Genomic DNA, 55811 nt, shown 5'->3' with positions numbered 1-55811 from the left:
GTGCCACGAGGTCACCGAAATCCAGCACTCCCCTTTGACGTTTGGCATCCTGGTACCGGAGAACCATATCTGCGACGCTGGCTCGGGTGCGCAGCATGGAAGCGAGTTCCCCTGCCGCCTGCGTGGTGTTCTTCTTTGCACCGGCCATGTAAGGGAGTTGCTCGAAGGACTGAACGCGTTCCAGCACCCAGTCGCGGACAGTGGCGGGGTCCTGCAGGTGTTCCGCGCACTCGCCGGCCAGCTGGATGACGGCATTGACGAGCGTCGACTTTGCGGCGGTGAAATGCTCATATTCGCCGTCGTAGGCCTCAACGACCTCGCTTGCCAACTGCCACGATTGGGCCCCACCCAGCAGGACGACGTCCCGCTCGATGCCCAACCTCAATCCATAGTCCGAAACAATTCCGCTCGCGTAGGAATGGTACGTGGACACCTTGGGTTCGAGGTCGTCGGCACCCAGAAGCCCCTCGGGGAAGCCAACGCTGCCGTCGTCCTCGGTCGCTATGCGCTGGAGAGTGGCCAGTTTCGCCCGGATTCTGCTGGCCAGCTCGCCAGCAGCTTTACGGGTAAATGTCACACCCAGGACCTCCTCCGGCCGGACCCAGCCATTGGCCACGAGCCACACAACGCGGTCTGCCATGGTGGCGGTTTTTCCCGAGCCCGCGCCGGCAATCACAAGCCGTGGCGTAAGTGAGGAAGCAATAATGCTGGCCTGCTCTGCGGTGGGGTGGTTCTTTTCGCCAAGAATGTCTGCCAACTCCGACGGGGAGAACCTGGGAACAGGCAGCCCGGACTCCACATGCAGGATTCCGGCATCCCTTGTCCCGGATCCTTCAAGAAGTTCGGTAGTCATTCAGTGACCTGCTTTCCTCTGGCGCACAGTGGGCAAACATCGGGCAGACGGCAACCATGTCCGCCGTGTCCCGCTTTGCTCGGATCATGCCGGGCCTCGAACGTTGCGCCGGCCATGAGTTCCGCGGCCTCATTGACCAAAGCCTCTGCCCAGTTGTCGTCGGGCTCGAGCGGATCCTGCTGTTGAACCCCGGGGCTCTTGGCCTTGGTTCCCAGCTGCGCGAGAACGGCGCCACCTGGAACAGGTTTGCCAAACTCCCCAAGCGTGCCCGCTTCCTCAAATGCACCTTTGAGCACCGCTGCCTGGTACGCACCCAGCTGAGGGTGCCTGGCTACTTCGGCCTTGCCCGGCTGGCGTTTCCCGGTCTTGAGATCGACGATCACCAAACGGCCTTCGGCGTCGATTTCCAAGCGGTCAACCTGTCCGCGAAGCACAGCGTGCCGGGTGGCGGCGGAATCATCCGCATCCTCGTCCCGACGTACAGAACGTAGGTGGACGTCAGGAAGTTGGACTTCGAAGTCGTGCTCCACGGCGAGCAGGCTCCTGCCTTCGCTGCGCATGATGAGTACGTACTGGGCCAATTTGCGCACCATCAGTTCCGCACGCTGGTAATCGAGCTTTCCTTCCCAATTGTCTTTCATGCCAAGGGTGGGCCAGCGCCGAACAAGTTCCGCAACGTACTGCGCGCCTGTTGCGTCCGGCAGTTCCTGTGCAATGCTGTGGACCAGCGTGCCAAGGCTCCGTGCGAAGTCAGTAGCAGCTTCTCCCCCGGCCGCTTGCACAAACCAATCCAGTGGGGACTTATGAACAGACTCCACCTTGGATGGCGATACCGACACAGTGCCTCCTGGAGGCACAACCGCTTCCCCGGAGCTCAAGGGCGCCAAGCCCCACCATGTATCCGGATGTGCTCCGGCCACGGGTGGATCAACAGAGGCAAGACGGGCCAGCACACGTGCTGCTTCGCGTGCGGTGGGCGATTCGTTCTTGGCATCCTGATCGTCAGCCTGAACATGCTGTCTCAACTCAGCAACCAGCGCGCGAAGCGTCATCGGGCGATCCACTGGGGTGTAATCGCGCCGGTATTCGCCAGAAGCCAACGGTGCGACGTAATCCAGGAAGGCCGATGGTTGTTCGTCCTCGGAGGAGACAGACGTGCAGATGAGCACCTCCTTGGCGCGTGAGACCGCAGTAGAGAAGCTCCTGAGTTCGTCGTAGCGAATGTCCCTCAGCCTGCTGAGGGGGCCCCGGCCCAGCGCGTAGTCAACTCCATGCTCCACGGCGTCCGCAAACAGGGTACTGCCCAGGAGTTCCCCGCGTAGACGGGTGTTCGGCCAGACACCTTCCTGTAGGCCGGCCACGATCACCACAGGCCATTCGCGGCCCGCGGCGCTGGCCGGCGTCATGATTTCCACGCATTCCTCAAGCTGGGCCCTTGCCGCCAGGGTGTCCATCGGAAGTTCCTGGTTCAACAAGTAATCGAGGAACTGTTCCGGGCCGGAGCCGGGCAGTTGATCCACAAATCGCTCCGCTGTGTGGAACAGCGCCATCATGGCGTCAAGGTCGCGGTCGGCGCGGGCCCCCGCACTCCCACCTTCCATCGCAGCGTCAGTCCAGCGCGAAGCCAACCCCGTGGCGTGCCATAGCGCCCAGAGGACGGATTCCGCGTTGGCCCCAGGCTCGGCTGCGGCCGCGGTGCCGGCAGCAATCATCCGTGCGAGTCGTCGGGCAGGGTTCCCTTCAATCCCCAACGAAGCCAGCGCTCCCGGTTCAAGCAACGCTTCCACCAGCAAAGCGTCACTGGAACGTCCGCCGCCGCCAAGTAGCTCCTCGCGCCGGAGAGATTGACGGAGGCTGCGGAGCTCAATGGCGGAGGCTCCACCAATGCGCGAAGTCAGGAGGGAAACAGCGGTTTCAGGAGTGAGCTTGGCCGGATCAAGGATGACAGCGAAGACTTCAAGGAGGGGTCGGACGGCCACCTCATCCCGGACTGCAGAATCCGCCACAGGAACGCGCACTGGAATTCCCTGTCCACTGAGGTAGCGCTGGAGTTGCGAGATCAGTCCACCATTGCGGACGATGACCGCAATATCACCGAAGTCCCGGCCGTCGCGCAGCTGCACTTCCAGAATCCGCTGTGCAACATACCGGAGCTCATGGACGGGAGAAGGCAGCACATGCCCTTCCACCCGCCCTCCGTTGCTGATTTCCTGAACGCCTTCGAGGGACTCCGGCTGTTCGAGGCGCCTGGCCCGTTGGCCTCCGGATCGTTGGGAGATACGTGCGGCAACCCTTGTCCAGGCCTGCGCCACCTCTGGGCAATGACGGTGCGTGGTCCACAATGGCCGCTCAAGTACCCCGTGGCTTCCTTCGAGAAGCAGGGGCAGCTCCGCGACAAGGTCCGGCCGCGCTCCGCGGAAGCCCTGCACCACGGTGTCAGGCGAATAGGTAACTACGGCATCCTTGCCCTCGGCAATATCCGCGAGGAGTTCAAACACGGCAGGATTGGATTCCTGGGCATCGTCCACGAGAATCAGCTGCAGGCGGTCGCGCTCAGCGGCGAGGAAAGCGGGCGAGTCCTGAAAAATCTGGCGTGCCGTGGTGATGATCCCCGCTGGATCGAAGGCCTCGGGCATTCGGAGGTCCAAAACATCCCGATACTCACTGTAGAGCTCGGCGGCTGCCATCCAATCCGGACGCCCGCATTCATAGGCGAGCCCCACGAGGTCCTCTGCAGTGCGGCCGGACTCAATAATGCGGTCAAATAATTGGCGGATCTCGTGGCGGAAGCCACGGGTAGGCAGTGCTGCGGAGAGGTCCTCGGGCCAGGGCAACTGATGCCCAGGGCGGGAATGGCCCTCCAGTAACTCCTTGATGATCAGATCCTGTTCCGGTCCGGACAGGAGCTTGGGCTGCCGGGGCAACGGCAGGACGCCCTCCGCTTTGGCCCGCCGGATGACGTCGAAGGCGTACGACGCCCAGGTGCGTGCCGGCGTCGTACTGAGGCTTCTGTCCAGGCGGCCGGTGAAGGTGTCCCGCAAGGCGGCCGCGGCGTGCCGCCCAGGAGCGAGTATAAGTATCCGTTCGGGATCCACGCCGTCTTCATTAACGCGGCGGACCGCGGATTCGACCAGCACGGTGGACTTTCCCGTGCCCGGGCCCCCAGGAACCAGAACAGGTCCGCCTCCTTGCCTGACTGACACAACCGCATCCTGGTCCGGAGACAGGTCAGGCGCCGCGTAGTGAATCTCGCGCGGCGGAAGCAGACGGAGTGCTGCCGGGGCTTGGCGGGTTTTGGTAGCTGTTGCGGTCACACAGTCATTTCATCATCGGGCACCGACAAAATATGGAGCTGACGCTCCAACTGGTCCGAGATCACATCAATTCGATCGAACTCAGCATCAGTTGGCGCCCATCGTGCAGCTCCGAGATCCACGCGCCAGCGGCCCTCACCCGTCCGCAGGAATTCCTCAAAGGCGCCGTGCAGGGGCGTGGACTCCTGCACATAATGGCGCAGGGCCTCTGCCTCATGGCCGGGCGGTGCATCCCCGCTTGCCCGCAGGACACGCCACCAAGCTACGGAACTGCCGTAGTGGCTCATCACCGACCCCACCTGCCGGGGTCCGCCGGCTCCAAGGAGTTCAGCGACGTCGCCATATGACACGGCCGCGCCGGGCGGAACAAGGTCCACGACAGCCAGCACCGCCGTCACATACTCCATCCGCATGTGCTCCAGCGTAGCCGCAGGAGTGTCGTGCCCAGTACTGTCAGTGCCAGCCGGTAGCGTGAAAACATGAGCTCCTGGAACACCCTCCCCCGCGCTGCCTTCGACCTCGAAACCACTGGGAAGATTTCCCGTTCCGCCCGCATCGTCACCGCTTCAATCACTGTGGTGGATGCACACGGAGAACTCATCAGAGAGCATGAATGGCTGGCGGACCCCGGGGTGGAGATTCCCCTGGAGGCCAGCGAGGTCCACGGAGTGACTACGGAGAAAGCCCGCGCGGAAGGCCGACCAGCGGCCGAAGTCACCCGGGAGGTGGCAGCGGTTCTTCAGCAATTGTTCGACGACGACACCCCCGTCATTGCATTCAACGCCAGCTACGACTTCACGGTGCTCGCTGCCGAGTCAGCACGGCATGGTGTCCCCCAATTGACCCGTTTCCCTGTACTGGATCCATATGTGATGAACAAGCAGGTGGACCGGTACCGCAAGGGCAAGCGCACCTTGACAGCTTTGTGTGAGGAATATGGCGTGATCCTGGACAACGCCCACACCTCAGCGGCGGATGCGTTGGCGACGCTGCGCGTTTTGGATGCCATGGCTGGCAAATTCCCCAAGTTGCAAATGCCTGCCTCCAAGCTGCACCATTTGCAGGTGGACTGGGCTGCATCCCAAGCTGCTGACTTCCAGCAGTATCTGCGGCGAAGCAAGCCCACCGCTGTGATCGAAGGCGAGTGGCCCGTACTGCCACCCGAGGACGCCAGCCGAGGCGGCTTCTGAGACAGGTTCCGGCACGGGCGACCCGCAGTTGGGACGCAAGTCACAAGAATTCCGAAGCTCCTCAAGCACGAGCGCTGTGCGCAGGGATTCCATCACTTTGCCCATCGCCGGAATAGATCGGGGAGCTCAGGGTTCTCTGTAGGAACTTTCTTCGGAAAAAACGAGCCAGAGCAATCACTTGTTCGATTCACCTCTCGTTCGTGGGCTGGTGACATAATTAAGTTTGGCGGGTTGAAGTCTGCTAGGGCAGCCATCCCCATACTTGTTGCCACGTTCCCCGCCCACCGCGAACGTCTCTGTGACCCGACGAAAGTGATTTCTTCATGAAATTCAAAGCCCTCAAGTGGCTGTCTGCTGCTCCCGTAGCCGCGGCCCTGGTGATCTCCTTGGCAGCATGCGGCGGAGGATCCTCCCAGCCCAGCGGCTCGCCCACCGATGCCCTCGCCGGCAGCGACCAGCAGACCCTGGACAAGTACACCACCGCGGACGTCACGCCGCTGGACAAGATCGACAAGTCCAAGTTGGGCCTCGTCACCGATGGCACGCTGCGCGTCGGCACCCTGTCCGATGCGCCGCCGAACATCTTCATCGATCCTTCGGGCAAGTTCACGGGTTATGACAACGAACTCCTTCGCGCCATCGGCGACAAGCTTGGCCTGAAGGTGGAGTTTGCGTCGACCGACTTCTCCGCCCTGCTCTCGCAGGTAGCAAACAAGCAGTTCGACGTCGGATCCTCCTCGATCTCCACCACGGATGCCCGTCGAAAGACCGTCGGCTTCACCAACGGCTACGACTTTGGCTACATGGCCGTCGTGACCAAGAGCGACGCCAAGGTCACCGGCTTCGCCGACCTCAAGGAAGGCGTCCGGATCGGCGTCGTCCAAGGCACCGTTCAGGATGACTATGTCACGAACACTCTCAAGCTCGAGCCCGTGCGTTTCCCTGACTACAACACCGTTTATGGCAACGTGAAGAACGGTCAGATCGACGCTTGGGTGGCCCCCTCCCAGCAGGCTTCCGGCCAGGTCAAGGACGGCGACGGCACCAAGATCGCCGAAAAGGTTGTCAACACGCAGAACTTCACGGCCTACGCCGTGAACAAGGACAACCAGCCGCTCCTCGATGCGCTGAACGCCGGCCTGGACGCCGTCATTGCTGACGGTACGTGGACCAAGCTCACCTCCCAGTGGTACACCGACCGTCCCACCGCGGCCGAGCAGACTCCGCAGGGCTGGAAGCCGGGCAGCAAGGCCGTCCAGATTCCGGCCAAGTAACCCGGGCGTTCCATGGATATCCTCAAGCAACTCTCTGACACCTTCCTTGACTGGGAGGCGATGGGCGAAGTCGTACCCAAGATGTTCGCCGTCGGCCTGCCGAACACCCTGGTGCTCGCTATCATTTCGGGCATTATCGGGACCCTGCTGGGCATGGCCCTGGCCCTGATGGGGATTTCCCGGAACGCCCCGGCCCGGTGGATTGCACGCATCTATACGGACGTCCTCCGCGGACTTCCGCCCGTGTTGACCATTCTGGTCATCGGATTCGGCTTTGGCCCCATCATCCGTGAACTGACCGGTTCCACGAGCCCCTACCCTATGGCCATCGCAGCGCTGTCTTTGATGTCGGGGGCCTACATCGGCGAGATCTTCCGATCCGGTATCCAGAGCGTGGACAAGGGACAGCTCGAAGCGTCCCGCGCCTTGGGGTTCGGCTACGGCGCTTCCATGCGCTTGGTAGTGGTTCCCCAAGGCATCCGCCGGGTGCTTCCTGCGTTGGTTAACCAATTCATTGCCCTGATCAAGGAATCCTCCCTCGTCTTCCTCCTGGGCCTGCTGGCTACGGAGCGCGAGATCTTCCAGATCGGCAAGGACGCGGCTGCGACCAGCGGCAACCTCTCGCCCTATGTGGCTGCGGCCATCTTCTACCTGGTACTCACTATTCCGCTCACGCACTTCGTGAACTGGATTGATGCCCGCTTCCGTTCAGGCAGGCCTGAAAAGAAAGAACCGGACGATGCCGCGGCGGTCGTCGGGAAGGGAGCCCACGCATGAGCGAATTTACATCCGGAACGTTGACGGCAAAGAACATCCATTTGTCGTTCGGCACCAACCATGTCCTGCGGGGCATTGACCTGCACGTTGAGAAGGGCACCACGGCTTCGGTCATCGGTCCCTCGGGTTCAGGCAAGTCAACGCTGCTCCGTGTGATGAACCGGCTCATCGAACCTGACCAGGGCGACATCCTGTTGGATGGACGTTCCGTCCTCAAGGACAATCCCGACGAGCTCCGGCGTCGTATCGGCATGGTGTTCCAGCAGTTCAATCTCTTCCCCCACAAGACGGTGGCCGAGAACATCTCCCTGGCGCTGCGTAAGATTCGCGGAATGTCCAAGGAACAGGCGCGTGAGGAAGCCTTGGCCCAACTGGACCTGGTGGGCCTCAAGCACAGGGCCGATGCCCGCCCTGCCAATCTTTCGGGTGGACAGCAACAGCGCGTAGCCATTGCCCGTGCGCTTGCCATGAAGCCCGAGGTCATGTTTTTCGATGAGGCCACTTCCGCGCTGGACCCGGAACTCGTCAAGGGCGTACTTGCCCTGATGACCGATCTTGCACAGGGAGGCATGACCATGGTGGTGGTTACCCATGAGATGGGCTTCTCCCGCAATGTCTCAGACGTGGTGACGTTCATGGACGCTGGCGTAGTTGTGGAATCCGGTCCGCCGGAGCAGCTGTTCAACGACCCCCGGACAGAGCGGCTCCAAGGCTTCCTCTCGGACGTCCTCTAGTCCCCGCAAGGCAGCCAAACAGCAGACCCCGCCTCCAGACCTTCGCCCTAGTGGTGAAAGTCAGGGATGCGGGGTTTCCTGCATTAAGCGCAATGGCGGCGGGGCACCAGCCAGTCTCCGCCCCCTTATCTTATTTCCAGCATTACTTCCCGAGTTTCACAGACAACACCGTCAGGGCCGCAGCGTCCACCTTATTGCGGAAATCCGGCTCGGACTGCGCTTTCTGGAGGACGGCGCCATACATCGCGGGGATGCTTCCCGGGTCCGCGCATACCAGCATCGTGCCGCCCGCTGCGAAGAAGTTGATAGCGCGGTCCGCGGTGGTCCACGGCTTCAACTGTGCTGCACTACAGACGTCATCCGAGAGGATAATGCCTTTGAAGCCAGCGTCGCCGCGAAGCATCTGCCCCATGACCACGGGTGAGAACGGCGCGATGTTGGCGGGGTCGATTTGGTCGTAGTAGGCATTGGACACCATGACCCATTGCACGCCGTTCGTAATGGCTGTCCGAAATGGCTCCAGGGCAGGGTCATTCCGCGTAGTTTCAGTGTCCCTGACGTTCTGGCTGACATCGGTGTTGGGAACTACCCGGCCGAGACCTGGGAAGTGCTTCACGACCGGTGCAACCCCGGCATCCTTCATGCCTTGGGCAAAAGCGTTTCCGAGGTTGGACACTTGCCCCGGTACATATCCATACTCGCGTTGGAATTGTCCGATGGGCGCATTGGATGGCGCGAACCCAGGGCTCGTCACAGTATCAAGGACCGGAGCCAGATTGACGTTGACGCCAGCGCTACGGAGTTCCTTCCCCCAAACAGTGGCGTCTGCCCGCAGCTTCACGGGACCAGCCCCGGCCTGCGCCAACGCGGCAGGGATGGCGGAGAAACCCGGACCAGCCAGGACCTGGACGTATCCACCTTCCTGGTCAGTGGCCACGAAAAGAGGCAGCCCACCGGTAGTTTCAGCGGAAACCGTCCCGGTGAGGGACGCCACGACGGCAGCTGTGGCAGCAGTCCCGGCCTTGCTGCGACCACTCAAGTAGACGTTCCCTGCGTGGTATTTGGTGAGTGCTTCCATGGTGCCCGGCTCCGCACCCGTCGCCTTCGCGGCAACCATGAAGAGCTGCCCAACACGTTGCTCGAGGCTTAGCCTGGCCAGCTGTTGTTGCGCCGTGGACATTGCTTCGGGGGTAGGTGCTGCCGAAGGTGCCGGGGAGTCCTTGGGCTGGCTCGACGCCCTGGACGTGGCCTTGCCCGGAACAGGGGTATTCGTCGGCGAGGGGGTAATTGCAGACGGCGAAACCGGTGCAGTTGTGGGGCTCGCGGTTTCATTTCCGCTTGAGCAACCAGGCACCATAGTGACCAGGATTCCGGCCGCCGCGGCCCTTACACCAAGGGATGCAATTGACTGGATTCTGCGCATGGTAAACCGTGAATTCGTTGGGGTTGGGTTTCCCTTACGAGCCTACCCCGGGAAGTCGCAGTGCCCCAGCCTGCTTCGACCAGCCGGCCGGGGCGCCGCGTTGTCCTTGACTTAGGCGATCGCGGCGGCTGCAGCCTTCGCAGCAGCCGGGAGTGCGTCAACGATCCTGTTCATGGCAGCGTCGTCATGAGCCGCGGACAGGAACCAGGCCTCGAAGACTGACGGCGGCAAGTAGACGCCGGAGTCAAGCATCGAATGGAAGAACGGTGCGTAGCGGTAAGCTTGCTGGCCCTGGGCGTCGTCGTAGTTGTGCACGCCGTGGGTGGAGGTACCGAACGCAACCGAGAACAGGTTGCCTGCACGCTGGATGGAGTGGTCCACGCCTTCTGCATCAAGGGCGGACGAAAGAGCGGCGGACAGCTCCAGCGAGCGGGCGTCCACATAGGCATAGACGTCAGGCGTGGCATGGGTAAGCGTTGCGACACCGGCAGCCATGGCCACAGGGTTTCCTGACAGCGTGCCTGCCTGGTACACCGGACCCACGGGTGCAAGGTAATCCATGACGTCGGCACGTCCGCCGAGGGCCGCCGTCGGCATTCCCCCTCCAATAACCTTGCCGAAGGTCAGCAGGTCCGGCGCCCATCCTTCCTGACGGCCCGTGAGTCCCCAGTAGCCGGCGTAACCAGTCCGGAAACCGGTGAGGACTTCGTCGAGGATGAGGAGCGCCCCGTGTTCCGCGGTGATGCGGGACAGCCCAGCGTTGAAGCCCTCGCCCGGGGTCACAACACCCATGTTTGCCGGGGCAGCTTCGGTAATCACGGCCGCGATGTTGTTGCCGTGCTTGGCGAAGGCAGCTTCGACAGCTGTGAGGTCGTTGTAAGGCAAAACAAGTGTCTCAGCGGCGGTGGCTGCCGTGACGCCGGCCGAACCCGGGAGGGCCAACGTCGCGAGGCCGGAACCTGCGGCTGCCAGTAGGCCGTCCAGATGGCCGTGGTAGCACCCTGCAAACTTGATGATCAGGTTGCGGCCGGTGAAGCCACGGGCGAGGCGAACCGCCGTCATCGTGGCCTCAGTGCCCGTGGACACCATGCGCAGGCGTTCGACGGCGGACACGCGCTCTTTCACGATCTCGGCGAGGTTGGCCTCAGCCGGGGTGGATGCTCCGAAGGACAGGCCGCGGTCCACAGCAGCGTGTACGGCGTCGAGCACGGCGGGGTGGGCATGGCCAAGCAGGGCCGGGCCCCACGAGCAGACAAGATCCACGTATTCCTTGCCATCAGCGTCAGTGAGGTACGCGCCCTTGGCCGAAACCATGAATTTCGGAGTGCCGCCAACGGATCCGAAAGCACGCACGGGCGAATTCACTCCGCCGGGCATCAAGGACTGGGCACGATCAAAAAGCTGGTCGGACACAGGGGTGTTTGAAGTCATGGTTCCTATTCTTTCAGTCATTCAGAAGCGTCTTTCGGTGATTCAGAAGCGCAGTTATGAGGCGTCCGCCAGCAGCTCAGCGACCCGTGGGGCCACTTCAGTGCCGTACAACTCGATGCAGCGCATCATGGATCCGTGCGGCAGGGTGCCGTTGCTGTATTTGAGGTCGAAGCGGTCCACGCCGAGGTTGCGCTTAAGCAGGGCGATTTTCCGGGCCACAGTCTCGGGAGAACCCACATAGAGAGCGCCCTCCGGGCCGCACATTGCGTCGAATTCCCCCCGGTTTCCCGGACCCCAGCCGCGCTCGGCCCCGATTCTGTTGCGCTGCTCGAGCCAATGCGGAAAGAGTTCTTCCCGGGCATCCTGGTCAGTGTCTGCAATGAAGCCGGGTGAGTGTGTTGCGATCTGTCGCATCGAGTGACCGTATTTGGCCATTGCGTCGCGATAAAGATTGACAAGGGGAGCGAAACGGCGGGGCTCTCCCCCGATGATCGCGAAGATAATCGGATAGCCATATTCCGCACACCGCAACACAGATTCGGGTGTCCCACCCACACCTATCCATGCCGGCAGCAAATGGTGCTGCAAACGCGGGTAAACCTGGAGTCCGTTCACGTTGGGGCGGGTCCGCCCTTCCCAATGAACCGGCTTCTGGGCCCTTACTTTGTCAAAGAGCTCAAGCTTTTCTTCGAAAAGGACGTCGTAGTCCGCAAGGTCCAGTCCGAACAATGGGAAGGACTCAATAAATGAGCCCCTGCCCAACATGACCTCGGCCCGGCCGTTGGAGATTGCGTCAACGGTGGCGAAACGTTGGAAGACCCGGATCGGATCATCCGAACTAAGTACTGTCACGGCCGATCCGAGCCGAATGCGGGATGTCACTGCGGCAGCTGCCGCGAGGAAGACCTCGGGAGCAGATACGGCAAAATCGCGGCGGTGATGCTCTCCCACGCCAAAAGCATGAATGCCCAGGGCGTCAGCCAGCTTTGCTTCCTCAAGCAACTCCCGCAGAACCTGGGCGTGCTCCTTCGGGTTACCGTCGGCATCGAGGCCTGCGTCCCCGAAGGTGTTCAGGCCGAGCAGGATCTCGGCGGCGCCCACGGGTGCGGTGGGGTCGGAGTCAGCCCTGGATGCAGATGGAAATTCCGATTCGGAAGGCACTGCGGTCATCAGGACTCCTTCAGCCAGCCTGCCAGTTCGGAGGCCCAGTAGGTCAGGACGGTATCGGCTCCGGCCCTCTTGATGCCCAGCACGGACTCCGTGATGGCGCCGCGCCGATCGATCCAGCCGTTGGCAGCTGCCGCTTCGATCATGGCGTACTCCCCCGAGATTTGGTAGGCCGAGACGGGTACGGGGCTCATTGCCGCAATATCCGCGAGGATGTCGAGGTAGCTCATGGCTGGCTTGACCATGACCATGTCAGCGCCTTCTTCAAGGTCCAATTCCACTTCGAGAATGGCTTCGCGACGGTTGGCTGCGTCCATTTGGTAGGTTCGGCGATCGCCCTTCAGCTGGGAGTCCACCGCTTCACGGAACGGGCCGTAGAAAGCTGAGGCGTACTTGGCCGCATAGGCCAGGACAACGGTGTTCTTGTGGCCCGAATCCTCCAAAGCCTGGCGGATGACGGCGATTTGTCCGTCCATCATGCCCGAAGGTCCCAACACATGGGCGCCCGCCTCCGCCTGGGCAATGGCCATCTGACCGTAGATCTCCAGGGTGGCATCGTTGTCCACGTATCCTTCGGCATCCAGGACGCCGCAGTGTCCGTGGTCGGTGAATTCGTCCAGGCAGACATCGCCCATGATCACGAGGTCATCGCCTACTTCGGCCTTAACGTCCCGGATGGCCTTGTTCAGGACACCTTCCGGGTCCAAGGATGCCGTGCCCCGTGCGTCCCGAACCTCTGGTACGCCGAACAGCATGATGCCGCCCACCCCAAGCTCCACGGCTTCCGCAGCTGCGCGCTTGAGGGTGTCAGTGGTGTGCTGGACGACGCCGGGCATTGAACTAATCGGGCTGGGCTCGCTGAGGCCCTCACGGATGAAGGCCGGAAGTATGAGGTCTGCCGGGGCCAGACGTGTTTCTGCCGTAAGCCTGCGCATCGCCGGGGTTGTGCGCAAGCGGCGGGGACGGTGGTTTGGAAAGCTCATCTGGGGTTCCCTTCATTGGCGAATACTGTTTCCAAGGCGGCCGCGATGCCGTCCGGGGTAGGTTCTTTGGCCGTGGCTCCGACGGTGATTCCGAGGTGGGCGGCCTCTGCCGCCGTCGGACGGCCAATGGCTATGAATCGGCACCTGCCCAAGGGCAGAAGGGTCTGCGCAATCCGCCGGGCGGCACTGGGGGAAGCGGCCACGACGGCGTCGAGCATCCCGGCGTCAATGGCCGCGCGGGCTTCCGAGGGAGTCATTTCCTGCGGCTGTCCGCTACGGGAACCAACAGTGCCGGAGGCAGAACTGGCGAACGCAGAATTGCCGGAATGCAAGACGACGGCGGGCAGTTCGGCTTCGAGGCGCAGTCCCGTCCGGGCCGGATAGTCCACCGTGTGATAGGCGGTCACGGACGCTACGTCTGCGCCCTTGGCGGCCAATCCGTCACGCAGACCGGGGCCTGCGATATCTGCTTGCGGGAGAAGAACACGCGCAGGTGCCGGTTCCCATAAGGCGAGAAGGCCTTCGGCGGATTGCATGTCAGTGGGCGCCAGCGAGACGGTCAGGCCGATAGCTTCCAGGATCCGCCGTGATGATGGCCCGATCGTGGCCACGCGGGTCCGGGATGGCACGAGATCTACCGGAAGCGTGCCACGCTCCGCAGCCTTTTCGAGCAGGACGCGCACGGTGGTGATGCTGCTGATCACCATCCAGTCAAAATATCCAGCGGACAGCTGGTCCAGGGCGGCGTCGAGGGAAGCCTGGTCCTCAGCCCGCTCGAAATCGATGAGGGGAAGCACCAACGGCTCCGCTCCGAGCGTGTGCAGGAGCGAAGCAAGTGGCCGGGCACGGTCGGCGCTCCTGGTAATCAGGACCCGCCGACCTGCCAAAGCCGATGCTTGAGTCACATCAGGACGCTGCAAGATCCGCGATCTCCGCGGCACCAGCAGCGAGCAGGAGCTCCGCAACTTCGATGCCGAGCAACGTCGCCCCTACTTCGGTCAGGCCATCGGTGGCTTTCTTCTCGCGAACTGTCTTGGTGCCGTCAACGGCGCAGACAACAGCTTCAAGATGCAGCATGCTGCCCTTCCTGAAGGCATAAGCGCCCACCGGCGCGGCACAACCCGCTTCCAGCCGGGCCAGGACGGCACGTTCAGCTGTCACGGCAAGCCGGGTGTCGTCGTCGTTCAATGCAGCTAGAGCCTGGGCGAGAACACCATTGGGGCCTTCCACGTGCGGGGCATCCTCCGTACGGCATTCGATGGCCAGTGCGCCTTGGCCCGGGGCAGGCAACATGACATCGGTCTCGAAGAACTCACTCACGGTGTCCAGCCGGTCCATCCGTTCCAGCCCAGCCGCTGCGAGCACAACGGCGTCCAAGTCGCAGGACTTGCCGGGAACAACTTCGTCGGTGGCGTTGCCGGGAAGCCCGGGGACGCGTCCCAGGCGCGTGTCCACGTTGCCACGGATATCCAGCACCTCAATGTCAGGCCGGGCAGCCCTTAGCTGCGCAGCACGCCGGGGTGAACCCGTACCTACCTTGGCGCCACCGGGCAATTCCGCAAGGGTGAGGCCATCCCGGGCACACAACACATCCCTGACATCCACGCGCTTGGGAGTAGCCGCGATGCTCAGACCAACTGCAGCCCCCGTGGGCAGGTCCTTCAAAGAATGAACAGCGACATCGCAGGTTTCAGCAAGCAAGGCATCGCGCAGGGCCGCCACGAAGACACCCGTCCCGCCCATCTGTGACAGCGAGCCGGTCTTGACGTCGCCCTCGGTCTTGATATGCACCAATTCCACCGGGAATCCGCCAACAGCTGCCAGCCGATCGGCCGTCTGCTGGGTCTGGGTCAGCGCAAGCTTGCTGGCCCGGGTGCCAATGCGGATGGTCACTTGCCGACCTCCGAGGAGGTGTAAGCGTCGTGCCCAACGCCGATAGTGGAACCGACCTCGGCAATAACCGGCTTTGCTCCCCGGAAGTTTTCGCAACAATTGGGGCGGCAGACATCGTACCAAGGACCAAGGTCCGTAACGTGGGGACGATCGGCGATGTTGTTATCCACTGTGCGTTCACAGATCAGGTCAACCAGACCGGAAACAAAGGCCGCGTGCGTTCCCGGGGTGGGGACGCGGGTGGCTTCCATCTCCAGGTTCCTGCAGGTCTCCAGGGCTTCGGTGTCCAGGTCCCAGGCAACCTCCATATGGTCACTGACGAAGCCGAGGGGAACGATCACCACGCCGCGTACGCCTTCGGGGGCGATTTCTTCGAGGTGATCGTTGATGTCCGGTTCCAGCCAAGGAATGTGCGGCGCGCCGGAGCGGGATTGGTACACGAGGTCCCAAGCCACGTTCGGGGCAACGGCATCCATGATGGCCTGGGCGTTTGCCAGGTGCTGTGCCGCGTAGGCAGATCCTTCTGCGAATTCGCGCGGCTCGTCCTCGGAGCTTCCGGCTGCTTCGGCGTCGCGCGTGGGAATGGAATGGGTGGCAAACAAGACCCGGATTTTTGAATCGGGATCGGATTCGCCGGCAGCGGTCAGCTTGCCGCGGATTTCTTCGAGACCGGCTGCGGTGCCTTCAAGGAAAGGTTGCACAACGCCGGGGTGGTCGAAGTACTGGCGGATCTTGTCCACCTCGAGCTTGCCGTCCAGACCCGTTTCGGTGAGGGCGATGCCAATATCTTCGCGGTATTGGCGGCAGCTGGAGTAACAGGAGTAGATGCTGGTGGTGAGCATCAGGATCCGGCGGTGGCCGGCGTCGTAGGCATCCTGCAGGACCGGAGCGATGTACGGGTCCCAGTTCCGGTTACCCCACAAGACCGGAAGCTCAATGCCGCGTTTAGCCAGCTCGGCCTCGATCGCGGCCTTCAGTTCACGGTTCTGCTGGTTGATGGGGCTGATACCCCCAAACGCGCGGTAGTGGTGGGAGACCTCTTCAAGGCGTTCATCCGGGATGCCACGGCCACGGGTGACGTTGCGGAGGAAGGGAATGACATCTTCCTGGCCTTCAGGACCACCAAAGGATGCGAGCAGCACTGCGTCGTACTGTTTTGCTTCCTGGCGGCCACGCTCGGTGACTTCGTTGGGGATGGTGGAGACACCAAGGCCACTCATGCGAGGACCTCTGCGATCTCGGCAGCAGTCACGCGGCGGCCTGTGTAGAACGGAATTTCTTCGCGGACATGGTTGCGGGCGTCGGTTGCGCGAAGGTGGCGCATGAGGTCAACGAGGTCGACGAGTTCAGGTGCCTCCAGGCCCAGGATCCACTCCCAGTCACCCAGCGCGAACGAGGAAACAGTGTTGGATATGACCTGCGGGAACTCCCGACCCAGCATTCCGTGGTCGCGCAGCATCTTTCCGCGTTCTTCCGCGGGAAGCAGGTACCACTCGTAGGAGCGGACGAACGGATAAACGCACAGCCAGGTGCTGGGCTCAACGCCCCTCGCGTAGGCCGGGACGTGGCTCTTGGCAAACTCGGCTTCCCTGTGGACACCCATGGCGGACCAGACGATCTCGGTGCCGGCGAAGAGCTTGCTGCGGCGAATGGAACGCACGGCTGACTGAAGGTCTTCCGGCTTGGATCCGTGGAGCCACACCATGATGTCGGCATCCGAGCGCATGGCGGAAACGTCGTAGCTGCCTCGCAGGGTCACGCCTTCTTCGGCGAGCTTCCCTTCAAGGGCTTCAAATTCCTGGGCAGCATCGCCGCTGCGCAGGACGTCGGCTGAGCGCTTGAAGACGGTCCAGAGCGTAAAGAACTGCTCTTCGGTTCCAGCAGTTTTAGTGACAGATTCGGCAGAAGTGTGGCTCATGGTTCAAGTTTGCCCCGTGCTAGCCACTAAGTCGAAACGGATCACTTCTACAAGACGTAGAAGTGACACAAATCACGAAATTGGGTGATTATCTCTGCTGCCTTGGGCGAGCTGCGAGCGGGTATCCGCCACCACTGCGGCAAGGCCATTACCTGCCAACCAACCACCAACTACCGTTAGGCCATCGGCTGCGGCGCACACCTTCCGGACCTGCTCTACGCGCTGTTTATGACCGACGGCGGCAAACGGCAAGGCACCTGCCCAGCGAACCACATCCCAATCAACAATGTCCGCGCGCGTAACGGGGACCGTCAACAACGCGGAAGCATCATCGAGCGCTGCGGCCAGCAACTCTTCATCGTCCATGACAACATCCGGCGCTCCCCCATCGGCATCCTCACGGCGGCCATAGGAAAGGCGCAGGACGTGCGTGCCCGGCCCGGCCTCCTCTGCCAGCCAATCCCATTTGGCAGTGGCATGCGTCAAGGCCTTAGCCCGGATACCCGGGGTCTGGGGGGCCACCAGGATTCCGGTGCCACGGGGCCGTCGGTCCAGTTCGGGAAGGTCGACAACCATCGTCACCAAGCTCACCAAGGGTCCGGGAGCAGGCCGCAGGCCGGACAGTTCCGGTACCGCCGTTTCCAGGAGCCCCACGGCAGCGGGACCATCGAGCGCTACTACCAGCCGACCGACGTCGTACGTGGCGTCACCGGCGGTGACCCGCCAGCCGTTGCTCGTTTTCGATACGCTGTCAGCGCGCTTTCCACTCAGCATGTCCACGCCGCGGTCCCGGAGGTCCTTAACCAGCGCGGAAATCAAGGTGTTCATGCCACCCTTCAAGCCGCCGACGGCGGAACCCGCTTTCGCGGGCCCGGCACCAGAGCCGGGGGCTGCCTTGCGCTGGGCAGCAACAGCAGCAGCCAAGGACCCGTGCTTCTTCAGGCCGACGCGGAGGCCCGGGGCCACCATGTCGACGTCCAAGAGGCCGGGATCGGCGGAGTGAACGCCACCCACCACCGGAGCAACCAGCCGCTCCAGGACCTTTTTGCCCATGCGGGCGCGGACCAGTGAGGACACGCTGGTGACCTCAGGTGTTGTGCCAAGCGAAGCGGGCAGCCAGCGGTCCAGGGATGCACGCAGGGCTCCGGAGAGGCCAAGCGAACGCCTCACTTCGGGGTCCCAAGGACTGGCCGGGATACCAAGAATTCCAGTCTTGGGCAGCTCTTGCGGCCCATCCGGTAACTGCACCCAGGCGCCGCCCGGGTGCGGGGAAACGATCTGGCCCTCCAGCCCGAGTTCGCGCGCCAGATCGGCGACTGCCGTGGACCGCGTAGCAAAGGACTCGGCCCCGCTGTCCAATGACAAGCCGGCTACCGTGTGTCTTCCGACGCAACCACCCCAAGCCTCGCTCGCCTCGAGGATCGTCACCGAGGTTCCCGCCATTGCCAGTTCCCGCGCAGCCAGAAGGCCGGAAATGCCGCCACCGATCACGACAGCGGTAGGCCTAGGCGATGGTTGCGTTGTGGCTGCTTCCTTCGTCTTGCCGTGGACGTGTCCCCCGCGCATGCGTCCTACTCTGCAGGGATCGAGTGGATGAGCTCCACGACCCGCGTCAGGACACCCGGGTCCGTCTCCGGGGGCACGCCGTGGCCCAGGTTCACCACGTGGCCTGGAGCGTGAGAGCCCGCGGCTATGACTTCGCGGACATGCGCTTCCAGGACCTCCCACGGGGCCGGGAGAAGGGCGGGGTCAACGTTGCCCTGGAGCGGCACCGTGCCACCCAAACGGCGGTTGGCCTCATCCAGCGGCAGCCTGTAGTCCACTCCCACAACGTCCACACCGACGTCGCGCATGGCGACAAGGAGCTCGGACGTGCCGGTACCGAAGTGCACCAGCGGGGCACCCAGCCCGCGCACGTGCTCCAGCGCCCGCGCCGATGCAGGAGCGACGTACTTGGCGTAATCAGCCAGGCCCAAGGACCCAGCCCAGGAGTCAAAGAGCTGTCCGGCTGACGCCCCGGCCTCAAGCTGTGCCTGAAGGAACATTCCGGAAGCATCCGCTGCCCAGTTGGCGAGGGCTGTCCAGGTTTCGGGGTCCGCGTGCATCATGGTCCGGGGGCCGAGGTGGTCCCGCGAAGGTTTCCCTTCGACCATGTAGGCGGCGAGCGTGAACGGCGCGCCGGCGAACCCGATGAGTGGAGTCTTACCCAGTTCCGCCACCGTCAGGCGAACGGCTTCGCGGATGGGCTCAAGTGCTTCCCAGGTCAGCTTGGGAAGGGCAGCTACATCGGCGGCTGTCCGTACGGGCTTGTCCAGGACCGGACCCACGCCCGGAACGATGTCCACGCCAACGCCTGCGAGCTTCAGCGGGATAACGATGTCGGAGAAGAAGATGGCGGCATCCACGTCGTGGCGGCGAACCGGCTGCAGGGTGATCTCCGCGGCCAGTTCGGGACGCAGGCACGAGTCCAGCATGGCAACGCCCTCGCGGACCTTCAGGTATTCCGGCAGGGACCTGCCAGCCTGGCGCATGAACCATACCGGCCTGCGTGACGGCTTGCCGCCCCGGTAGGCGGTGATGAGCGGGGAGTCCGACGTACGGCCGTCCATCAACGGGTGATCCGCGCCAAGTTTGCCGGCAGGTTCGCCTGCAGGGGCGTTGGTGGCCGTACTATTGGATGCTGCCGCGCTAGAAGTCATGCCTTTGATTGTGCCGAAAATCCCGGCCAAAAGATAACGACAGGCTGTCACGTCCTACCCCTCCAACCGGTGGAGTGGCGGGGATCACAGAACCGCGTGTGAATTCCCACTGCGCCGCATTGTTCTACCGGCCTGCGAAAAAGCTATGATTGGGTTGCTGTGGTTCTTTTCTCATTGGTGGCTACACACGCCGACATCGACCTCGAAACCGTTGCTCAGCTGAGCAACGGTTCCTCTGAGCTTGCCTCTTCGGCCCTCTCCGGATCCCCGATGGTCTCCGGCGCGGTAGTCCTGGCAACCTGCAACCGCTATGAGATCTACGGCGAAACAGCCAACGGAGCAGGCCTCGAAGCCGCCCGGTCGGCCCTGGTTTCCCAGATCAGCGAATTGAGCGGCCTCAACGAACAACTCGTGTCCCGCTCCTTCAGCACGCACACGGGACCTGACGTCACGCGGCACCTCTTCGCTGTAAGCGCCGGCTTGGACTCTGCCGTGGTGGGCGAACGCGAAATAGCCGGCCAGGTCCGCCGGGCCCTGATCACCGCTCAGCAGGAAGGCACTGCGAGTTCTGGACTCGTCCGCCTCTTCCAGGCTGCATCCAAGACCGCAAAAGACGTTGGCGCCCAAACGGCCCTCGGCTCGCGCGGCCTTTCCATCGTCTCTGTAGCCTTGGATCTGGCAACGGACCTCTCTGACAGTGACGATTGGTCTGCCAAGAAGGTAGTCGTCTTCGGAACGGGCGCCTACGCCGGCGCCACCATGTCCTTGCTCCGCGAACGCGGATGCACCGATGTTTCCGTCTACTCTTCCTCAGGCCGCGCCGAGGGCTTCGTCGCTACCCGCGGGGGCACAGCGCTCGACGCCGACAGCCTTCCGGCTGCGGTTGCCGCAGCCGACGTCATGATCGGATGCAGCGGTTCGGACACGCGCGTTGAAGCCGAGGATCTTGCCCGGGTCAGGGCAAATTCCGGTAAAACACTCATCGCGATCGATCTCGCGCTCACCCATGACTTCGACCCCGCAGTAGGCGAGCTCGACGGCGTCGAACTCCTCACGCTTGAGTCCGTACGTCTGGCTGCACCCCAGGAACAGGCGGAATCCCTGTCCCATGCCAGCGAGATCGTCAATGGCGCTGCATCGGCATTTGAAGCCGAACGCGAATCCCGCTCCGTGGACTCCGCGATCGTTGCCCTGCGGCGCCACACCATGAATGTGCTGGACGCTGAGATGGAAAAAGTCCGCGCCCGCCACGGTTGCACCGCCGCTGCCGAAGAGGTGGAGTTTGCGCTGCGCCGAATGGTCAAGCAGCTCCTGCACATTCCAACGGTGCGCGCCCGCGAACTTGCTGCCAACGGACAACAAGATGACTACGTGGCCGCCCTGGAAGCCTTGTACGGCATCCAAGTGGAGCAGCCCCAGGCTCCTGCTGCTGCAGAATGCCCCGTAGACCACGAGCAACTCCGCTCCGAAAGCGCCTGAAAACCCGTCTCCATCGGAATGCGCACGGGGCTCCAGCGATGCTTTCAGCCGAAGGCGTTCACGCCTGTCAGCTCAGCGGATAGTTCCCACAACTTCCGGGCATCCGCCCTGTCAATCGCGTGTCCGTCGACTCCCCTGTACCTTGCCAGGGGCGATTCCTTGTCCGTTGGTTCAGCAATGTCACAGTCCTCGCAGTAGACACCGCCCATGCCAGCCAAAGCCGGGGACGTCGCAGCCCAGACAGACGTCGCAGCCCCTTGCTCCGGCGTCTTGAAACCTTCCCGGAGGTTTCCTTCCGCGTCCATCCACCCCGCAGCCACCATTTCTTCTTTAGGCAGGTGGCGTTGGAGTTCGGTCATGATCCCTCCGGGGTGGACTGCGAAAGCACGGACCCCTGAATCCCGGCCCAAGCGGTCCAGCTCCACGGCGAAGAGCGAATTCGCGGTTTTGGCCTGCCCGTAGGCGCGCCACTTGTCATAGCCTGAGGTGAAATTGATGTCGTCAAAGCGGAGGGGTGAGAGCTTGTGGCCGGTGGACGAAAGGGACACAACCCTCGCGTTCCCGGAGGCGAGCAGTGCAGGCCACAAAAGGTTGACCAGCGTGTAATGCCCCAAGTGGTTCGTGGCGAACTGTGCCTCCCAGCCAGGCCCAACGCGATGCTCTGGGCTTGCCATGATCGCTGCGTTGTTTATCAGGATGTCCAGGGTGTCGTGCCGGTCAAGGTAGCGCGCTGCGAAGGCCCTGACGCTAGCTTGGTCGGCGAGGTCCAGGGCGTCCGCTTCCACGGCGTCCGCCAAACCTGCATCTGCCAGTACCTTCTGTGCGTGTTCGAGCCTGCGCGCCGGAACGGTAACGGTCGCCCCGGCGGAGGCCAAAGCCCTCACAGTCTCCAGTCCAAGCCCGGAATAACCGCCAGTGACAATTGCCGTCTTACCCGTCAAGTCAAGGCCTTCGACTACTTCCATGGCAGTTGAGCCATGCCCAAAACCTGAGCCGATGGGGTGTTGGGGCGTTTCTGTAAATTCTCCGCTCATGCTTGAGCTTCGCACAGATCAGGCGCGGGTGGGGAACGACTAGTAAACAGGCTTTTCGGGCTCGACGTCGCGGACCCAGGCGAGGATACCGCCGTCGAGATGGCTGACGCGCGTGTAGCCGGCCTTCTGTGCCGCCTCCAGGACGGCAGCAGAGCGCGTACCGGCCTTGCAGTGGAACACGATGTCCTTGTCCTGCGGCAATTCGATCCAAGCCTCGCCTGAGAGGATCCGGCCCTGCGGGATGAGGACGGAGCCGTCGATGTTCACGATGCTGTGCTCGCCGGACTCGCGGACGTCCACCAATTCAAAGTCGCGTTCACCAGCTTCCCGCTCGGCCAGCATCCGGGCGAGATCTTTCGCGGTGACGGTGTGCTCCTGGTCAGTAGCAGCAACCGGAGTCACCCCACAGAATGCTTCATAATCCACGAGTTCAGTGATGGGCTCCGCTTCAGGATCCTTGGAGACTTTGATTTCGCGCCAGCTGCCCCCAAGGGCGTCGAACAACGCTACCCGGCCAAGCAGGGAACGGCCGACGCCGGTAATCAGCTTGACTGCCTCAGTCACCATGAGGGAGCCAACGGCGGCACACAACATACCGAAGACTCCGCCCTCACCGCATGAGGGCACTGAGCCGGCAGGCGGGGCTTCAGGGTAGAGGTCACGGTAGGTTGGGCCGTGCTCGGCCCAGAAGACGCTGACTTGGCCGTCGAACCGGAAGATGGAGCCCCAGACGTACGGCTTGCCCAAAATCGCGGCGGCGTCGTTGACCAGGTAGCGGGTGGCAAAGTTGTCCGCGCCGTCCAGGATGAGATCGTAATCCGCGAACAGTTCCAAGGCATTCGAGGAGTCAAGGCGGACGTTGTGCAGGACAACATCGACCAAAGGGTTCAGCTCCGCAATGGCCTTCCGCGCAGATTCGATTTTCGGCGTGCCGACGTCGTTGACGCCGTGGATGACCTGACGCTGCAGGTTGCTGAGGTCTACGTCGTCGTCGTCGACGATTCCCAGGGTTCCTACGCCCGCCGCAGCGAGGTACAGCAATGCTGGAGATCCCAGCCCGCCGGCACCGATGACAAGAACTTTCGCATTCTTAAGCCTGCGTTGGCCCAGAGCGCCGATTTCCGGAATGATGAGATGCCGGGAGTACCGTTCCACCTCGGCCGGCGTTAGTGCGGCGGTCGGTTCAACGAGGGGTGGCAGGACAGCGGGCGCGGGGTGGGCAGCAAGAATTGAGGCCATACCCCAATGTATGCCTGCCGATGCCGCCCGGTCATATTACCCACCGGTACAGTGGTCATAACTGCAAAGGAAAGGCGGCAGACTGTGGCTGACGGCACACGGGCAAACGATGGAGCACCAGCGAAGCAAGAACGGACTGGTTCGACGCGTTCAGCGAGGTTGCCCCGGGACGAGCGCCGCGCACAACTGCTTAACGCCGCGTTGGAAGTATTCGTCTCCAACGGCTTCCACGGCGCAGCCATGGACGAAATTGCCGAGACAGCGCATGTGAGCAAGCCGGTCCTGTATCAGCACTTCCCTTCCAAGCGCGAGTTGTACATGGCGCTGCTGGACAGCCACCTGGCCGCCCTGACCGATTTGATGCTCAACGCCCTGAACTCCACCACGGATAACAAAGAGCGCGTGAAGGCAGTCATGCGGGCCTACTACAGGTTCATTGCCGACGACGACCAAGCCCACCGCCTGGTTTTCGAGTCTGACCTCATTAATGACCCCGATGTCAGCTCGCGCTTGGAGACGTTCAACAAAACGTTCGCCGACGCCGTGGCCCACGTCATCGCCGAGGACACCAAATTGCCTCCTCTGGAGGCACAGCTCCTGGGCCGGGGACTGGCAGGAATGGCGCAGGTCAGCGCCCGCTACTGGCTGGAAACCGATGGAAACCTGGACCTCGATGTAGCCAGTGATCTGATCTATCGTTTAGCTTGGCGCGGAATCAGTCGATTCCCCAAAGAGTCCTAGGCTACAAATAGAGGACTGACTTAAAACTTGATTGGCTTGGAGGCCTTGCTGTGGAAGTAAAGATCGGCATTCAGAATGTTGGCCGTGAAATTGTGCTCGAATCCGCACTCGATGCTGATGCTGTAGCCAAGATCGTCGGAGAGGCCATCTCCAAGGGTTCGGACCTGTGGCTCACGGATGAGAAGGGCCGCCAGATCATCGTTCCCGGCAGCGTGTTGGGCTACGTTGAAATTGGTGCCGAGGAAGTCCGCCGCGTCGGCTTCGGCGCACTCTAGCGGTTCCCGGCTACAGCTGCCGCTAAGGAGTCTCCATGCTTTCACTCGTTGTGGTGGTTCTTGCCACCATCGCTACAGGCTTCATCGTGTGGGCAAATGACAAGCGACACGGCAAGTACGGCATTGCATTGCCGGCGGGCGTTTCGGCAACCGTGGGCGTGCTGAGCTGGATAGCTTTCATCATGGCCGGCTTTGGTTACCAGCCCGGGCTGACCTGGATCCCCTGGATCCTCCCTATCGTGTTGGGGACGGGCATCGCGATTGCCGTTGTGGTCTTTCTGGGCCGCAAGCGCACCCAGCATGACACCGCCGCCCTCACCAAAGCCCTGAGGCTCTAGGCGCTGGTCGCTCTCAAACGACGCTGTTCAGTCTTAAATGGCTCTGGCCATCACCCGTGGGTGATGGCCAGAGCCATTTAACCTTCTGTCCCGTTCAAACTCCTGGGTAGCGATCCGGCTGCGCCAAAGCACCGGATACGGCTGCGGTCTCGCTCACGGCGGCCGCAGCAGCGACGTCGCGTTGGGTCACCTGGCCGCCGGCGTCGTGGGAAACGTAACGCAGGAACACCCTGTTGTAACGCCAGTCAAGATCCGGATGGTGGTTCTGTTCCTCGGCGATCTGGCCAATGGCGGCAATGAGCGCCAAGGCGTCCGCCGCCGTCGAGGTTTTGAACACCGTCACGAGGCCGTCCTGGAGCTTCCAGTCCGGAAGGTCCTTGAGGGCGGCCTCCATAGCGGCCTGGGTCAATGGCTCTCTCCTGTCAGCCACAACGGCTCCTTCATTCAGAGGAACTCTGCCCGGCCTTCCATGGCCGATGACGCGAGGGCGTGCTCCCGGCGCGGGATACGGCCTGCCTGCTTGGCCAGCCTACCGGCGATCACCGCGTGTTTGAAGGCTTCGCCCATCTGCACCGGATTCTGCGCACGGGTCACGGCTGTCGCCAGCAGGACAGCATCGCAGCCCAGCTCCATGGCAAGCGCGGCATCAGAGGCGGTCCCGATGCCGGCGTCAAGCACTACCGGCACGGAGGCCCGGGACACGATCAGTTCGATGTTGTGCGGGTTCAGGATGCCCAGCCCCGTCCCAATAGGCGAGCCGAGGGGCATGACTGCTGTGGCACCCAGGTTGTCCAGACGCAACGCAAGGACAGGATCGTCATTGGTGTAGGCGAAGACCTTGAAGCCACAGTTCACCAGCTGTTCCGTTGCCTCCACGAGTTCCACCGCGTCCGGAAGGAGCGTATGTTCATCGGCGATGACTTCCAGCTTCACCCAGTCCGTCTCCAGCGCCTCCCGGGCGAGTTCTGCGGTCATCACTGCGTCCTTGGCAGTAAAACAGCCAGCGGTGTTGGGCAGGACCCGGATGTTGTGATCCAGCAGGAGTTGAAACAGTGAACCTGTCTCGGCCGGTGAGTATCGCCGCATTGCCACAGTGGTCAGTTCCGTTCCTGACGCCAGGAGGGCTGCTCCCAGCCCATCCAGACTCGGCGCACCACCGGTACCCATGATCAGGCGGGAGCCGAATTCGACGCCGTCGATCACTAAAGCATCAGTGCGGATCTCAGTATTTGCTGCGGTCATTTTTCAGCCTCCCTGGACTGCGGTCACGAGTTCGAGTTCGTCTCCATCGGCGAGCGCAGTCGCTGCCCATTGGCTGCGCGGCACTACCTCGGAATTACGTGCGACGGCGACACCCAGCTTGCCGCCGTCGGCTGCCTGTCCCCGGTGGTCCAGGACGCGGCCTGTGATGGCGCTGACCAGCGTGCTGACTGATGCGTCGTCCGCCACGGCGTGGTCGGAGCCGTTGAGTTTGATGTTCATGGTGTGTCCTTGATTGCTGGTTGGAGGCGGTGATCCCGCGTTGCCGTGAATCGATCGGGCCCGAAAATGGACCATCGGGGGTCGGCTGAGCCGCTGATCAGCCCGCCTACGATTTTGGCGGCCACAGGCGTCAATAGGACGCCGTGGCGGAAGAACCCGGTTGCGATCACGAGACCGTCGATAGTGCCTTCGGGCCCAGTAACGCGTCCCAGTAATGGTGCGTTGTCAGGAGTCCCGGGCCGTGCGCGGGCTGTCGCTTCCAACAGTTCCAGTTCCGCCACTGCAGGCACCAACACCTGTGCATCCCGCAGCAGTTGATAGACGCCACCGGCGGACACTGCATTGGTGGATGCCGATAGTCCGTCCTCGCGCTGGGTGGCTCCAATCACCACCGTGCCATCATCCCGGGGCACGATGTAGACCGGCACCCCGCGGACCATGCCCCGGACGGTGGATGTGATCAGGGGCTGGAGGTGTTGGGGAACGCGCAGCCTGAGAATGTCGCCGTAAACGGGCCGCAGGGGCAGATTGAGGCCCTCGGGGAGATTGCCGATCCTTGCTGCATCCAGCCCGCAGGCCACTACAGTCTCCGAAGCCAAAACGACGACGCCGGAGTCCGTTTTGGTGCCGGGATGCAGTTCCACCCCGGAGACCCGGTCCCCATCCCAGAGCAACCGGGATGCTTGGAACGGCAGGGCGAAACCGTCTTCAGCCCCGGAAACCCACGTTGCATCACTTGGTCCGTGGGCCGACAATCCTTCCAGGAGGCATCGTGCAAGGCGCCGAGGATCCACCTGGTGATCGGCTGGTATGTCGAAGGCACAGGAGATCTGTGGGCTCAGCAGAGGCTCACGCTCACGCGCTTCCCGCAATGACACGGGCTCCACGTGCAGCCCCGCGGCCTGCTGCACGATGCGGAGGTCTGCCAGCGCGCGACGGTCCGCGGCGTCGGCACCAACGGCAATGGTCGACGTCGTGCGGTATCCGGTGGCTGATTCGCTGCCCTGGACGCTCCGGATGAAAGCGGGCCACAGTTGCGAGGATTCCAGCATGAGTTCCAGGAGGTCTTCCTCCTGGTAGTGGAGCTCACTCACCGGAGCCAGCATCCCGGCGGCAGCGAACGTCGCACCCGATGCAGGGGTGGGATCAATGAGGACCACGGAGCGGCCCTGGCGGCGGGCTTCGTGCGCGATGCCAAGGCCAATGATGCCGCCACCAATCACGGCCACATCTGCATGCAAGGGGTTTTGGCGGGATTCTGCCATATGTTTCCTTCCCTACGCCGGTATTAGCCGGATCAGGTCAAGCGGTCGGCGCTGAAGCCCTCTCAGCCGGACGGTCATATGACGCTGTCACGGCTCCCGCAGTACGTGCCCAGTTTAGAGGAACTACTCTGGTTTCCATGACCCAGCATGATGTCCACACCACTGCCCGTCTCTACTTGTGCACCGATGCCCGCAAACGGCAGGGCGATTTTGAAGACTTCGTCGACGCCGCGTTTGAGGGCGGCGTAGACATCATCCAGCTTCGCGACAAGACGCTCGAGGCCGCCGAAGAGCTTGAGGTCCTGGAGGTTCTGCACGACGTTGCCCAACGGCACGGTCGGCTGTGGGCCGTCAACGACCGCGCCGATGTTGCCAGTATTTCCGGGGCTCCGGTGTTCCATATCGGGCAAAAGGACATCCCCCTGCGCGCCGCACGTCACCTCCTCCACGACCGCACCGTGATCGGCCTCTCCACCCATACGCCGGAGCAGGTTGACGCCGCCATAACGGCGTCCCCTGGCAGGAGTGGGTTGGATTATTTCTGTGTTGGTCCGGTGTGGGCAACGCCCACAAAGCCTGGTCGTGACGCAGTTGGGCTGGACCTGGTCACATATGCCGCGGAAGCCGTAAAACGCGCAGACGAGGAAACGGTTGGTGGCGTGCTGCTCCCCTGGTTCGCAATCGGTGGCATCGACCTCAGCAACGTTGAAGAGGTGGTTGCCGCGGGAGCGAGCCGGATCGTCGTCGTACGGGCCATCACTGAAGCGGAGGACCCGACGGCGGCAGCCAAGGCGCTGCTGGGAGCCCTCGACGCCGGCTAGACAGTCGGCTCGGACTTGGGCGGCGGCTAGGGCGGGTCGAACCCTAAGCCGTCAGTCCAAGCCCCGACATCCGGCGCCCGTGCCGCTCGGCAAGCTCAGCCGTGAGTGCCCTGACTGCTGCCCGGGCATCCCCTCCGGCCTTCAGGAGCGGTCCCAGGTCGGGATGTTCCATGCCGACTCGTTGGGCTTGCGTAAGTGCCTCACCGACAAGACGGCGACCCCACAAAGCCAGTCGCGATGACAGGCGCGGGTCATCCGCCAGTGCGCGCCGCAGGAGGATACGGAGCACTTCCGTGGCTTGGTCGGCGGAGGCAACCTTCTGGACAAAGAGTTGCGTCCCGGCATCAAGGAATGAGGCGACCATGCGGTAGAAGTCCGAAGACACGGTGTCGATCACATACGCCTTCATGACGGATTCAAACCAGTCCGCTGGCCTCGTTCGCTCATGGAAGTGGTCAAACGAACGCTGGAACGGAAGCATGGCCTCTTCGGCGTCGAGTCCCATCTCCGAGAGCCGGCTGCTGATCATGGCGAAGTTTCCGTAGGCACCCACAGCGATCTTCGCCAGCACTGCCCTGTCATGGAGCGTGGGAGCGTACCGGGAGTCGAAAGACAGCCGGCCAAACGCCGAGAGCTCGCCGTATGCCATGGCTCCCAACAGCTCCGAGGAGAGGCGCTGGACACGAGCATTATCGTCCAAGGAAGTGCTCATGGTCCAAGACTATCCAGCGATTTCGGGCTAACCTGATTTTCGTGTCACATCATCGGATTTCGCCCAACGTCGACGACTCGTCGGACCAGCTCGCGGAGGCATTTGCAGCCCTCCGGACCGAACTGGAGCTCCCGGGCGAGTATCCGGCCGAAGCCGTGGCGGAAGCCCGGAAAGCAGTAGAAAACCACACGCTGCCGGACCGTGACCTCAGGGACATTCCGTTTGTGACCATCGATCCAGCCACGTCCACCGACCTGGACCAAGCGGTATTCATTGAACGTGCCGGTGACGGTTACAAAGTCCTCTACGCAATCGCGGACGTGCCATCCTTTGTGGCTCCCGGCGGGGCGCTCGATGCCGAAACCCGGCAACGGGGACAAACGTTTTACGCTCCTGACGGGAGGATCCCTCTGCACCCGGAGGTTATCAGCGAAAACGCAGGAAGCCTGCTGGCTGGCCAAGACTGCAGCGCTTTCGTGTGGGCCTTCGAACTGGACCACAACGCGGAGGTATCCACCACGTCCGTGGCCCGTGGCACTGTCCGTAGTCGCGCCAAGCTCAGTTACAAAGGTGCTCAGGAACTGATCGATGCCGGCACAGCCCCAGCGGTCCTTGAGCTCCTTAAGGAGGTTGGCCTGAAGCGCGTTGAACTGGAACGACTCCGCGGTGGCGCCAACCTGAACATGCCGGAGCAGGAAATCGTCCAGGCGACCGGTGGCGGGGGCTACAGGATTGTGGCCGCGCCGTCCCTGCCTGTGGAGGACTGGAACGCGCAGATATCCCTCATGACCGGGATGGCAGCGGCCCAACTAATGCTCGACGGAAAAGTGGGCATCCTGCGCACCATGCCGGCACCGGATGAACGGTCACTGCTCCATTTCAAACGCCAGACCAAGGCTCTCGGAAAACCCTGGGACGGCGAGGTCACCTACGGTGAGTACCTTCGGACACTTGACGCTTCGGATCCCAAACAGCTTGCCATCCTGCACTCGGCAGGCACACTCTTCCGCGGCGCTGGATACACGCCTTTCGATGGCGAACTTCCACCCAACATCCTCCAGTCAGCCATCGGCGCGCCCTATGCACACACCACTGCCCCTTTGCGTCGCCTCATCGACCGCTTTGTCCTGGTGATCTGCGAGGCCCTCAGCAATGGCCACCAGATCCCGTCGTGGGCGCGGGAAGCACTTCCATCCCTGCCTGAGATCATGGCTTCATCCGACCAACTGGCCGGGCGGCTTGAGCGTCTGGCCATGGACACCGTGGAAGCTGCACTCGTGGCGAACCACATCGGCGAGGAGTTCGACGCCGTCGTCATCTCCGGTTCCAAGCCCTCCAACGGCTCGGCGAATGGCAATGGGCGAGGAAACGGAAACGGCAATGGGCCCTTCGGCATCATCCAGATAGCCGAACCGGCGGTGACAGCCCGATGTGACGGTGAACTGGAATCAGGCACGAAGGTCCGGGTGCAACTCCTGAAGGCCGATATCGCCAGCCGCGAGATCCGCTTTACCCTGCTTCCCTGAAGCTCCGCAGCACCCGAACTGCCGCCGATCCGGGGTTTACGGCTCCCAGAGGATAGACTGACCCTGTAGTAATGGATGCCCGGTCGTTGATTCAGTCAATTTTTGAACTCAACAAGCCCGCCCCTACGCGATCTTGAGATGTGCCCGCTGGTCACCAGTGCCAGTACTTAGATAGCCCGCGATCGGCTTCCACTGGATTAGCTTGCGCGCCCGTTCGTGCTCCGGTACGGCTCCGCCACCCGTTGAGCATGCAGCGCCAATGCCCAAATGAATAAGGAAACTCCCTGTGAGTGAATTGCACACCCATGAAGTCCTGACGGACGCCACCGGCACCGAATCCATCGAGCCCGAGGAAACGATCATCTCTGATGAGACGCCCCACGAGATCGAAGAGAAATCGTTCGCTGACTACAACGTCCGCGCCGACATCGTCGAATCCCTCGCCGATGCCGGTATCACCCACCCCTTCCCCATCCAGGCCATGACGCTGCCCGTCGCCCTCAGCGGCCACGACATCATCGGCCAGGCCAAGACCGGTACAGGCAAGACCCTCGGTTTCGGCATTCCGGCACTGCAGCGCGTGGAGGGCCGGGACGACCCCGGCTACGCCAAGCTGGCCGTCCCCGGTGCGCCGCAGGCCTTGGTCATCGTTCCTACCCGTGAGCTTGCGGTACAGGTGGCCAATGATCTCCAGGCGGCATCGCGTAAGCGCAACGCCCGCATCGCCACAATCTACGGTGGCCGTGCCTACGAGCCGCAGATCGACGCCCTCCAGAAGGGCGTCGAGGTAGTGGTTGGCACCCCCGGCCGTTTGATCGACCTCTACAAGCAGAAACACCTCAGCCTGAAGAACGTCAAAATGGTGATCCTGGACGAGGCCGACGAAATGCTGGACCTCGGCTTCCTGCCGGACGTGGAAACACTCATCGCTGGTACACCGGCCGTTCGCCAGACCCTGCTGTTCTCCGCCACCATGCCCGGCCCGGTCATTGCGATGGCCCGCCGCTACATGACGCAGCCCACCCACATCCGTGCTGCCGATCCGAACGACGAAGGCCTCACCAAGCGCGACATCCGCCAGCTCATCTACCGTGCCCACAGCATGGACAAGACCGAGGTAGTGGCCCGAATCCTGCAGGCCCGCGGACGTGGCCGCACCATCATCTTCACCAAAACCAAGCGCACCGCCGCCAAGGTGGCGGAGGAACTGGTCGACCGCGGATTTGCCGCTGCTGCGATCCACGGCGACCTCGGCCAGGGCGCCCGCGAGCAGGCTCTCCGCGCGTTCCGCAACAACAAGGTGGACGTCCTGGTTGCCACGGACGTTGCCGCCCGTGGCATCGACGTCGATGACGTTACGCACGTCATCAACTACCAGTGCGTGGAAGACGAAAAGATCTACCTGCACCGCGTGGGCCGTACCGGCCGCGCCGGCAACAAGGGAACCGCCGTCACCTTCGTCGACTGGGACGACATGCCCCGCTGGGGCCTGATCAACAAAGCACTGGGGCTCAGCGTTCCGGAGCCGGTTGAAACCTATTCCTCCTCCCCCCACCTCTACAGTGACCTCGACATTCCCGAGGGCACCAAGGGCCGCCTCCCGCGCAGCAAGCGCACCCTTGCCGGCGTCGATGCCGAGGTCCTCGAGGACCTGGGTGAAACAGGCAAGAAGAACTCCCGTTCCGGCGGTTCATCCCGTGACGGTGGACGCAATGGCGGCCGTGGCCGTGGAAACGCAGCCAAGTCCACCGAAGCCAACTCGGAATCAAACGGTGAGGGCGGACGCAACCGTACACGCCGCCGTCGTACATCCGAAGCCGATGCGGCCCCCGCTGCTGGTGCCTCCGAAACCCGCAGCGCTACTGGCGAAAATGCCGAGAAGCCGGCCCGCACGCGGCGTACCCGCACGCGCCGCCGTAACGGCGAAGTGGTTTCCGGCGGGACCGCTGGCGCCCAGTCCGGCAACTCCGAGGCCTAAAGTCCTCAATGACTGAAACTGTTTGGGCGCCGGACGGCGGCAATCTGGTGGTGCACGCGGACAACGCGGAATTCCTCCCGACGCTGCCGGACGGCGCCTTCACACTCATTTACGTGGACCCCCCCTTCAACACTGGCCGGGTTCAACGCCGTCAGGAAACACGCATGGTCCGCAACGCGGACGGCGACGGCGACCGCGTCGGGTTCAAGGGACGCTCCTACGACACCATCAAGGGTGCCCTTCACAGCTACGATGACGCCTTCAGCGACTACTGGTCCTTCCTGGAACCCAAGCTCGTAGAGGCCTGGCGGCTCCTTGCCGACAACGGCACGCTGTACCTGCACCTGGACTACCGCGAGGTGCACTACGCCAAGGTAATGTTGGATGCCATTTTTGGCCGGGAGTGTTTCCTCAACGAGATCATCTGGGCCTACGACTACGGCGCCAGGGCCAAGAACCGCTGGCCCACCAAGCACGACAACATCCTGGTGTACGTCAAGAATCCTACGAAGTACCACTTCGACAACGCTGAAGTGGACCGTGAACCCTACATGGCACCCGGCCTGGTAACGCCCGCCAAACGCGAACTCGGCAAACTCCCCACGGACGTCTGGTGGCACACCATCGTCTCGCCAACCGGCAGGGAAAAGACCGGCTACCCCACCCAGAAACCCGAAGGCCTGGTACGCAGGATCGTCTCCGCCTCGAGCCGCGAGGGCGACTGGTGCCTGGATTTCTTTGCGGGATCAGGAACTCTCGGCGCTGTTGCCGCCAAGCTGGGGCGCAATTTCGTGTGCGTGGACCAGAACGAGCAAGCCATCGAGGTCATGCGGAAGCGGCTGGGCGCCAAGGCGTCGTTCCACCCCAACTAGAGCCGTATGTTGGTCAGCCGCACCCGTGCATCAATTGGATTCCGTGGTCGCCCTGCCTATTTTCCAGCACTGCTCCATAGGAATCACACAATGCGTTAACCAGCAGTGCGAAGCCTTGACCGTTCTGATAATTCCCTTCACCGCCGGGCACCTCAGGCACGGTGCCTGGAGGGAGGAATACCCAGGCGCCCCAGGCTTCCACATAGCCCCAGTTTCCGGTGAAGTGGACGTTGCTGCTGATATCGGGAACATATACCCACTCAGTGCCTGTATAGGCCGGGCGGCTCACGTTATTACAGTCCAGGGCATTTGCTGTGGCGGGGATGAACATTAAAGTGGCGGCAAGGGCTGTTGCAGCCAAGGATTTCTTGAACATGATTGCTCCATCGACGGGGTGAGTCATTCCTTGCGATGAGACCTTCCGTGGTGCGGCCCAGCCCGCCTCCCCCACGAGCGCCAGACTACTCTTCCCCTGCAGCACGTCAACACATTTTTCGAAGCCGTGGATTCGGCAGCGGTATCCTCTTATGGCCGGACAACCCGCGTTCCCGTGCCCAACTCCTCGATCCTCGCCAGGACGTCCGGGGATGTCAGGTTCTCTCCCAGCCGATTGGGTTTGCCGGCTCCGTGATAGTCGGATGATCCCGTGATGAGCAGCCCATGTTCGGATGCCATGGTGCGAAGAAGGCTACGGCCTTCTTCCGGGTTGTCGCGGTGTTCAATTTCCAGGCCGAGCAGTCCGGCGTCGATCATCTCCCGGTACGTCCGCTCCCCCACAATTCGTCCCCTCGCCGAAGCGACCGGGTGTGCGAAGACCGGCACGCCGCCAGCGGCACGGACAAGCTCGACGGCGATAGCGGGTTCGGGTGCGTAGTGCTGCACGAAGTATCGCGAATGCGAGGTGAGGATGGACGTGAAGGCTTCGGAGCGGTCAGCGACCACGCCAGCAGCAACCAAGGCATCCGCGATATGCGGACGCCCTACTGTGGCGCCGGGAGCCACATGGTGGATGACGTCGTCCCACGTCAGGGGGTAATCCTCTGACAACAGAGTGACCATGCGCTCGGCGCGCGTGAGCCGGGCGTCCTTTGATTTGGTGATCTCCTCAAGAAGCCCGGGGTGGGAAGGATCATGCAGGTAGCTCAAAAGGTGGACGCTGATCCCCTGCTCCGTCCGGCACGAGATCTCCATTCCGGGAACAAAAGTGACTCCATGCTCCTTGGCAGCGGCAGCAGCAAGCGCCCAGCCATCAGTGGAATCGTGGTCCGTCAACGCAATGACGTCCAGGCCTGCAGCTGCGGCCGAAATGATCACCCCGGCTGGGGGCTCGGTTCCGTCGGAAACATTCGAGTGCGTATGCAGGTCTATCCTCACTTTCCCAGCCTATGGGATGCGGACCTTCTTGGGGTGTTGCGCCGTTGGCCTCCTCACGAAACTGGTGGGACGATGTAACGGTGAATGATGCCGAAAACACCCCGTACGCGGAATCCACAGATTCCCAGCCCCTGCAAGAGCGCGTCAACAACCGTTCGCAGCGGCCCACATCCGATGCCTTCAAGGCATTCATGGCCAGCAACTGGGCGCCCGCACCGCAGGTAACCCCCGCTCGTGACGCCGTTGCAGACCACGCTGCCCGCCGCCGTCGCGCAATTTCCGAACTGTTCAAGGGCGAACGGCTCGTTATCCCGGCCGGTCCTCTCAAGGTCCGCTCAAATGACTGCGACTATCGCTTCCGCCCGCACTCCGGATTCGCCCACCTCACCGGGCTGGGCCTGGACCACGAGCCAGATGCCGTTTTGATCCTGGAACCGGTAGGTGAAGGAAAGGGCGACGACGGCGGTCACCACACTGCCACCCTGTACTTCCGGCCCCTGGCGGGACGCGATACCGAGCAGTTCTACGCCGACTCCCGGGCCGGTGAATTCTGGATTGGCGCACGGCCGACACTGGCAGAATTCAAGGCCCGCCTGGGTCTGCCCACGGCGCACATTTCCGAACTTGAACTGGCCATCACCAAGAACGTGGGCGCGCCGGAAATCGGCGGCATCTCCATCCGCCTGGTCCGCAAGGTCGATGAGAACATCGATGCTTTGGTGGACACAGCCCGTTACAACACGGCCAAGGATCCTGAGAACCTTGACCTGGGCGAGCTCGATGCTTTGGACGAAAAGCTCAGTGAAGCACTCTCCGAACTCCGCCTGATCAAGGACGAGTGGGAGATCGAGCAGATGAAGATCGCCGTCGCCGCCACCGTGGAAGGCTTCGCCGACGTCGTCCGGGCCCTCCCGCGTGCTTTGACGCACAAGCGCGGCGAACGCGTGGTTGAAGGCGCCTTCTTCGCCCGTGCCCGCGAGGAAGGCAACGAACTCGGCTACGACACCATCGCGGCGTCAGGCAACAACGCCACAGTGTTGCATTGGACCCGCAACTCGGGCGCCGTCAACGCTGGTGAACTCCTGCTGCTTGACGCAGGAGTGGAGGCTGATTCGCTGTACACAGCGGATGTCACGCGGACCCTGCCGGCAAACGGCATTTTTACCGAGGTGCAGCGCAAGGTCTACGAAGCTGTCCTGGACGCTGCTGATGCGGGGTTCGCCGCCGCACGGCCCGGCGTGAAATTCCGGGATATCCACACTGCAGCCACCACGGTGCTTGCCGAGCGCCTCGCTGAATGGGGTCTGCTGCCTGTCTCTGTTGAGGAAGCCATCAGCCCCGAAGGCCAGCAGCACCGCCGCTGGATGCCACACGGCACCAGCCATCACCTCGGCCTGGACGTACACGACTGCGCCCAGGCCAAGCGCGATCTCTACCTTGATGGAATCCTCACGGAGGGCATGATCTTCACGATCGAGCCCGGCCTGTACTTCAAGAACGAAGACCTGGCCATTCCTGCCGAATACCGTGGCATCGGTGTCCGCATCGAGGACGATATCCTCATGACCGCGGACGGCCCCGTGAACCTGAGCGCAGCGTTGCCGCGCAAGGCCGACGACGTCGAGTCCTGGATGGCCGGCATCTACCAGGAAGCCGCGGGCTAGGCTTCAGCAAGGGGAGCAAGTCCGCCCCGGGCAAACAACAGCACAAAGGGAAGGCCACCGGATGGATATCCAGTGGCCTTCCCTTTGTACTTCTTCTGAGGCTATTGCTTGTGGGAATCCTCGTTCCCAGGCTGCTGATCCTCGTGCCGGGGGGCGTTCTGGCCTTCCGTGACTCGAACGCCGTACTGGGGGCGGCCATCGGGCAGGTCCGGATAGCGCATCGGTGACGGCGTCGGGTTCTGTACTGGCTGCGCAGCCGGAGCCTGCGCGCCGGAGGCATCGGGTTCGGTAGGCTCCGGTCCGCGTTGGCCATAGGGATCGTTCCAGGTGGCAGGACGGTCAGGTGCCTGGCCAGGCTGCTGGAAGGGCGCGTTTGGCGGACTGTAGCTTTGTGCTTGTCCGGTGGCAGCCTGGGCGGAGTTCATGGGCAGTTGGTGGAGCAACCGTCGGGCTTCGTGGGCTGCCTCGATGGCAACAATGACATCGTAATTGGTGGCGACCACCTGGCTTGTGGACGTGAAGTCGCGCTTGCCGCGCTGGGTCGCATACGTGGCGATGCCGAACAGCATGAAGAAAGCTGCACCCATAAGCACGGAGGTGATGATGGAGAAGGTGCCACCAGCGGGCGTGAAGAAGGAGAGCATGACGCCAACGAAGAGGCCGAACCACATGCCGCTCAAAGCACCGGACAAGGCAACGCGCGGGTAGCTCAGCCGGCCGGTTACCCGCTCCACCATCTTGAGGTCGTTGCCCACGATCGATACCAGGTGCACGGGGAACTGCTGGTCCGCGAGGTAGTCCACCGCCTTTTGGGCATCCAAATATGAGGTGTACGAGCCAACAGTGTCACCTTGAGGTACGCTGCGGGACTCCTCAACGGCTTTAGGAGCACCAAAAATGTTTGACATAGCCCCATTGTGTCGCATGTAGATGTGAAGCGGCTGGAATTCAGCTAAAAGAGAGCAGACTCGGTAGCCTGTAAACATGAGCACACATCCCTCACGCGTCTTTGTCGCGCGCCTGCTCGGCTTGGACGTTTTCGACCCCCTGGGCGATCGTTTAGGCCGGTTGCGCGACGTCGTCGTGCTCTCCCGGGGGACCCGTGGCGCCCCGCATGTGGTTGGCATCGTGGTGGAAGTGCCGGGCAAGAAGCGGGTCTTCGTACCGATGACCCGAATCACCTCCATCGACCAGACCCAGATCATCTGCACGGGCTTGGTGAACCTGCGTCGCTTCGAACAACGGGGCGCTGAAACACTCGTGGTAGCGGAAATGTTTGATCGCCGCGTCACCCTTGCCGATGGCAGCGATGCAACGATCGAGGACATCGCGATGGACCAGCACCGGTCCAAGGACTGGTTCGTCAGCAAACTCTTCGTCCGTCGCGGGCATTCCTTATCGCCCCTGAGCAGGCTCCGCCGCAACGAAACCCTGATCATTGACTGGGCGGACGCGCAGACCGGTGGGCATAACGAGCCCCAGGCGGCCACACAGTTCGTTGCCACGCACGAGGACCTCAAGCCTGCTGACTTCGCCGAAGCCCTGCAGGAGATGAGCGACAAGCGCCGCTTTGAAGTGGCAAGCGAACTTCAGGACGAACGGTTGGCAGACGTCCTCCAGGAGCTTCCCGAGGACGACCAAGTGGAGATCCTGTCCGCCCTGGACGTGGAACGGGCCGCGGATGTCCTGGAAGAAATGGATCCCGACGACGCCGCCGACCTCCTGGCCGAGCTCCCCTCTGCGCAAGCGGAAGAACTGTTGCAGCTCATGGAGCCCCAGGAAGCCGAAGACGTCCGGCGTCTCTTGGAGTACGACGAAGACACTGCAGGTGGCCTCATGACACCCGTGCCCGTCATCCTGCCTCCTGAAGCCACGGTGGCCGAAGCCCTGGCCCACGTTCGGCGCGAGGAGCTCTCCCCCGCTTTGGCGTCCTCCATCTTCATCGCACGTCCTCCCCTGGAAACGCCCACCGGCCGCTTCCTGGGCGTCGTACATATACAACAGCTCCTGCGCTTCCCTCCGCCGGAGCCGCTGGGCAACCTCGTTGACAAGAACCTTGAGCCGTTGTCGGACCAGGCGCACATCAGCGAAGTAGCCCGGACCCTGGCGACGTACAACCTCAACTCGCTTCCCGTCGTCGACGACGACGGCCGCCTTGTGGGGGCGGTGACTGTTGATGACGTGTTGGATCACCTGTTGCCCGATGACTGGCGCGCTCACGAGGACGACGCCCCTATAAGGAAACTCGGAGGCCGCATTGGCTGATATCAACGCCACCCGATCCCCCAGGTCCACTGGACGCGCAAACAATCCCGGGAGCCTCGACACGCCCCTGAGCGGGCGTCAACGCATACTGCCTAAGTTCTCCCCCAACCCGGACGCGTTCGGCAATGCCACGGAGGGCTTCGCGCGTTTCATGGGTACGCCGCAGTTCCTGGTGTACATGACGGTCTTCTGTCTCTTCTGGCTGGCATGGAATACGTTTGCGCCCACGGAGTGGCAGTTCGACCGCGTGGAGCTGGGCTTCACCCTGTTGACGCTCATGTTGTCGCTCCAGGCGTCCTATGCTGCGCCGCTCCTGCTGCTGGCCCAGAACCGTCAGGACGACCGGGACCGCGTATCGCTGCAGCAGGACCGCCAGCGCGCCGAGCGGAACCTGTCAGACACTGAATACTTGACCCGCGAATTGGCCTCCCTGCGTATCGCGCTGCGTGAGGTAGCTACCCGCGACTACGTCCGCGCTGAACTCCGCAGCCTGCTGGAGGACATCATCGATGCCCAGGAGGAGCTGCGCGAGAGCGAAACGGCAGAAGAAGGCAGCGAATCTTCGGCTGACAAGGTCAAGGAGAAGCTCAAGGAGAAACGGGACAAGTCGCGTGGACCACGCACGCAGCAGATCCCCAAAGTACGCCCGCAACGTCCGGGGCCCCAGCACTCCAGCGCGAAGCCGGCCCCTCCCGAAAACCCTGAAAGCCGAGCGTAACCCATGACCACCCCATCGGCCGAGGCACTTCACGCTGCCTTGGCAACCGTCATTGACCCCGAATTGCGGCGTCCTATCACCGAACTTGGCATGGTGGAGTCGGTGTCGGCCAACGACGACGGCAACGTCCATGTGGCGGTGCTGCTCACGATCGCCGGTTGCCCACTACGAGACACCATTACGGCAGATGCGACAAACGCCTTGTCCGGCGTCGCAGGCGTCACCGGCGTTGACGTGGAGCTGAAGGTCATGACCCCCGCCCAGCGCGAGGCTTTGAAGGAACAACTCCGCGGTCCGGGCGGCCAACGGGGCATCCCATTCGCGAAGCCCGGGTCCCTGACGAAGGTCTACGCAGTGGCCAGCGGAAAAGGCGGCGTGGGTAAGTCCTCCGTCACTGTCAACCTCGCCTGTGCCCTGGCCGCCCAGGGCCTACGGGTGGGCATCGTGGACGCCGACGTGCACGGCTTCTCCGTCCCAGGGCTCATGGGCATCACGCAGAAACCGACGCAGGTGGATGACATGATCCTGCCTCCTGTGGCCTACGGAGTGAAGGTCATATCAATTGGCATGTTCGTTGCGGGAAACCAGCCCGTGGCGTGGCGTGGTCCCATGCTGCACCGCGCTTTGGAGCAGTTCCTCACGGACGTCTACTTTGGCGACCTCGATGCCCTTTTCCTGGACCTGCCTCCCGGAACGGGCGATATCGCGATATCCGTGGCCCAGCTCCTCCCGAACGCCGAAATCCTCGTGGTAACCACCCCGCAGGCTGCCGCCGCGGATGTCGCCGAACGGGCCGGAACCATCGCAACCCAAACCGGCCAGAAGGTTGCCGGCGTCATCGAAAACATGTCCTTCCTGGAAATGCCCGACGGCGGTCGCATGGAATTGTTCGGAAGTGGCGGCGGCGCCGTGCTGGCTGAGCGGCTGAGTGCTGCCGTGGGCAGCGACGTGCCTCTTCTCGGCCAGATTCCCTTGGACATCCGGTTGCGTGAGGGCGGGGATGCCGGAAAACCTGTAGTCCTTGCCGCTGGCGAAACTGCTGCTGCAAGAGCGTTGGAAGTCATTGCAGGGATGCTGGCAACGCGTCCGCGCGGACTATCCGGCATGCCGCTCGGAATCCAGCCGCGCTGAAGCCACCGGGCTTCGAAAGGTCCTTGGAAAACTACGTAGCTTCGGTATCGAAAGGCGCGGCCTCGCCTTCGGCGAGCCGCTCAATAATGCGAGCTGGAGCCTTGGGCTTCGTGTCCACCGCTGCTGCCGCAGCAGTTGCGGCAGCAACTGGGGCGCCGGCGTTGACTGGCTTCGAATCATCCTCAAGCAAAGCATCCTTGATGATGCGCCGTGGATCGTACTGGCGGGGATCGTACTTCTTCCAGTCGACCTCATCGATGTCGATGCCGACTTCTTCCTTGATCTGCTCGCGTGCGCCGGAGGCCATCCTGCGGACTTCCTTCACCAGGTTGGCGAGCTTTTGAGTGTATTCGGGCAAACGGCTGGGACCGATGACGAGTACGCCGATAATCAGAAGGAGTATGAACTCCGGGCCGTTGATTCCAAACACGCTACGAAGATTACCTTGTCTGTGGTGCCGGTCATAAACCAGCGGGACGGAGCAGTGTCCGGAGGCCGCGGATCATCCGTTCGGACCACGTCTCGGAGGCTTGCGGAGCTTTGGTGCTGATCATGGAGTCGCCTGCACGAACCAACTCGGGAACGGCGTCGTCGGCCACATCGGCCGGGAGGTCCGATGAGTAGCTGAGGACTGCAGCGGAGGTCCGGTAGACAGCCTCCCACGGCGTCCCCTGCGTGAGAGAGAGCTGCGCCGATGCCGGACGTCCAGTGACGGCGAGGTCTGAAGCCTGCAGGTGCTCTTCCACAACAGTGGCGTAATGGCCGTTGCTTTCCAGCCGGAGTTCCACCGCCGGGTGACCGTTGTGCACGGTGGCCTTGGCAGCCACGACATGGAAGCCCATACCGCCAAGTTCAGGACATGCCCACCCCTGGCCCCGCAGGGCATCCAACTGTTCGGAGCTCAAATTCACGGGTGCGGTGGGGCGGAAGTCCGGCGTCGCAACGAATTCCGGCGTCATCATCAGTTCCGCTGGGCCGCCGGTTAACGCACTGGAAAGGGATGAGGCGTCGTTGCCGGCACCGATGCCTGCGTTCGGCGCAGTATCTCCTGCCACCGCATATGCCGCCAAGCCCAGTGCACCTGCACTTACCGTGAGAGAGCCAGCGGCCACTCCGGCGATCCGAAGGGCCCGCCACGCACCACCCCTGGTCCGCGAATTTGCGACCAGCGGGACCTGCTCGTTCGCGAGTCGTTGTGTGTGCTGGAGCAAACGCGCCGTCAGGTCCTCGCTGGCTTCGGGCACCGCTGCTCCGCGAAGCCGTTCAAGATACTGCCGCTCCCTGTTCAGGGCAGCACGGCACTCCGGGCAATGCCGTAGGTGCTCTGGGTTCCGGGTGTGGCGCAGGGCAGCAAGTTTGTAACGTGCAGCGGGATTGCGACGTGCAGCGGGTTTGCGGCGTGACAGTGCACCCGGACGGATGTGGCGTCGAGGCATCGACTACCTAAAGAATGCTGGCGATGCGAGGCATCTTCAGGCGGGGCTTGCGGGCGTCAGCCGGGCGGGGGTCACGGTGGGCGAGCTTCTCCCGCAGCATAGTGCGGCCACGGTGGATACGGGACCTGACGGTGCCCAGCTTTACGCCCAGCGCCTCCGCCACTTCGTCGTAAGACAATCCTTCAAGATCGCACAGAACAACAGCAGCCCTGAAATCCGGTGGCAATTCTTCCAACGCACGCTGAACATCAAGGTCCAGGTTGTTGTGCTCGAAGCTCTGCTCGGGGCCTGGCTCGCGGCCCGGCAGGCGTGACTCGGCGTCCTCGGCAAGGGCGTCAAAGCGGATTCGACTCTTACGACGTGCCTGGTCCAGGAAAAGGTTGGTGGTAATACGGTGCAGCCACCCGTCCAGGGTTCCCGGCTTGAAGTTTTCCAGCGAACGGAAAACCCTGACAAACACCTCCTGGGTGAGGTCCTCGGCGTCGAACTTGTTTCCGGTCAGGCGGTAGGCAAGGCGGTACACCTTGGCGGAGTGGTTGGCGACCACGTCCTCCCAGCTGGGCATGACCCAATCTGTAACGGCCTCAACGCTCTCCGATGTCTGGACTGGCGCAGCATGCGATGCCGGCATCGTCCACTCCCCTCAAACTGTGGTTCACCGGACTCGTCCGGTGCCGCCCACCGCGTGGATGACCGGATCAATATCATCCCAAGTTTGTCTGGGAATTTCCTGACTAAGGCACAATTTCCACGCAAGGCGAAATCCTGCCGCAGACACAATCCCGGGACGGCTGCGAACACGGGGTTTGCAGCACTGGACACAGTAGGCTTGTACAGACACCCCTACGCGCGGAAAGCGAACCCTTCATGAGTGCCGACAAGTCAACCAGCTGGTCCTATGCAGAAGATCTGCCTGCTGAGGATGACGTCTTGTTGCGCGCCCGGGAAAGGTCCTTCGAATTGGGCGTCAAGCCCATCAGCCCTGGCGTTGGAGCCGTGTTGACCGTCCTTGCCGCGGCTTCAAAGGCACAAACAGTAGTTGAGGTTGGTTCCGGCGCGGGAGTGTCAGGGGTTTGCCTCTTGCGGGGCCTGGGTCCGCAAGCCGTCCTGACTACCATCGACGTCGATGTCGAACACCTCAAGGCCGCCCGCGAAGCCTTCCTGGAGTCCGGCAGCCCGGCCAACCGCACCCGGACAATCTCCGGCAGGGCCGCCGACGTCCTCCCCCGGCTCACAGACTCCGCGTACGACCTTGTCTTCATCGATGCCGACAAGCCGAACTTCCCCCGCTACGTTGAACAGGCTGTCCGGTTGCTCAAGACCGGTGGCACCCTGGTGATCAACGACGCCTTGGATAAGGACCGCGTCTCAAATCCAGCAGCCCGCGACTCCACCACTGTGGTTCTCCGGCAAGTTGGCAAATCCATTCGCGACGACGACCGCCTGGCCTCAGCGATGCTTCCCACCGGCGACGGACTTCTGGTGGCTGTCAAAAAATAGGAAATTGCCATTTAGCGCACATTCTTAAAGAACGGCACCCAAGAAAAAACGCTGCTGCTTAAACAAAAGCAGGGCTCCGGCTCTCGCCGGGCCCTGGTCTTTTGAATCCAGCCTGCCTATGAATCTATTCGGTAACGCCCACAAGGCATTCCTTGAGGTTCTCCGCCTCCGCGGCATTGAGCTCGACTACAAGCCGTCCTCCGCCTTCGAGCGGCACACGCATGATCAGGCTGCGTCCCTCTTTGGTTACTTCCATAGGGCCGTCGCCAGTACGTGGTTTCATAGCCGCCATTAGGAAAATCCCCTCCATTTGTCCCAAGTCACGCCCAACCCGGCCGGGCTGGATCCGCTTCGCAATTGCAGCCGGCGGCACCGCTTGGGAGGCCGCCTTGGCCGGGCACTTTTAGGTGCTTTTGTCCTTGCTCGTATTCCATTATCCCGTACTTACCCGTCCGTAGCGAATCAATGGACTAATTACCCTGACACGGAACAAAGACACTTCCCGACGGCGGACAGCCGGGTTATGGCGGATAGTCACCGCCTCCGGGCAATGGCGCCCACGCCCAAAGCCACACCACCCAGACAATCTGGAGGAGGACAAACATGACGACGACGGTTCCCCTGTACGCCTTGGACTTGGACAGCAGCGCTGCACCAAGGGCCAGCGGGAAAAGAGGGAGGAGCATCCGGAAAGTGCTGGTTTGGGGATGCAGGAACACCAGCAAGTAGCCCATGTAGGAGGCGCACCAAAGGCGCATTTCCGTGCCCAATGCCCGGACAGGCTTTGAAACCATCAGCAGCACGAACAAGCCGACGAAAACGAAGGGTGCCAGCACGCCAAGAACCGGACCGAACAGCATCCTTCCGGTATCGAACCACGGTTTGAAGGGCACCAGGTCATGTCCGCGCCAGGCAGTTTCCGTCCGCGTGTAGGCGCCGGGATCCCCCGTGACTGCCCAAGCTATGGCGGGCCATGCCAGGGCTCCGAGTCCGGTGGCCAGCACCAAGGCCCCCAGGGACACGAGTTCTGACGTGGACGAAGAGGGAGCCGGTGGCCCGTCATCCCGGATTGCCGGCCTGAAACGCTGCCAGAGCCGCCAAACCAGGAGGAGGCCCAGCATGGCAGCGAAGGGGACTCCCGTGGGTCTGGACAAACACATCAACAGCACCACCGGTATGGCTGCCACGTAGCGTCGCCGGACCACCAGGAGCAATGAACCGGACAACAGCAGGAGGTTCAGGGATTCTGCGTAGGGCACCTGGAGAATTGGCGACACCGGGAACGTGGACACGAAGATGACGCCCCATATCGCCGTACGCCGGCTGGCCGCTTCCCTGAAGAGTTTGAAGATCACCAAGGCAGCACCGAGCCCGGCAACCATGGCTATGGCGGTAAGGGACTGAAGAGTCCCGAGGCCCGTGACGACACTGAGCCCCCGTCCCAGGAACGGGAACAAGGCATAGAAGGCCCAGGCGTTCTCCTTGACTACCCCGTTGGCATCCACGGGGAGCACGGACGGGTAGCCGCTGTCCGCAGCCTGCGAATACCAGCGCCCGTCCCAGATGGTGATGAAGTTCCAGTAGTCCGGCGTGGGCGGGAACCATGGATTCACTCCCTGATGAACAGCAGCCGCCATAAAGATGCAGGCACTGACCACCCGGGCCACCACAAACACCAAGGAAACCTGAAGCCACCAGGGCCAATGTGCCATCCTGGCCGCCGCGGCGGAGATACTCCGCGAAAGGCGTGCAGTGGGTCCTTCCCCGCCAAAACGGGTTGGTGCAGGCGTGCTCACGGTGAGGTCCGCTTGGCGTCGCCATCCTCAAGCTTTGATTGGACCAGCACGCTGAGTCTCTCGATCTCACGGTCCTTGGCTACCAACTGGTCCCGAAGCTCATCAAGGACCTGGTCCACCTGATCCATGCGGTAACCGCGCAGGCCCAGTGCAAAGCGCACGGCGTCGATGTCTGTGGCTGCAGCCTTCTCCGGGAGCAGCACCGGAGGCAGGTTGGGCAGGGGATCATCCAGGCCCGCTCCCACGGAGCCGCCACGGATGATGCGGGCGCCAAAATACAATGCGGCACCGACGAGGACAATCGCGACAAACACCAGGAAAAAGCTCACAGCCACCATCGTGCCAGAAACAGCCGCCTACTCCGGGCGCTGGTTTCCATTGGTCGTGGCTGGAAGCGGAGCACCGTGCAACACACGGTGGACAGCATCGGCAGGGTCATCCACCAGCTGGATCAGGTCCAGGTCCTTTTCGGACACCATCCCTTCAGCAACCAAAGTGTCCCGGATCCACTCAATCATTGGACCCCAGAAGTGAACACCCAACAGCACGATCGGGAACGATGTCACCTTGCGTGTCTGTACCAGGACCATTGCCTCGAACAGCTCATCCAAGGTTCCAAGTCCGCCGGGCAAGACGACGAAGCCCTGGGCGTATTTCACGAACATGGTCTTGCGGGCGAAGAAGTACCGGAAGTTGATCCCCAGGTCCACCCATTGGTTCAGGCCCTGCTCGAACGGCAACTCAATGCCCAGCCCGACAGATACGCCATTGCCCTCAACAGCACCCTTGTTGGCGGCTTCCATGGAGCCCGGACCGCCGCCGGTGATCACTGCGACCCCGGCTTGGGCGAGCTTGCGCCCCACATCCACTGCCATCTCGTAGTACTCGGTTCCGGGCTTGGTACGGGCTGAACCGAAGACACTGACGGCCGGGCCAATATCAGCCAATGCCCCAAAGCCCTCAACGAATTCGCTCTGAATCCTCAGGACGCGCCAAGGATCGGTGTGGATGAACTGCCCGGCACCGCTCGTGTCCAGCAAATGCTGATCGGACATTCCCGTGTCCGCCTGTTTACGTCGCAGCTCCAAAGGACCCTTGTGCTTGGCCGGTGGAATCTCCGAAGGCAGGGGCACATGAACGCCCGCGACGTGGCCATTCGCGTCGGGGCTGGGAACCGGGTGCTGGCTAATGCTCATTGCCCAAGGCTAGCGCGGATGAATGCAAGCGAAGACGCTACGACGCGGTTCTTGCATTGCAGTCTGGTATATCGCTGGAGGGCAGGTTTCTGTTCAGTCACGATCTGGAGGAACTTGCCGTGACCGTGGTCATAATTGTGTCTTTGTTCGCTAGATTCGTCCTATGACTACTCAAGTGTCCGGCGATGCGCTCGTCTCCCTGAACAGCGTCAACAAACACTACGGTCAGTTGCACGTCCTCAAAGACATCAACCTCCAGGTTCGGAAGGGTGAAGTCGTCGTGGTCATCGGGCCGTCCGGCTCCGGTAAGTCCACGTTGTGCCGTGCCATCAACCGTTTGGAAACGATCGACGACGGCGACATCGCGATCGACGGGAAGAAGCTCCCGGAAGAAGGCAAAGAGCTCGCCCACCTGCGTGCAGACGTCGGAATGGTGTTCCAGTCCTTCAACCTGTTCGCCCACAAGACGATCCTTGAGAACGTCACGCTGGGACCGATCAAGGTGAAGGGCGTTGCCAAAGGCACGGCGGAAAGGGAGGCCATGGCCCTCCTGGAACGTGTCGGCGTCGGGCACCAGGCTCCCAAGCTCCCCGCGCAGCTCTCCGGTGGCCAGCAACAGCGTGTGGCTATTGCCCGCGCACTTGCCATGAAGCCCAAGGTGATGTTGTTCGACGAGCCAACCTCGGCCCTGGACCCCGAAATGATCAACGAGGTCCTGGACGTCATGATCCAGTTGGCAAAAGAAGGCATGACCATGATCGTGGTTACCCACGAGATGGGCTTTGCCCGCAAGGCAGCCGACCGCGTCGTGTTCATGGCCGATGGCCAGATCGTGGAAGATTCAACACCCGAGGAATTCTTCACCAATCCGCAGAGCAACCGCGCCAAAGACTTCCTGTCCAAGCTTCTGACCCACTAGCTCCCTGCTGACCCGCATCCAGGCCCGCACGGACCGCACCCAGGCCGTACGCCGGCCAACCAATGAAAGGAATGTCATGAAGAAGGCTTTTATTACCCGGAGGAAATCTCTCCTGGTTGCCGCTTCTGCTGCACTGGCCCTCTCGCTGAGCGCTTGTGGTGGAGGCGGTGGCACCACTACTCCGCCCGTTGCCTCAGCGAGCTTCGAGGCCGGTACCACAATGGCGAAGTTGAACCAGGCCAAGAAGATCACCATTGGTACCAAGTTTGACCAGCCGCTGTTCGGCCAGAAGGGCCTGGACGGCAAGCCCGTCGGCTTCGACGTAGAAATCGGCAAGGCCATCGCCGCCAAGCTCGGCATTGAACCTGACAAGATCGAATGGGTTGAAACCGTCTCCCAGAACCGTGAATCGTTCATCGAGCAGGGCCGCGTTGACCTCGTCATCGCCACCTACACGATCAACGACGCCCGCAAGGAAAAGGTCTCCTTCGCTGGGCCGTACTACGAGGCCGGTCAGGCCCTGCTTGTGAACAAGGACGATAACTCCATCACCAAGCCCGAGGACGTCAAGGGCAAGAAGGTCTGCTCAGTCACGGGTTCCACCCCGGCCAAAACCATCGCCGAGAAGTACGGTGCCGAGGTTGTGCCCGCTGCCACGTATACCGCTTGCCTGGAACCGCTGCGCAACAAGCAGGTTGTCGCCGTCACAACAGACAACGTGATCCTCGCCGGCTACGTGGACAAGGAACCAGACGCCTTCAAGCTCGCTTCGGACGAGACCTTCACCAAAGAGCCTTACGGCATCGGTCTGAAGAAGGACGACACCGTCTTCCGCAACTGGATCAACGACCAGCTCGAGGCGTTCGCCAAGGACGGCACCTACAAGAAGGCATGGGAAGCCACTGCAGGCAAGGTCATCAAGACCACTCCTGAACTTCCTGCGATCAACCGCTACTAGTCGGAACCCGGTTACTGTGGCCGCCCACCCGGACGGCCACAGTAACCGGATCCTGTCCCCTGATAGCTGCAGTCAAAGGAAGCCATGGACGCCGTCATAGCAAGCCTCCCCCAATATTGGGACGGATTTCTCCGAACCCTCTATCTCTCCGTAATTTCAGGAATCGTTGCCCTCCTCGTCGGCACGCTCCTGGCGGCCATGAGGGTTTCCCCCGTGGCCGCACTCCGCGGCTTCAGCATGTTCTATGTTGAAGTCGCCAGAAATACCCCGCTCACAATTATTTTCTTTTTCTCAGCAATCGTGCTTCCGCGGCTTGGCGTCAAGTTCGAGCAGTTTGAAGTCGCCGCGATCATCGCGCTCAGCAGCTACACGGCCGCCTTCATCGCCGAAGCCGTCCGTTCCGGTGTCAACAGCGTCCCAGTGGGGCAAGCAGAAGCTGCCCGCAGCATCGGGATGACCTTCATCCAGGTCCTGGGTTTCATAGTCCTTCCCCAAGCCGTTCGGACTGTTATCCCCCCGATGATCAACATCTTGATCGCATTGGTCAAAAACTCTTCGGTGGCCGGCGCGTTCTTCGTCCTTGAGCTATTCGGCTACGGTCGCAAGCTCTCCAACGACTACGGTGACCAGGTGCTCTGGATCTTGCTCGGAGTGGCATTCTTCTACCTCCTGATTACAGTGCCGTTGGGTCTCGTGGCGCACTTTGTTGAACGAAAGGTGGCGATTGCCCGATGACCTCGGTCCTGTACGACGTCCCCGGGCCCAAGGCCCGCCTCTATTCGCTCCTGGGATCCGTGGCCGGAATCCTCATCATTCTCGGCATCTTGGCCATCGCTGTGACCACGCTCGCACAGCAAGGCATCTTCGACGCCGATCGTTGGGAGATCTTTTACGGCCCCTTGGCTCCCGATGTCTGGAGTCTGATTGGCCAAGGTATCCTCTCCACACTGGCTGCGGCTGCGGTGGCAGCTGTAGTTGCGTTCCCGTTGGGAATCGCCCTCTGCCTCCTGCGTATCTCCCTGATCGCGTGGATCCGGGTTCCCACCCAAGTAGTTCTGGAGTTTCTCCGGGGCATGCCAGTGGTCCTCATGATGCTGTTCATCCTGTTGGTTTTTGCCACAGGACAGTTCCAGGCCGTCGTGGTCGGCTTGGTGCTCTACAACGCGGCCATTTTCGCCGAAATCCTTCGTGCCGGCATCCAGTCCCTTCCCAAGGGGCAACGCGAGGCTGGACTCGCGATCGGCCTTCGGAGCTTCCAGTCGCGCATGTCCATCGAGTTCCCGCAGGCAGTTCGCCGGATGCTCCCGTCGCTGGTGGCCCAGCTGGTGGTTCTGCTCAAGGACACGTCACTCGGATACATCGTTGGCTACGAGGAACTCCTGCGGAAGATCCAGATCATGGCCGACTTCCTGGGCCCGGACTTCCTGTTTCCCGCGTTCTTCGTGGGCGCTGCAATCTACATCCTGATCAACCTGACCGTTTCCCGGATTGCGATCTGGATCGAACGGCGAGGTTCCAAGAAGGCGGCCGGTGGCATGGCTTCGGCCATCAAGACCGTTGACCTTGAGGTAAACGTCCCTGGACCTGAAAAGAAGTAGTCCCAGGAACATTCCTTTAGGCATGAAAGAAGGTCCGCAGCCGTTCATTCGGCTGCGGACCTTCTCTTTATGCCTTTGAACCTCAGCGAACCAGCCACGTCCGGAGTGCACGAAGGCATTCCCGGACGGCATCGGCGTCGACGTGTTCATTGTCCTTGTGCGCCAGCAACGGATCGCCGGGTCCAAAGTTCACAGCCGGGATGCCTAGCTCACTGAAACGCGCGACGTCGGTCCAACCGTATTTCGGCTTTGGTTCCGCGCCCACTGCGGCCACGAAAGACGCAGCTGCCGGGTGGTTCAGTCCGGGCCGGGCGCCGGCAGCAGCGTCCGTTCGGACGACGTCGAATCCGTCCAGGAGCTCCCGCACGTGGGCCTCAGCCTGGTCCGGCGTCTTGTCTGGAGCGAAGCGGTAGTTGATCTCTACCACGCAGCGGTCCGGGATGACGTTGCCAGCCGTGCCGCCATTGATCCTGACCGCATTGAGGCTCTCCCGGTAGTCCAGGCCGTCCACGTTGATGGTCCGCGGCTCGTAGGCTGCGAGGCGCGCGAGGATGGGTGCCGCGGCGTGGATCGCGTTGCTGCCCATCCACGCGCGGGCTGAGTGGGCCGCTTCACCGAGGGTGGTCGCTTCGAACCGGCTGGTTCCATTGCAGCCCCCTTCAACTGTGCCGTGTGTGGGCTCAAGAAGAATGGCAAAGTCCCCCAGGAGCAGGTCACCATGATTGCGGACCAGCCTGCCCAGGCCACTCTTGACGGCCTCTACTTCCTCGTGGTCATAGAAGACAAAGGTGACATCCTTGTCCGGTTCCTTGCCGTCGTCGAACAAGGTCGCCGCGAGTGCGAGCTGCACGGCAACGCCGCCCTTCATGTCGGTAGTCCCCCGGCCATAAAGCACGCCCTCCCCGGGAATGCCCGACTCCCACGTCGCCGGAACGGTGCCCAGCGAGCCTTCCACCGTGGGCAGCGGCACAGTGTCCAGGTGTCCAGCGAGGATGACGCGCTCGGCGCGGCCAAGCTCGGTGCGGGCAATGATGGCGTCGCCGTCACGGACGACTGTGTATTCGGGGATGGCGCGCAGGGCGGCCTCGACGAGATCGGCGAGCTGGGTCTCGTTGCCGGAGACACTGTTGATATCGATCAGCGCGGCTGTCAGCAAGGCGACGTCCTGGCGCAGGTCCAGTAGGGCAGGGGCAGGGTTAAGGGTCACCACTCCACCTTAACGCTCCGGGCGGCTGTGATTCGGGCAACAAATGCGACCTACCCGGGGTGAGACGGGTTTCAGCCGTGCCACGGGCGCTCGATACACTTGGGCCATGACTGAAACTGCTTCCTCTGCTGCGCCCGCAAACCACCGATCAGCCTACGGATTCGGCCTCGCCACCATCGCAACCTCGCCTTCCGGGGAAGCAACCGTACTGGATGTCTGGTACCCGGCGCCTGCCTTGGGTGTAGCCGCTGAAACCCTTCGTGACGTCGAGAATGCCGATCCCGCACTCACTGCACTGGCCGACGACGGCAAGGACGCCGATCGCGGTACAGAGCAGAAAGTGGTCTTCGCACAGATCGACCTCGACGCCGCGCCCGCCGATACCGCCGATGCTTACCTGCGCCTTCACCTCCTCTCGCACCGCTTGGTCAAGCCCAACAGCATCAATCTGGATGGCGTCTTCGGCAAGCTCCCCAACGTCGTATGGACCAACTTCGGTCCCGCCGCCGTCGAAGGTTTTGAAATGACGCGTGCGCGCCTGCGCAAGCGCGGCAACGTCGTGGTCTACGGCGTGGACAAGTTCCCGCGCATGGTTGACTACGTTGTTCCCACCGGTGTGCGCATCGCCGACGCCGACCGCGTCCGTCTGGGTGCCCACCTGGCCGAAGGCACCACGGTGATGCACGAAGGCTTCGTGAACTTCAACGCCGGAACCCTCGGCACGTCCATGGTGGAAGGCCGCATCTCCGCTGGAGTGGTGGCCGGTGACGGCACGGACGTCGGCGGCGGTGCCTCCATCATGGGTACGCTCTCCGGCGGAGGCAAGGAAAAGATTGCCTTGGGCGAGCGGGTACTGCTTGGTGCTAACTCCGGCGTCGGCATCAGCATCGGCGACGATTCCGTGGTGGAAGCCGGCCTCTACGTCACCGCCGGCACCCGCGTCCGTGTGCCTGGTCCCAAGGACGAGAACGGCGAAGATACCAGCAAGATCATCAAGGCCGTGGAGCTTTCCGGTGTTCCCAACCTCCTGTTCCGCCGCAACTCCACAACCGGTGGCGTGGAAGTCCTGCCCCGCAAGGGCCAGACCGTGGAGTTGAACGAGGCACTCCACGCCAACTAGCACAAGACAAGCAATGCGCCGGTTCCGCCGCGCCATCGTTGCGGTGCTCGCGCTGGCCCTCGTGGCCGGTGCTATCTACACGATAGTTGCCATACTGCAGCGCTCCGAGACCCTGGTCTCGGAGCGCTGCCTCGCCGTCATAGGTTCAGAAAGCTACGAGTTGGCTACCGACCAAACGGCCAACGCCTCGCTCATCACGGCTATCTCTGTTCACCGCAGACTTCCACCAAGGGCTGCAAGCATCGCCCTCGCCACCGCGATGCAGGAGTCCAAGCTGCGGAACATCAATTACGGCGACGATGCAGGACCTGATTCCCGGGGGTTGTTCCAACAGAGGCCATCGCAAGGCTGGGGAACCGAGGCACAGGTCATGGACCCTGTCTATGCGACGAACGCCTTCTATAACGGCCTCATCAAAATTCCCGGTTACGAGACCATGGAGATTACCCTGGCAGCCCAGCAGGTCCAGCGCTCCGCGTTCCCCCGGGCATACGCCCAGCACGAGAACATGGGTCGCGCTTTCGCTTCTGCCCTCACCGGTCATTCCGAATCCGCGCTGACCTGTGAACTCCGGATGCCTGAAGCGGCCGGTGACCCTGCCGCCGTCGTGGAGGAACTGACGACGGCGTACGGCCCCCAGCCCGGGACAGTCCAGGGCCGCTCGGTGCAACTGGATGTCACCGGTACGCAAGCCTGGGCAGTTGCCCATTGGGCTGTGGCCAACGCCAAGTCTCTGTCCATCACGCAAGTGGATGTTGGCGGTCAGACGTGGAACAGGGAAAAACGCGACGGGTGGATTGCTTCGGCGGCGCCGTCTGAATCAGTGACCATCACCGTCTCGGCACCGACCACCTGAGCTAGGCGAGTATCTCCACCACAGGCTGGACATAACTGCGGAAGACGTCGGGCTCGGACAGCAGCTTGTGGCTCATGATCATGGTGCTGGGCTCCAAGTACCAGGCGCGGGGTTCGTTGAGCGGCAACTCGATGATGGTGAGATCAAAGTCCCGCGAACTACGCCCGACTTCCAGAAGCCTGTCCTCCACCATCTCGTTCAGGACTCCCGTAACGCCGTTGGCTTCGCGCTCTGCCTCGATCTTCGCGTATTCATCGATCCTGTCCGTTGCCCATCCCAAAGCTGAGCCAAAGTGTGCCTGCAGGACACGCTGGAGGGCAGGGGAATTCCCGAAGGCCTTGAAGCTGGGCGGCGCGAGCTCAAGTGCCGGGTCGGGATAGGTCTTCACGAGCTTCTCCCACCAGGCCTCCCACTCGGTTTTCAGGGCGTGGATCCCGCCCACATCCGAGGTGAGGTGACTGTGATCGGCATGGCGGACCTTGGGAGCAGCGTGCGACAGTAACGGTTTTCCGGCACCGTCGAGTCCAGCTACATCGCGCAAGTACAGGGCGATGAGCATCGGCCCGGACGTGTCCATGGTGATGCGCCATCCCGGGCCGCCTGACTCATGCATCCGAATTCCTCCCTTGGCAGGTTCCCGACATGTCCCAGTCTATTCCCGTTGGCTTGCTACGGTAACGGTGCGGGAGACACTGCTTGCCGGGCGGCATGTGGACGTCCCGTGGCGAGGCCGGGACAGCCTATGGCGTAGCCGGCACCGGAGCGAAAGCTGCGAGATGGGCCGTGAGGACGTCGCTGCACATCTCGGCCGTCATCCATTCGGGCTGGAGCAGGGCATGCATGCAAAGGCCGTCCATGGTGGCCAGGAGCCGTTCAGCCTCTGTGACAAGGCTTTGCCGGGCTTCGGCTTCGCCGGGGCTCAACAGGATGATGAGGCGTCCCACAATGGCAGCGACTGCGCGGTGACTGCGTTCGGCCTCGGCAGCCAGCACTGGTTTGATTCGCGCAGCGTGGCGGAAGGCCATCCAAACGCAGGCGTCCACAGCGAGCTCTTCATCCAAGGGAAGGAACTGACCCAAGAGGTTCAACACCGCGGCGTGCTGCCCGGCGCTGCCCGGAGTTTCGCCTTCAACGGCAAGCAAAGCCGACTCCAGCCGGCCGCTGATACGGTCGATGACGGAGGCAAAGGAGAACACGAGAAGCTCGTCGCTGCTGGCAAAATAGTGCCGCACGGAGCCTACGGCCAGTCCGGCTTCATCTGCTACTTCACGAAGGGATGCCCGCTCCAAACCGTCGCTTGCGATGATCCTGAAGACAGCTTGGACAACTTCCTGGCGCCGGGCTTCGGCATCAACAATTTTGGGCACCAGTAGTTTTTAGCACGAACGTGCTTCAACCACGCTCAACACTGAGCGGCGTGGCTCGGATTTCCGATAGCGTAGACACCATGAAAATTCTTGTCACGGGTGGCACCGGCTACATCGGTTCGCACACCGTTCTGTCCCTTCAGGAAGCCGGCCATGACGTCGTCGTGCTCGATAACCTCGTGAACTCCAGCGAAGAGTCACTGCGCAGGGTTTCCGAGCTCACTGGCAAGACCGCAGCCTTCCACAAGGTGGACCTGGTGGACGAGCCCGCCGTCGAGGCCGTGTTCGACCAGCACCAGATCGACGCCGTGATCCATTTCGCAGGACTCAAGGCCGTGGGCGAATCCGTTCAGGAGCCATTGGCGTACTACTACAACAACATCGTGGGCACGCTGAACCTGCTCCGGGCCATGGACAAGCACAATGTCCGTTCCATCGTGTTCAGCTCCTCCGCAACCGTATATGGCGAGCACAATCCCATCCCGTACATCGAGAAGATGGAAATCGGCGCCAACAACCCGTACGGCCGCACCAAGGAACAGATCGAAGACATCCTCTCAGACCTGGGGAATGCGGACGACCGCTGGCATATCGCACTGCTGCGCTACTTCAACCCCGTGGGCGCCCACCCGTCCGGCCGCATCGGTGAGGACCCGCAAGGCATCCCCAACAATCTCGTCCCGTTCATCGCCCAGGTTGCCGTGGGACGCCGCGAGAAGCTCATGGTTTTCGGTGGCGACTATGACACCCCGGATGGCACAGCCCAGCGCGACTACATCCACGTAGTGGACCTCGCTGAAGGTCACGTAGCCGCACTGAACTTCATCGCTGACCGCGCGGGAGTCCGCCGCTGGAACCTGGGGTCCGGCAGGGGATCCTCCGTGTTGGAGGTACTGAGGTCCTTCGAAAAGGCCGTCGGACACGAGCTGCCCTACGAAATCACGGGCCGCCGCGCTGGCGACCTCCCCGCCTTCTGGGCCGATGCTTCGTCCGCCCTCGCAGACCTCGGATGGTCCACCACGAAGACCGTGGACCAGATGTGCGAGGATCACTGGCGCTGGCAGAAGAACAATCCGTACGGATACAACGCTTCCTAATAACAACGCGGGGTCACTTAGGGCCCATATCGGCCTGCTTTATGGGCCGCAAGTGACCCCGCGTTGCTTATTACAGACTGAACCGACGACGGCGGGGGGAGGGGGGGGGGGGGGGGGGGGGGGGGGGGGGGGGGGGGGGGGGGGGGGGTGGGGTGGGGGGGGGGGTGGGGGGGGTGGAGGGGGGCTAGAAC

At 62.4% G+C, this 55811-nt stretch carries 57 protein-coding genes and 1 riboswitch (1 of these 58 running past the window's edge); of the genes, 24 read left to right on the top strand and 33 right to left on the bottom strand.

Annotation, left to right across the window (positions count from 1 at the left end):
* The 3 genes in view from ACFX4T_RS00285 to ACFX4T_RS00275 are tightly spaced (each overlapping or abutting the next) and all read right to left on the bottom strand, a layout consistent with a single transcriptional unit that may run on beyond the window.
* Window positions 1-853 carry the 5' portion of an ATP-dependent helicase gene (locus ACFX4T_RS00285; protein ID WP_377650440.1) on the bottom strand. It extends 2681 nt beyond the left edge of the window, so only the first 853 of its 3534 coding nucleotides appear in the window; it begins with the start codon at window positions 851-853; the stop codon falls past the left edge of the window.
* Window positions 850-4167 (bottom strand): ATP-dependent helicase, encoded by a 3318-nt coding sequence (locus ACFX4T_RS00280; RefSeq protein ID WP_377650439.1) that lies wholly within the window; start codon window positions 4165-4167, stop codon window positions 850-852. The genes ACFX4T_RS00285 and ACFX4T_RS00280 overlap by 4 nt, the downstream gene beginning before the upstream one ends.
* Window positions 4164-4580 (bottom strand): MGMT family protein, encoded by a 417-nt coding sequence (locus ACFX4T_RS00275; protein ID WP_223946445.1) that lies wholly within the window; start codon window positions 4578-4580, stop codon window positions 4164-4166. Before ACFX4T_RS00275 ends, ACFX4T_RS00280 begins: the two co-directional genes overlap by 4 nt.
* A gap of 66 nt (window positions 4581-4646) precedes the next feature.
* Here ACFX4T_RS00275 and ACFX4T_RS00270 point away from each other — a divergent pair, with 66 nt between their 5' ends.
* From ACFX4T_RS00270 to ACFX4T_RS00255, 4 genes are all read left to right on the top strand, one after another.
* On the top strand, window positions 4647-5357 hold the full coding sequence (locus ACFX4T_RS00270; protein WP_377650438.1) for a 3'-5' exonuclease: 711 nt from the start codon (window positions 4647-4649) through the stop codon (window positions 5355-5357).
* 323 nt (window positions 5358-5680) lie between these two features.
* Complete coding sequence (locus tag ACFX4T_RS00265; RefSeq protein ID WP_216924079.1) at window positions 5681-6631, top strand: ABC transporter substrate-binding protein; 951 nt, start codon at window positions 5681-5683, stop codon at window positions 6629-6631.
* A gap of 12 nt (window positions 6632-6643) precedes the next feature.
* A complete protein-coding gene (locus ACFX4T_RS00260) occupies window positions 6644-7408 on the top strand; it encodes an amino acid ABC transporter permease (protein WP_377650437.1) in 765 nt (254 codons plus the stop codon).
* Window positions 7405-8142 carry an amino acid ABC transporter ATP-binding protein gene (locus ACFX4T_RS00255; protein WP_223946447.1) on the top strand — a complete coding sequence of 246 codons (738 nt, stop codon included), beginning with the start codon at window positions 7405-7407 and terminating at the stop codon, window positions 8140-8142. The genes ACFX4T_RS00260 and ACFX4T_RS00255 overlap by 4 nt, the downstream gene beginning before the upstream one ends.
* A gap of 142 nt (window positions 8143-8284) precedes the next feature.
* On the opposite strand, the gene ACFX4T_RS00250 is transcribed toward ACFX4T_RS00255, so the two are convergent.
* From ACFX4T_RS00250 to hemE, 10 genes are all read right to left on the bottom strand, one after another.
* Window positions 8285-9565 (bottom strand): glycoside hydrolase family 3 N-terminal domain-containing protein, encoded by a 1281-nt coding sequence (locus tag ACFX4T_RS00250; protein WP_377650436.1) that lies wholly within the window; start codon window positions 9563-9565, stop codon window positions 8285-8287.
* A gap of 111 nt (window positions 9566-9676) precedes the next feature.
* The gene (hemL, locus tag ACFX4T_RS00245) at window positions 9677-10996 is read right to left on the bottom strand and encodes a glutamate-1-semialdehyde 2,1-aminomutase (protein WP_377650435.1); all 1320 of its coding nucleotides are present in this window, start codon (window positions 10994-10996) and stop codon (window positions 9677-9679) included.
* Window positions 10997-11050: 54 nt separating this feature from the next.
* A complete protein-coding gene (locus tag ACFX4T_RS00240; protein WP_377650434.1) occupies window positions 11051-12166 on the bottom strand; it encodes an LLM class flavin-dependent oxidoreductase in 1116 nt (371 codons plus the stop codon).
* The gene (gene hemB / locus ACFX4T_RS00235) at window positions 12166-13146 is read right to left on the bottom strand and encodes a porphobilinogen synthase (protein ID WP_377650433.1); all 981 of its coding nucleotides are present in this window, start codon (window positions 13144-13146) and stop codon (window positions 12166-12168) included. Before hemB ends, ACFX4T_RS00240 begins: the two co-directional genes overlap by 1 nt.
* Window positions 13143-14051, bottom strand: a complete 909-nt coding sequence (locus tag ACFX4T_RS00230) for a uroporphyrinogen-III synthase (protein WP_377650432.1) — start codon at window positions 14049-14051, stop codon at window positions 13143-13145. The genes hemB and ACFX4T_RS00230 overlap by 4 nt, the downstream gene beginning before the upstream one ends.
* Window position 14052: 1 nt before the next feature.
* The gene (gene hemC, locus ACFX4T_RS00225) at window positions 14053-15039 is read right to left on the bottom strand and encodes a hydroxymethylbilane synthase (RefSeq protein ID WP_216924087.1); all 987 of its coding nucleotides are present in this window, start codon (window positions 15037-15039) and stop codon (window positions 14053-14055) included.
* Window positions 15036-16259 (bottom strand): ferrochelatase, encoded by a 1224-nt coding sequence (locus ACFX4T_RS00220; protein ID WP_377650431.1) that lies wholly within the window; start codon window positions 16257-16259, stop codon window positions 15036-15038. The genes hemC and ACFX4T_RS00220 overlap by 4 nt, the downstream gene beginning before the upstream one ends.
* Complete coding sequence (gene hemQ / locus ACFX4T_RS00215; protein WP_216924089.1) at window positions 16256-16957, bottom strand: hydrogen peroxide-dependent heme synthase; 702 nt, start codon at window positions 16955-16957, stop codon at window positions 16256-16258. Before hemQ ends, ACFX4T_RS00220 begins: the two co-directional genes overlap by 4 nt.
* A 72-nt stretch (window positions 16958-17029) precedes the next feature.
* Entirely contained in the window at window positions 17030-18523 is a 1494-nt protein-coding gene (gene hemG, locus ACFX4T_RS00210) for a protoporphyrinogen oxidase (protein WP_377650430.1), read from the bottom strand.
* A 5-nt stretch (window positions 18524-18528) separates the two neighbouring features.
* A complete protein-coding gene (gene hemE, locus ACFX4T_RS00205; protein ID WP_377650429.1) occupies window positions 18529-19656 on the bottom strand; it encodes a uroporphyrinogen decarboxylase in 1128 nt (375 codons plus the stop codon).
* A gap of 159 nt (window positions 19657-19815) precedes the next feature.
* Here hemE and ACFX4T_RS00200 point away from each other — a divergent pair, with 159 nt between their 5' ends.
* Entirely contained in the window at window positions 19816-21135 is a 1320-nt protein-coding gene (locus tag ACFX4T_RS00200) for a glutamyl-tRNA reductase (RefSeq protein WP_216924092.1), read from the top strand.
* 44 nt (window positions 21136-21179) lie between these two features.
* Here the strand turns inward: ACFX4T_RS00200 and ACFX4T_RS00195 are convergent, their stop codons facing one another.
* Both ACFX4T_RS00195 and moeB read right to left on the bottom strand, forming a co-directional pair.
* On the bottom strand, window positions 21180-22169 hold the full coding sequence (locus ACFX4T_RS00195; RefSeq protein ID WP_377650428.1) for an SDR family NAD(P)-dependent oxidoreductase: 990 nt from the start codon (window positions 22167-22169) through the stop codon (window positions 21180-21182).
* 39 nt (window positions 22170-22208) lie between these two features.
* Entirely contained in the window at window positions 22209-23408 is a 1200-nt protein-coding gene (gene moeB / locus ACFX4T_RS00190; protein WP_377650427.1) for a molybdopterin-synthase adenylyltransferase MoeB, read from the bottom strand.
* 6 nt (window positions 23409-23414) lie between these two features.
* Here moeB and ACFX4T_RS00185 point away from each other — a divergent pair, with 6 nt between their 5' ends.
* Genes ACFX4T_RS00185 through ACFX4T_RS00175 form a run of 3 tightly spaced genes read left to right on the top strand, consistent with a single transcriptional unit; the run spans window position 23415 to window position 24762 of the window.
* Window positions 23415-24149: a TetR/AcrR family transcriptional regulator gene (locus ACFX4T_RS00185; protein WP_223946458.1), complete on the top strand. Its 735-nt coding sequence runs from the start codon at window positions 23415-23417 to the stop codon at window positions 24147-24149.
* Window positions 24150-24199: 50 nt separating this feature from the next.
* Window positions 24200-24424 carry a DUF3107 domain-containing protein gene (locus ACFX4T_RS00180; protein WP_377650426.1) on the top strand — a complete coding sequence of 75 codons (225 nt, stop codon included), beginning with the start codon at window positions 24200-24202 and terminating at the stop codon, window positions 24422-24424.
* Window positions 24425-24459: 35 nt separating this feature from the next.
* Entirely contained in the window at window positions 24460-24762 is a 303-nt protein-coding gene (locus ACFX4T_RS00175; RefSeq protein ID WP_377650425.1) for a hypothetical protein, read from the top strand.
* 94 nt (window positions 24763-24856) lie between these two features.
* On the opposite strand, the gene ACFX4T_RS00170 is transcribed toward ACFX4T_RS00175, so the two are convergent.
* The 4 genes from ACFX4T_RS00170 to ACFX4T_RS00155 form a co-directional block, all read right to left on the bottom strand.
* Entirely contained in the window at window positions 24857-25192 is a 336-nt protein-coding gene (locus tag ACFX4T_RS00170) for a 4a-hydroxytetrahydrobiopterin dehydratase (protein ID WP_377650424.1), read from the bottom strand.
* Window positions 25193-25206: 14 nt separating this feature from the next.
* On the bottom strand, window positions 25207-26004 hold the full coding sequence (locus tag ACFX4T_RS00165; protein ID WP_377650423.1) for a thiazole synthase: 798 nt from the start codon (window positions 26002-26004) through the stop codon (window positions 25207-25209).
* A 3-nt stretch (window positions 26005-26007) separates the two neighbouring features.
* Entirely contained in the window at window positions 26008-26244 is a 237-nt protein-coding gene (gene thiS, locus ACFX4T_RS00160) for a sulfur carrier protein ThiS (RefSeq protein WP_216924100.1), read from the bottom strand.
* Window positions 26241-27509: an FAD-dependent oxidoreductase gene (locus tag ACFX4T_RS00155; RefSeq protein WP_377650422.1), complete on the bottom strand. Its 1269-nt coding sequence runs from the start codon at window positions 27507-27509 to the stop codon at window positions 26241-26243. Before ACFX4T_RS00155 ends, thiS begins: the two co-directional genes overlap by 4 nt.
* Window positions 27502-27619: riboswitch (TPP riboswitch) on the bottom strand. Its footprint overlaps the gene before it by 8 nt.
* A gap of 27 nt (window positions 27620-27646) precedes the next feature.
* Between ACFX4T_RS00155 and thiE the strand changes: the two genes are divergently transcribed.
* Complete coding sequence (gene thiE / locus ACFX4T_RS00150) at window positions 27647-28330, top strand: thiamine phosphate synthase (protein ID WP_377650421.1); 684 nt, start codon at window positions 27647-27649, stop codon at window positions 28328-28330.
* A 43-nt stretch (window positions 28331-28373) separates the two neighbouring features.
* Here the strand turns inward: thiE and ACFX4T_RS00145 are convergent, their stop codons facing one another.
* Window positions 28374-29042, bottom strand: a complete 669-nt coding sequence (locus tag ACFX4T_RS00145) for a ferritin-like fold-containing protein (RefSeq protein WP_216924103.1) — start codon at window positions 29040-29042, stop codon at window positions 28374-28376.
* 41 nt (window positions 29043-29083) lie between these two features.
* Here ACFX4T_RS00145 and ACFX4T_RS00140 point away from each other — a divergent pair, with 41 nt between their 5' ends.
* The 3 genes from ACFX4T_RS00140 (at window position 29084) to ACFX4T_RS00130 (ending at window position 33418) form a co-directional block, all read left to right on the top strand.
* Entirely contained in the window at window positions 29084-30568 is a 1485-nt protein-coding gene (locus ACFX4T_RS00140; protein ID WP_216924104.1) for an RNB domain-containing ribonuclease, read from the top strand.
* 286 nt (window positions 30569-30854) lie between these two features.
* On the top strand, window positions 30855-32546 hold the full coding sequence (locus tag ACFX4T_RS00135) for a DEAD/DEAH box helicase (RefSeq protein WP_216924105.1): 1692 nt from the start codon (window positions 30855-30857) through the stop codon (window positions 32544-32546).
* A gap of 8 nt (window positions 32547-32554) precedes the next feature.
* Entirely contained in the window at window positions 32555-33418 is an 864-nt protein-coding gene (locus ACFX4T_RS00130) for a site-specific DNA-methyltransferase (protein WP_216924106.1), read from the top strand.
* 13 nt (window positions 33419-33431) lie between these two features.
* Here the strand turns inward: ACFX4T_RS00130 and ACFX4T_RS00125 are convergent, their stop codons facing one another.
* Both ACFX4T_RS00125 and ACFX4T_RS00120 read right to left on the bottom strand, forming a co-directional pair.
* Window positions 33432-33794 carry a hypothetical protein gene (locus ACFX4T_RS00125; RefSeq protein ID WP_216924107.1) on the bottom strand — a complete coding sequence of 121 codons (363 nt, stop codon included), beginning with the start codon at window positions 33792-33794 and terminating at the stop codon, window positions 33432-33434.
* 149 nt (window positions 33795-33943) lie between these two features.
* The gene (locus tag ACFX4T_RS00120) at window positions 33944-34792 is read right to left on the bottom strand and encodes a PHP domain-containing protein (RefSeq protein ID WP_216924108.1); all 849 of its coding nucleotides are present in this window, start codon (window positions 34790-34792) and stop codon (window positions 33944-33946) included.
* Between the two features lie 80 nt (window positions 34793-34872).
* Between ACFX4T_RS00120 and ACFX4T_RS00115 the strand changes: the two genes are divergently transcribed.
* The gene (locus ACFX4T_RS00115) at window positions 34873-36456 is read left to right on the top strand and encodes an aminopeptidase P family protein (protein ID WP_377650420.1); all 1584 of its coding nucleotides are present in this window, start codon (window positions 34873-34875) and stop codon (window positions 36454-36456) included.
* Between the two features lie 101 nt (window positions 36457-36557).
* On the opposite strand, the gene ACFX4T_RS00110 is transcribed toward ACFX4T_RS00115, so the two are convergent.
* Complete coding sequence (locus ACFX4T_RS00110) at window positions 36558-37364, bottom strand: general stress protein (protein WP_216924110.1); 807 nt, start codon at window positions 37362-37364, stop codon at window positions 36558-36560.
* Window positions 37365-37440: 76 nt separating this feature from the next.
* Here ACFX4T_RS00110 and ACFX4T_RS00105 point away from each other — a divergent pair, with 76 nt between their 5' ends.
* Genes ACFX4T_RS00105 through ACFX4T_RS00095 form a run of 3 tightly spaced genes read left to right on the top strand, consistent with a single transcriptional unit; the run spans window position 37441 to window position 40570 of the window.
* On the top strand, window positions 37441-38721 hold the full coding sequence (locus ACFX4T_RS00105; RefSeq protein WP_216924111.1) for a magnesium transporter MgtE N-terminal domain-containing protein: 1281 nt from the start codon (window positions 37441-37443) through the stop codon (window positions 38719-38721).
* Window positions 38714-39439 carry a DUF1003 domain-containing protein gene (locus ACFX4T_RS00100; protein WP_254186212.1) on the top strand — a complete coding sequence of 242 codons (726 nt, stop codon included), beginning with the start codon at window positions 38714-38716 and terminating at the stop codon, window positions 39437-39439. The genes ACFX4T_RS00105 and ACFX4T_RS00100 overlap by 8 nt, the downstream gene beginning before the upstream one ends.
* A 3-nt stretch (window positions 39440-39442) precedes the next feature.
* Window positions 39443-40570: an Mrp/NBP35 family ATP-binding protein gene (locus ACFX4T_RS00095; RefSeq protein WP_377650419.1), complete on the top strand. Its 1128-nt coding sequence runs from the start codon at window positions 39443-39445 to the stop codon at window positions 40568-40570.
* 31 nt (window positions 40571-40601) lie between these two features.
* On the opposite strand, the gene ACFX4T_RS00090 is transcribed toward ACFX4T_RS00095, so the two are convergent.
* The 3 genes from ACFX4T_RS00090 to sigE are packed head-to-tail and all read right to left on the bottom strand — an operon-like array spanning window position 40602 to window position 42637.
* Entirely contained in the window at window positions 40602-41000 is a 399-nt protein-coding gene (locus ACFX4T_RS00090) for a Sec-independent protein translocase TatB (RefSeq protein WP_216924113.1), read from the bottom strand.
* A gap of 31 nt (window positions 41001-41031) precedes the next feature.
* The gene (locus ACFX4T_RS00085; RefSeq protein WP_377650418.1) at window positions 41032-42006 is read right to left on the bottom strand and encodes a hypothetical protein; all 975 of its coding nucleotides are present in this window, start codon (window positions 42004-42006) and stop codon (window positions 41032-41034) included.
* A gap of 7 nt (window positions 42007-42013) precedes the next feature.
* Window positions 42014-42637 (bottom strand): RNA polymerase sigma factor SigE, encoded by a 624-nt coding sequence (gene sigE / locus ACFX4T_RS00080; RefSeq protein WP_223946471.1) that lies wholly within the window; start codon window positions 42635-42637, stop codon window positions 42014-42016.
* A 236-nt stretch (window positions 42638-42873) separates the two neighbouring features.
* Here sigE and ACFX4T_RS00075 point away from each other — a divergent pair, with 236 nt between their 5' ends.
* Window positions 42874-43506, top strand: coding sequence for an O-methyltransferase (locus ACFX4T_RS00075; protein ID WP_223946472.1), 633 nt, complete (start codon window positions 42874-42876; stop codon window positions 43504-43506).
* A gap of 124 nt (window positions 43507-43630) precedes the next feature.
* Here ACFX4T_RS00075 and ACFX4T_RS00070 read toward each other — a convergent pair whose 3' ends face one another.
* The 4 genes from ACFX4T_RS00070 to ACFX4T_RS00055 form a co-directional block, all read right to left on the bottom strand.
* Window positions 43631-43798 (bottom strand): DUF3117 domain-containing protein, encoded by a 168-nt coding sequence (locus ACFX4T_RS00070; protein ID WP_064721643.1) that lies wholly within the window; start codon window positions 43796-43798, stop codon window positions 43631-43633.
* Between the two features lie 229 nt (window positions 43799-44027).
* Window positions 44028-45218: a hypothetical protein gene (locus tag ACFX4T_RS00065; protein ID WP_377650615.1), complete on the bottom strand. Its 1191-nt coding sequence runs from the start codon at window positions 45216-45218 to the stop codon at window positions 44028-44030.
* A gap of 80 nt (window positions 45219-45298) precedes the next feature.
* Entirely contained in the window at window positions 45299-45640 is a 342-nt protein-coding gene (locus tag ACFX4T_RS00060; RefSeq protein ID WP_216924116.1) for a DivIVA domain-containing protein, read from the bottom strand.
* Between the two features lie 18 nt (window positions 45641-45658).
* Window positions 45659-46498, bottom strand: a complete 840-nt coding sequence (locus ACFX4T_RS00055) for a TIGR00730 family Rossman fold protein (protein ID WP_377650417.1) — start codon at window positions 46496-46498, stop codon at window positions 45659-45661.
* A 163-nt stretch (window positions 46499-46661) separates the two neighbouring features.
* Between ACFX4T_RS00055 and ACFX4T_RS00050 the strand changes: the two genes are divergently transcribed.
* The 4 genes from ACFX4T_RS00050 (at window position 46662) to ACFX4T_RS00035 (ending at window position 49973) form a co-directional block, all read left to right on the top strand.
* A complete protein-coding gene (locus ACFX4T_RS00050; RefSeq protein WP_216924118.1) occupies window positions 46662-47417 on the top strand; it encodes an amino acid ABC transporter ATP-binding protein in 756 nt (251 codons plus the stop codon).
* 76 nt (window positions 47418-47493) lie between these two features.
* Window positions 47494-48375, top strand: a complete 882-nt coding sequence (locus tag ACFX4T_RS00045) for a glutamate ABC transporter substrate-binding protein (protein ID WP_216924120.1) — start codon at window positions 47494-47496, stop codon at window positions 48373-48375.
* Window positions 48376-48459: 84 nt separating this feature from the next.
* On the top strand, window positions 48460-49110 hold the full coding sequence (locus ACFX4T_RS00040) for an amino acid ABC transporter permease (RefSeq protein ID WP_216924122.1): 651 nt from the start codon (window positions 48460-48462) through the stop codon (window positions 49108-49110).
* The gene (locus ACFX4T_RS00035; protein ID WP_216924124.1) at window positions 49107-49973 is read left to right on the top strand and encodes an amino acid ABC transporter permease; all 867 of its coding nucleotides are present in this window, start codon (window positions 49107-49109) and stop codon (window positions 49971-49973) included. Before ACFX4T_RS00040 ends, ACFX4T_RS00035 begins: the two co-directional genes overlap by 4 nt.
* Before the next feature lie 82 nt (window positions 49974-50055).
* Here the strand turns inward: ACFX4T_RS00035 and dapE are convergent, their stop codons facing one another.
* Window positions 50056-51180, bottom strand: coding sequence for a succinyl-diaminopimelate desuccinylase (gene dapE / locus ACFX4T_RS00030; RefSeq protein ID WP_216924126.1), 1125 nt, complete (start codon window positions 51178-51180; stop codon window positions 50056-50058).
* A 106-nt stretch (window positions 51181-51286) separates the two neighbouring features.
* On the opposite strand from dapE, the gene dapD reads away from it, so the two are divergent.
* The gene (dapD, locus tag ACFX4T_RS00025; RefSeq protein WP_216924127.1) at window positions 51287-52300 is read left to right on the top strand and encodes a 2,3,4,5-tetrahydropyridine-2,6-dicarboxylate N-succinyltransferase; all 1014 of its coding nucleotides are present in this window, start codon (window positions 51287-51289) and stop codon (window positions 52298-52300) included.
* Window positions 52301-52313: 13 nt separating this feature from the next.
* Window positions 52314-53156, top strand: a complete 843-nt coding sequence (locus tag ACFX4T_RS00020) for a hypothetical protein (RefSeq protein ID WP_377650416.1) — start codon at window positions 52314-52316, stop codon at window positions 53154-53156.
* A gap of 1 nt (window position 53157) precedes the next feature.
* Here the strand turns inward: ACFX4T_RS00020 and ACFX4T_RS00015 are convergent, their stop codons facing one another.
* Window positions 53158-53769 carry a hypothetical protein gene (locus ACFX4T_RS00015; protein WP_216924129.1) on the bottom strand — a complete coding sequence of 204 codons (612 nt, stop codon included), beginning with the start codon at window positions 53767-53769 and terminating at the stop codon, window positions 53158-53160.
* A gap of 127 nt (window positions 53770-53896) precedes the next feature.
* A complete protein-coding gene (locus ACFX4T_RS00010; RefSeq protein ID WP_377650415.1) occupies window positions 53897-54523 on the bottom strand; it encodes a TetR/AcrR family transcriptional regulator in 627 nt (208 codons plus the stop codon).
* A gap of 80 nt (window positions 54524-54603) precedes the next feature.
* Here ACFX4T_RS00010 and galE point away from each other — a divergent pair, with 80 nt between their 5' ends.
* Entirely contained in the window at window positions 54604-55620 is a 1017-nt protein-coding gene (gene galE, locus ACFX4T_RS00005; protein WP_216924132.1) for a UDP-glucose 4-epimerase GalE, read from the top strand.
* Window positions 55621-55811 lie beyond the last annotated feature (191 nt).

This window comes from Paenarthrobacter sp. YIM B13468 (assembly GCF_042788025.1).
GTDB lineage: Bacteria > Actinomycetota > Actinomycetes > Actinomycetales > Micrococcaceae > Arthrobacter > Arthrobacter aromaticivorans.
Note: the sequence above shows the minus strand (reverse complement) of the source record. Positions and strands in the feature narration are given on the sequence as shown.

Coding starts and splice junctions, on each gene's coding strand:
- ACFX4T_RS00275 (WP_223946445.1), bottom strand. CDS start 4,580: ATGCGGATGGAGTATGTGACGGCGGTGCTGGCTGTCGTGGACCTTGTT.
- ACFX4T_RS00270 (WP_377650438.1), top strand. CDS start 4,647: ATGAGCTCCTGGAACACCCTCCCCCGCGCTGCCTTCGACCTCGAAACC.
- ACFX4T_RS00265 (WP_216924079.1), top strand. CDS start 5,681: ATGAAATTCAAAGCCCTCAAGTGGCTGTCTGCTGCTCCCGTAGCCGCG.
- ACFX4T_RS00260 (WP_377650437.1), top strand. CDS start 6,644: ATGGATATCCTCAAGCAACTCTCTGACACCTTCCTTGACTGGGAGGCG.
- ACFX4T_RS00255 (WP_223946447.1), top strand. CDS start 7,405: ATGAGCGAATTTACATCCGGAACGTTGACGGCAAAGAACATCCATTTG.
- ACFX4T_RS00250 (WP_377650436.1), bottom strand. CDS start 9,565: ATGCGCAGAATCCAGTCAATTGCATCCCTTGGTGTAAGGGCCGCGGCG.
- hemL (WP_377650435.1), bottom strand. CDS start 10,996: ATGACTTCAAACACCCCTGTGTCCGACCAGCTTTTTGATCGTGCCCAG.
- ACFX4T_RS00240 (WP_377650434.1), bottom strand. CDS start 12,166: ATGACCGCAGTGCCTTCCGAATCGGAATTTCCATCTGCATCCAGGGCT.
- hemB (WP_377650433.1), bottom strand. CDS start 13,146: ATGAGCTTTCCAAACCACCGTCCCCGCCGCTTGCGCACAACCCCGGCG.
- ACFX4T_RS00220 (WP_377650431.1), bottom strand. CDS start 16,259: ATGAGTGGCCTTGGTGTCTCCACCATCCCCAACGAAGTCACCGAGCGT.
- hemQ (WP_216924089.1), bottom strand. CDS start 16,957: ATGAGCCACACTTCTGCCGAATCTGTCACTAAAACTGCTGGAACCGAA.
- hemG (WP_377650430.1), bottom strand. CDS start 18,523: ATGCGCGGGGGACACGTCCACGGCAAGACGAAGGAAGCAGCCACAACG.
- hemE (WP_377650429.1), bottom strand. CDS start 19,656: ATGACTTCTAGCGCGGCAGCATCCAATAGTACGGCCACCAACGCCCCT.
- ACFX4T_RS00195 (WP_377650428.1), bottom strand. CDS start 22,169: ATGAGCGGAGAATTTACAGAAACGCCCCAACACCCCATCGGCTCAGGT.
- moeB (WP_377650427.1), bottom strand. CDS start 23,408: ATGGCCTCAATTCTTGCTGCCCACCCCGCGCCCGCTGTCCTGCCACCC.
- ACFX4T_RS00185 (WP_223946458.1), top strand. CDS start 23,415: ATGTATGCCTGCCGATGCCGCCCGGTCATATTACCCACCGGTACAGTG.
- ACFX4T_RS00175 (WP_377650425.1), top strand. CDS start 24,460: ATGCTTTCACTCGTTGTGGTGGTTCTTGCCACCATCGCTACAGGCTTC.
- ACFX4T_RS00165 (WP_377650423.1), bottom strand. CDS start 26,004: ATGACCGCAGCAAATACTGAGATCCGCACTGATGCTTTAGTGATCGAC.
- thiS (WP_216924100.1), bottom strand. CDS start 26,244: ATGAACATCAAACTCAACGGCTCCGACCACGCCGTGGCGGACGACGCA.
- ACFX4T_RS00155 (WP_377650422.1), bottom strand. CDS start 27,509: ATGGCAGAATCCCGCCAAAACCCCTTGCATGCAGATGTGGCCGTGATT.
- thiE (WP_377650421.1), top strand. CDS start 27,647: ATGACCCAGCATGATGTCCACACCACTGCCCGTCTCTACTTGTGCACC.
- ACFX4T_RS00145 (WP_216924103.1), bottom strand. CDS start 29,042: ATGAGCACTTCCTTGGACGATAATGCTCGTGTCCAGCGCCTCTCCTCG.
- ACFX4T_RS00130 (WP_216924106.1), top strand. CDS start 32,555: ATGACTGAAACTGTTTGGGCGCCGGACGGCGGCAATCTGGTGGTGCAC.
- ACFX4T_RS00125 (WP_216924107.1), bottom strand. CDS start 33,794: ATGTTCAAGAAATCCTTGGCTGCAACAGCCCTTGCCGCCACTTTAATG.
- ACFX4T_RS00110 (WP_216924110.1), bottom strand. CDS start 37,364: ATGTCAAACATTTTTGGTGCTCCTAAAGCCGTTGAGGAGTCCCGCAGC.
- ACFX4T_RS00105 (WP_216924111.1), top strand. CDS start 37,441: ATGAGCACACATCCCTCACGCGTCTTTGTCGCGCGCCTGCTCGGCTTG.
- ACFX4T_RS00095 (WP_377650419.1), top strand. CDS start 39,443: ATGACCACCCCATCGGCCGAGGCACTTCACGCTGCCTTGGCAACCGTC.
- ACFX4T_RS00085 (WP_377650418.1), bottom strand. CDS start 42,006: ATGCCTCGACGCCACATCCGTCCGGGTGCACTGTCACGCCGCAAACCC.
- sigE (WP_223946471.1), bottom strand. CDS start 42,637: ATGCCGGCATCGCATGCTGCGCCAGTCCAGACATCGGAGAGCGTTGAG.
- ACFX4T_RS00075 (WP_223946472.1), top strand. CDS start 42,874: ATGAGTGCCGACAAGTCAACCAGCTGGTCCTATGCAGAAGATCTGCCT.
- ACFX4T_RS00070 (WP_064721643.1), bottom strand. CDS start 43,798: ATGGCGGCTATGAAACCACGTACTGGCGACGGCCCTATGGAAGTAACC.
- ACFX4T_RS00065 (WP_377650615.1), bottom strand. CDS start 45,218: ATGGCACATTGGCCCTGGTGGCTTCAGGTTTCCTTGGTGTTTGTGGTG.
- ACFX4T_RS00060 (WP_216924116.1), bottom strand. CDS start 45,640: ATGGTGGCTGTGAGCTTTTTCCTGGTGTTTGTCGCGATTGTCCTCGTC.
- ACFX4T_RS00055 (WP_377650417.1), bottom strand. CDS start 46,498: ATGAGCATTAGCCAGCACCCGGTTCCCAGCCCCGACGCGAATGGCCAC.
- ACFX4T_RS00050 (WP_216924118.1), top strand. CDS start 46,662: ATGACTACTCAAGTGTCCGGCGATGCGCTCGTCTCCCTGAACAGCGTC.
- ACFX4T_RS00045 (WP_216924120.1), top strand. CDS start 47,494: ATGAAGAAGGCTTTTATTACCCGGAGGAAATCTCTCCTGGTTGCCGCT.
- ACFX4T_RS00040 (WP_216924122.1), top strand. CDS start 48,460: ATGGACGCCGTCATAGCAAGCCTCCCCCAATATTGGGACGGATTTCTC.
- ACFX4T_RS00035 (WP_216924124.1), top strand. CDS start 49,107: ATGACCTCGGTCCTGTACGACGTCCCCGGGCCCAAGGCCCGCCTCTAT.
- dapD (WP_216924127.1), top strand. CDS start 51,287: ATGACTGAAACTGCTTCCTCTGCTGCGCCCGCAAACCACCGATCAGCC.
- ACFX4T_RS00020 (WP_377650416.1), top strand. CDS start 52,314: ATGCGCCGGTTCCGCCGCGCCATCGTTGCGGTGCTCGCGCTGGCCCTC.
- ACFX4T_RS00015 (WP_216924129.1), bottom strand. CDS start 53,769: ATGCATGAGTCAGGCGGCCCGGGATGGCGCATCACCATGGACACGTCC.
- galE (WP_216924132.1), top strand. CDS start 54,604: ATGAAAATTCTTGTCACGGGTGGCACCGGCTACATCGGTTCGCACACC.